Origin of the sequence: Actinomadura syzygii, assembly GCF_008085905.1 — a bacterium.
Classification (GTDB): domain Bacteria; phylum Actinomycetota; class Actinomycetes; order Streptosporangiales; family Streptosporangiaceae; genus Spirillospora; species Spirillospora syzygii.
The window spans coordinates 1-55,332 of record NZ_VSFF01000004.1 but is presented as its reverse complement, the minus strand read 5'-3'; the positions used below and the strand labels follow the sequence as shown (position 1 = coordinate 55,332).

Here is a 55,332-nt window from a genome sequence, read left to right as displayed (position 1 = left end):
CGGCGGCGATCGGGCTGCCGCTAGCGGCGCGGCGGGTGTGGCCCGTCCCGGTGTTCGCCGTCGTGCTGGCCGCCTCGACCGCGTCGCTGCCGCTCGGCCTGCCGTGGGACTCCTACGTCGCCGCCGGGTTCGCCCTCTACCCGGTCGCGCTCACCCGCCGCCGGCGGCACTGGATCCCGACGCCGCTCATCGGGTTCGCCAGCTCCGTCCTGATCTTCGCCGGGGGGATCGCCGGGCCCGCCGACTGGCACGCCGAGGTCGCCGGCCGGGTGCTGATGGGGCTCGCGGTGCTCGGCGCGTCCTGGACGCTCGGACGGGTCGTCCGCGAGCGCCGCGCGCAGACCGCGCGGTCCGCTCGCCAGCTCGCCGACCAGGCCGTCTCGGACGAGCGGCTCCGCATCGCCCGCGAACTCCACGACGTCGTCGCGCACAGCATGAGCCTCATCGCGGTCAAGGCCGGGGTCGCCGTGCACGTCGCGGAGGCCCGCCCGGAGGAGGCCGTCGACGCCCTCCGCGTGATCGAGACGACGAGCCGCGCGTCCCTCGCCGAGATGCGCCACCTGCTCGGCGTCCTCCGGACCGGCGAGGCCGACCTCGCGCCGTCCCCGGGCCTGTCCGGGCTGCCCGGTCTCGCCGAGCGCGCCGCGATGGCCGGTGTGCACGTCGACCTGGAGGTGGACGCGGCCGACCTACCCGAAGGCGTCGAACTGTCCGCCTACCGGATCGTGCAGGAGGCGATCACCAACGTCGTCAAGCACGCCGCCCCCGCCCGCTGCCGCGTCCGCATCCGGGTGGACGAACTCCGCGTGCGGATCGACGTGACCGACGACGGGCCGGGCGTCCGCGTCCTCCCCGGCGGGGACGGGCACGGGCTCATCGGGATGCGCGAGCGCGTCATGATGTACGGCGGCGACTTCACCGCCGGGCCGCGTCCCGAAGGAGGCTTCGCTGTGTCCGCCGCCTTCGCCTACGAGCCCTAGGAGCCCCGTGGATCTGCGTGTCCTCGTCGCCGACGACCAGGCACTCGTGCGGGGCAGCTTCCGCGTCCTCGTCGACACCGCGCCCGGGCTGCGCACCGTCGGCGAGGCCGGGACCGGGGCCGAGGCCGTCCGGCTCGCCGAACGCGAACGACCCGACGTCGTCCTCATGGACGTCCGCATGCCCGAGATGGACGGCATCGAGGCGACCCGGCGCATCTGCTCCGACGTGCCCGGCGTCCGCGTTCTGATCCTCACCACCTTCGACCTGGACGCCTACGTCTACTCCGCGCTCCGCGCCGGGGCCAGCGGCTTCCTCCTCAAGGACACCCCGCCCGCCGACCTCCTCTCCGCCGTCCGCGTCGTCGCCTCCGGCGAGTCGCTCCTCGCCCCCTCGGTGACCCGGCGGTTGATCGCCGAGTTCGTCCGGCGCCCCGGCCCAGCGCGGGACGCCCCGCCCGACCTAGACGCCCTGACGGACCGCGAACGCGAGGTCCTCACGCTCATCGCCCGCGGCCTCTCCAACACCGAACTCGCCGCACATCTGCACCTGAGCCCGGCGACCGTGAAAACGCACATCGGCCACCTCCTCTCCAAACTCCAGGCCCGCGACCGCGCCCAACTGGTGATAGCCGCCTACGAATCCCGCCTCATCCACCCCCAGTAACAAACCCACAACTAGCCTCCGAGGGCCAGCAGAGCCCCGAGGGACAGGCGAGCCCTCGAGGGGCGGCAGAGCCCTGAGCCACGAAGAACGCCGGGCCCGCAGGCCATGGCAAAGATTGGTGGATCGCGAAAGACGAAGCGGGCCTGGGAGATTCGGAACCTTAGAAAGGGCGACCCGTGAAAGACTTCGAAGGTTCAGGTTCTAGAGGGCAGCAAAAGCTGGCCTGTGAGAGGGGGTGAATTCTGGCATGTGATAGAAGGACGAAGGTTGGCTTGTGAGAGGTCGGAGAGGGTTTGGCCTGTGAAGGGCTGACGACAGGTCGAGTTATGAGGAAAGATGGTGCAGGTTCGGGCTGCGCGAAGGGACGGCCAAGCTCGCGGGCCGTGGCTGGGGGCGAAGGCTCGGGCCGTGAGAAGTCGGCGAGGGTTCGAGCTTTAAGAAGGACGTCGGAGGCTCGGACTGTGAAGAGCCGACAACGGTTCGGGCTATGAAAGGATAGCCGGGGCGAGGCGCTCGAATTGCTCGGCCGACGAGGCCGGGTCGGGAGCGAAGACGCTGAGGCACACATGGTCGGCCCCGGCGTCCAGGTGGTCCTGGATCCGCTTGGCGATCGCCGCCTCGTCGCCCCAGCCGTAGCAGGCGTCGATGACTTCGTCCGAAGCGCCGTCGGCCAGCGCTTCTTCCGAGTAACCGAGACCCTTGAGCGCGCGGGTGTACGGCGAGCCCGGCATTTCGAGCATCCGCGTCTGCCGCGCCATCCCGCGCGCCTTCCCCGGATCCGTCTCAAGAATCACCCCCTGGAGAACGATCAGAAGTTTGTCATCCCCGAGCCTTTCTCTCGCCAGCCTGGTGTGCTCGACCGGCATGGCGGCGGGCAGTGCGCCGTCCGCGCGGTCCCTGGCCAGTCCCTGCATCTTCGGTCCGAGTGCCGCCAGCAGTCGCGGGAACGGAGTCTCCGGGACGGGTGCCGCGTCGACCGAAGCGTCCATTCCGTCGAGGTAGTCGCGCATTCGGTTGAGCGGGCTCGTCCATTCCTGGCCGCTCTGCTCGACGAGCGCGCCCATGCTGACGCCGATTCCCAGCGCGAGCCGTCCCGGATACGCGTCGGCCAGCACGGAGGCGGCGCCCTGCATGGCAGCGGGATGCCGCGCCCACAAGTTCGCGATGGACGATCCGAGCACGATGCGGTCGGTCGCTGCCAGCATCACGCTCAACTGGGTGAACACCTCACGCCCCCCAATCGCCTCGTTCACCCAGATCGATCCGTAACCGGCGTCTTCCACCCGGCGGGCGGCGCGCCGCCACTCCTCCGCCGGTGCGATCGGTGTGGTGAGCGTGGCGCCGACCCTGCCCAACCTGCTCCGCATCTCGTCAACCGCCGTGACCGCCATCAGTCCTCCTATACTCGGAACGGATAACCCGCTTAGCGACGTTACCGGAACGATCGCCCCGTTTGTCAACCTGAGGAGGCCCGATGAGCGGACAGCCCCGACGCGCCGACGCGCGCCGCAACCGCGAGCGGATCGTCCAGGCCGCGTTCGAGGCGTTCGCCGCCGACGGACACCTTGTCCCGCTGGACGACATAGCCCGCCGCGCCGGAGTCGGGGCCGGCACGGTCTACCGCAACTTCCCGACCAAGGAAGCCCTCTTCCACACCGTCATCACCGAGCGCATCGCACAGATGGTGGACGAGGCCCAAGCCCTGGCCGACGCGGACGATCCCGCAGACGCCTTCCACGGCTTCCTGATGTGGGCCGTCGAACGCGCCATGTTCAACCACGCGCTCTGCGACGCCCTAGCGGCCGACATCGGCACCTTCAACGTGGACAACCTGGACGAGGAGTTCACAGCGGCCCTAGATGTCCTCCTGCGCCGTGCCCAGGAGGCCGGAGCCGTACGCGCCGACGTGGACGTCCGCGACGTACGAGCCCTCATGGTCGGCACCATGCTCATGGAACGCCTGCGCCGCCAGGACTCCCCGCCCGGCCGCATGACCTCCCTCGCCTTCGACGCCTTGCGTCCCGTAACGAAACAAAACGAAACTCGGTCGGCACTCCGTAACGAAACCCACTGCGAGATCTGCCGGACTCCCGTCACCCGCGCCTCCACCGGCCGCCCACCCCGCTACTGCAGCCCCTCCTGCCGCCAGAAGGCCCACCGCCGCCGCGCAACCCGCCCCTGACCCGACATCAGCCAGTCGGCGGGCGGGTCAGGATGATGCGGGCCAGGGTGAGGTGAGTCAGGTAGGGAAGGGCTGGTCGGGGTCGTGGGTGAGGACTTCGTGCAGGATCGGCGGGACTTCGTCCCAGAGCCACTCGTTCAGGGTGCCGGGGAAGCCCGCGGGCGGGCCGATGCCCAGCCGCCCCGGCGCGGGTTCCGTCAGGCGGACCAGGACGGGCCCGTCGTCCCAGACCGGATCGAGGCTGCCCCAGTACGCGGCGAAGTCCAGGCTCGTGAGGAGCAGCTCGTCCGGGACGGTGTGCACACCCGGATGCCGGGCTAGAGGCAGCAGCCGCTGCGCGGTCGTCCGGACGAGGTTGAGCGCGGCGATGCCGTGCGGGCAGGCCGCTCCTGTGATCTCCAGTTCGGGCAGGCCGAATTGGTACAGGCCGCGGCTCGTCAGATCGACGCAGGCGCAGCCGTCGATGTCGTCCTCGTCGGCGGTGCACCTGCCGGAGTCGCGGTAGGGCGGTAACGAGGCGCCGATCCAGTTGTCCGCCAAGATGAACTCGTCGAAGCGTCCAAAGGGGGCGATCGGCGAGACGTCATTGGAGGCGAGGTCCACCAGGACGCCGCACACCGATTCGGCGATCACCGTCGCCGTGGCGCGGGCGAGGTGCGGACCGGACGGAAGGTCCCCGACCGGCAGGACGGACGTCACGCCGATGTGCCGCGTGGCGGCCTGGGCCCGCTCCGCGTCGTCGTCCTCCTCGGCGGACACGTCGTCGAGGTTCCAGGGCGAGTCGGCGGCGCGGTGGCTGGCCACGACGAGGCCGGGAGTGCCGAGGCGCAGCGAGACCGCCTCGGCGAACGGCGCGGGAAGCCGACGCCGGATCGTGGTGCGCAGGTCGTCGAGGTCGCGGTCGGCGGCGACGACGAAGCCGGTGGTCGTCTCCTCGGGAACCGTGATGGTGACGGGCATTGCGGCCTCCTCGGGCCTTGAACCGGCAGGTGTCAATAAGCATCGAGGAGCGCCGCATGCGGCGGCCACAAAATCACCGCCTGTGGATAACCGTCCGAGAAATGGCGGCTAATGTCGGAATTGAGGTAATTAGAACGCGCAGGGCACGGACCGGATGCCGTGAATGAAGCTGGTGCGTTGCCTGACCGGGGCGTCCGTCGCGTGAAGATTCGGCAGGCGCGTGTACAGCTCTCGCAGCAGGACTGTCACCTCACGGCGAGCGAGGTGCGCGCCGAGGCAGAAATGCGGCCCTGGTGCTCCGAAACCGAGGTGTGGGTTAGGGGAGCGCGTGATGTCGAATACGTACGGGTCCTTGAAGACGTTCTCGTCCCGGTTGGCCGAGTTGTAGTAAAGGATGACGCGATCACCCGTCCGGTACATCTGGCCTTGCAGCTCGTAGTCGCGGGTCAGGGTGCGGCGCATCCAGGTCACCGGTGTGGCGTAGCGGACGATCTCTTCAACGGCGCCGGGCAGCCGTGCGTCCAAGTCGGCCAGGAGCAGTTCCCTCTGGGCGGGGTGCTCGGTGAGCAGGACGAGGGCGTGCGAGAGCGCGTTGCGCGTGGTCTCGTTACCGGCGATGACGAGGAGAGAGAAGAACCGCCCCAGATCACGGTCGTCAAGGGCCTCACCGTCCACGTTCGCGCGGGTCAGCGCGGTGACGAGGTCGTCGGCCGGTTGCTCGCGACGCAGCCTGCCGAGGTCGGCCATGAGCTCGTGCAAGTAGCAGAACTTCTCGGCCAGGCTCGTCACGCGGTTCTTGCCGTCCCCGTCGAGATGGTCAGGGTCGCCAACGGCGAGGATGAGGTTCGTGGCGTCGATGACGTCGTCGAACTCGGAATCGGGGATGCCCATCATGGAGCAGATGATCTGGAGGGGCATCGGCGTGGCGATGTGCTCCACGAAGTCGCAAGGGCCCCGCTCGGCGAGATCCTCCACGATGTGGCGTGCGAGGGACGCGACGTCTCCGGAGACCCGTTCGATCAGACGCGGGGTGAAGGAACGGGAGACGACCCGTCGCAGCCGCGCGTGCCGCGGATCGTCCATGCTGATCATGGAGCCGCTGTACTCGGCCATTTGCGTGGACGGGTCGAGCGGGCTGACCGCGGTGGGTTGGGAGCTGAACACCCCCGGGTTGCGGCTGGCCTCGGCTACCTGCTCGTACCGGGGCAGGGCATAAAAGCCGGGTTCGTCCGGGAGGGGGCAGAAGATGCGCTCCTGGGTCGCCCGGAGCGAGGCGAACAACTCGTCCCGCTCGGCTTGTGATTTCGCCCAGAAATCAAGGTTCGACAGCTTCTGCTCTACAAGGGAGGGCATGTGTGGGGAGCCGCCTTCCGTTGGGAGTCGCCGTCTTCAGGCTAACTCCACCGTCCACGGAACGCGATCAAAAGCGGGCGGGTACCGAGACCCGCCCGCTCTAACCGGCGCGCTATTTCCGCCTGCTCCAGCCGTCGAAAAGAAGAAAACCGCTCAGCGTGCGGTCGGCTCCACATAGTGGCGCTCGACCGGGCCCACGTAGACCTGTCGCGGACGCCCGATCTTGGTGGACGAGTCGTTCATCATCTCCCGCCACTGCGCGATCCACCCCGGGAGCCGGCCCAGGGCGAACAGGACGGTGAACATGTTGGTGGGGAAGCCCATCGCCTTGTAGATGACGCCGGTGTAGAAGTCGACGTTCGGGTAGAGCTTGCGCTCGATGAAGTAGTCGTCGCTGAGGGCGACCTCCTCCAGGCGCATCGCCAGGTCCAGCAGCGGGTCCGACTTGCCGAGCGCGTCCAGGACCTTGCCCGTCGCCTTCTTCACGACCGCCGCGCGCGGGTCGTAGTTGCGGTAGACGCGGTGCCCGAAGCCCATCAGCTTGACGCCGGGCTCCTTGTTCTTGACGCGCTCGACGAACGAGTCGACGTTGTCACCGTTCTCGTGGATGCGCTCCAGCATCTCCAGTACGGCCTGGTTGGCGCCCCCGTGCAGAGGGCCGAACAGGGCGTCCACTCCGGCGGACACCGACGAGAACAGGTTCGCCTGGCTGGACCCCACCAGCCGCACGGTCGAGGTCGAACAGTTCTGCTCGTGGTCGGCGTGCAGGACGAACAGCATGTCCAGGACGCGCACGATCTCCGGGTCGATCTCGTAAGGCTGGGTCGGGAGGCCGAACGTCATGCGCATGAAGTTCTCCACGTACCCGAGAGAGTTGTCCGGGTAGAGCAGAGGCTGGCCGTTGGACGTCTTGTACGCGTACGCCGCGAGGGTCGGGAGCTTGGCGATGAGCCGGATGCTGGACTGGTCGACCTGTTCCGGGTCGAACGGGTCAAGGCTGTCCTGGTAGAACGTCGACAGTGCGCTGACCGCGGACGACAGCACCGCCATGGGGTGCGCCCTACGCGGGAAGGCGGAGAAGAACGCGCGGAACTTCTCGTCCAGCAGAGTGTGGTTACGGATGCTGCCCGTGAACTCGGAGAGCTGGTCGGACGACGGGAGCTCGCCGTATATCAGGAGGTAGGCGACTTCGAGGAAGGACGATTTCTCCGCCAACTCCTCGATCGGATAACCCCGGTAGCGCAGGATGCCGGCCTCACCGTCGATGTAGGTGATGGCCGACGTGGTGGACGCGGTGTTGGTGAAACCGGGATCGAGTGTGACGTGCCCTGTCTCTTTGAGGAGGCTGCCGACGACCAGGCCCGAGGGACCCTCGGTCGACTCGGTCACTTCTAGGGGCATCCGGCCGCCCGCGTGGCCGAGCTCGAAATCCGACATACTCGCTCACTCCCAACTGGGTCCACACCTGCATAGACGTTCCGCTCATCATCGTATCCACGTGATCACAGACGCCGATCTGGGCCTGCCTCGTTGACGACGGACGGCGAGGGTGCTCCGGTGGAGTCATGACCCATCCCAGCGCCGCGGAACTCGCCGCACGTGTCCGCGGGGAACTCGCCCGCGCGACGACCGCGAACCGCTTCGTCGACATGCTCGAATCGGGCGACATCCCGAGAGAACGCCTTGCCTGGTTGGCCTGCGAGGAGTACCGCATCGTCGGCAGCGACCGGCGGAGTTTCGCGCTCCTGGCCGCACGCTTTCCCGCAGAGCCGGCGGGTGAGTTCTTCCTGGGACTCGCACAGGGCGAAGGACAGGCGTTGAAACTCCTCGACAACTTCGCAGCCGCACTCGGCGAGAGTGAGAAGAATCTCAGGTCGTACGAGCCGAAACCGTTCGCTCAGGCATACCCGGCCTACCTCGCACAGAGGGCGGCGTTCGGAACCGCAAGTGAAGTCGCCCTCGCCATGCTGGCCAACCTCGAAGAGTGGGGATCGTACTGCTCCCGCACGGCACGGGCCCTCCAAGCCAACTACGGCCTCGATGAGGAGGCCGTGGGCTTCTTCACGTTCTTCTCCGACTCGCCGCCCGGTTTCGAGGAGCAGGCGCTGAGCGTCATCGAAGCCGGTCTCGCGGGTGGCGACGACCCAGAGGAGGCCGCCCGCGCGGCCCGCCTGCTGCACGCCTACGAGACCGCCTTCTGGGACGCCCTTGCCGAAGGACTCCCTTAGCCCTTCACTGCAGCGGCTCGCGCAGCGTCGGCAGCTCCGCGGTGACTTCGACCAGTGTCTTCTCTTGGACGCCGATCAAATGCTCCACGTCCACGGGCGGCCACTCTTCGCCATAGTGAGCGTCCAGCAGCGTGGACAGCGCCACCAGAACCTGCTCAGGGGACGGGCGTTCAGCGGGTTCCTTCACCAGGCAGCGCGTCACCAGCCCGCGCATGGGATCCGGCAACCGGGTGAGGTCAGGTGCGCCGTGGACGATTCGTGCGCGGACCTTGTGGTCCGTCCCGAAGGGCGCCGCCCCGGTCGCAGCGAAAACGAGGGTCGCGCCGAGGGAGAACACGTCGCTCTCCGAACTGACGGGCGCACCCAGGGCCTGCTCTGGCGACATGTACGCGGGAGTTCCGAGGATCTCCGTGCGCGAGAGTGGCAGCGCGTTCAGCGGTCGCGCGATGCCGAAGTCGATGACCCGCGGTCCGTCGGAAGCCAGCAGGACGTTCGACGGCTTCAAATCCCTATGCACGATCCCCGCGCGATGGATCGCCCGCAGAGCCTCCGCTAGTCCCGCGCCCAGTCGGCACGCGGTCTGTTCGCGCAGCGGCCCCTTTTCCCGGACCACCTTGGAGAGGCTCACACCACGGATGTACTGCGTCGCCAGCCAGGGCTGGTCTGCGTCGGGGTCAGCGTCGACGACGGGAGCCGTGTAGAAACCACTGACCGACTGGGCGGAGGTGACCTCGCGGCGGAATCTGGCACGCCACCTGGGGTCGTCCAGTAGTTCCGGACGGATGACCTTCACGGCCACAAGACGTCTACTAGGAGACGCTCCTAGGAAGACCTCGCCCATCCCTCCGGAACCGAGCCGTGCGACCACGCGGTACGGGCCGATCATCTGCGGAAGGTCTGACTGCATGGGCACGGGTGTCCGATCATGGTGGGGCCGCGCCTAATCGTGCCATGCCCTCGGCTGATCTCCTTACTGGGAAAGGTTCACAGCCAGGGAAGTTCGCTCCGCTCGGCCCAGTAGACGTCAGGTGGGACGCTCAGGTCGCCCATCAACGCGAGGTCTTCCTCATCAAGAGCCACCTGCGCGGCCGTCAGGTTCGCCTGCAACTGCGCGGGACTGACCGCACCGATGAGAACCGTGCCCGCCCACGGCCTGGCGAGTGCGGCGGCCAGCGCGACAGCGTCCGGTCCCACTCCCTTCTGGGACGCCACAGAGCGCACAGCCGCGGGTGGTCGCGTTGCCAGCCGTCCGTTAGCCAGCACCTCCTTGAGCAGCACATGTAGGCCCGCGTCATAGGCTTCCCGCAGAGCAGTCTCGGCGGACGTCTCGAGGACGTTCCACGTCGATTGAACAGTGCTGAAGAGTCGTTGTCCCGACACCTCCAGCGCCACCGCCCGCCGAATCGTGTCGGCCTGCCCTGGACCCGATGTTGAGAAACCGACGCGGACACCCTCTGCGGCGGCTTCCGCTAGGGCTTCTTGGAGCCGCCTGTCCTCGAACAACGGACTGTCCTCGGTGAGCGAATGCACTTGATAGACGGACAGGTGGCCGTTAAGAAATTCCTGGGTCTCCTTGTACTGGGTCTGGTAGCGCTCAAGGCTGTGCTCCTTGACCTCGTGCACTGGAGCGTCCATCTTCCATTCGCCGACGTACGTGTATCCCCATTTGCTCGACACCGTCACGCCGTCAGGGGCACGTGCGCTCAGCCAGCCGCCGAGGAACTCTTCGGACCGGCCGTACGATCGAGCCGCGTCCACCCATCGGATACCGGCGGCGTAGGCCGCGTCCAGGACGTTCCAGGTCGCGTTACGCATCTGCGGCACGCTCCGTTTGCTCGGTAGCTCGGCCGCACGGCCCACGTTGATGTACGCGGGACGTCCCAGGGCCGCTAGGCCGATCCCAAGTCGCTGCATCGCGTTCATTCCTCCAGCCTGACATGGCCCGTCACCCGACTCACGCCAGACCGACTTGTCTGAATTGCCGGGTAATTCTCGTCAGGTTATCCACAGAATCGAATTCTAATGCCGTGGTCGGGGCCCGTCCGCGAGGCTGAATCGCGTCACCATCTCATCGCGGCAAGAAAGGCACGACAATGCCCGTCCAGATCGTCCGTGACCAATACGGGGCACACCAGTTCGCGGGTCACCTCGGAATCGCCCGATGGCAACTGCGCGTTGCTCAGGAGCACGGCATCCTTCCGCGTCCCGACCTCGACGGCGAGCGGTGGTCGGCGGCCCTCGCCGACGAGTGCCGGGGCCGTGGGCGCGGCGAGCAGGTCATCGCCGCCTTCGGCGAGATCCCGCCGATCGGCTCCGCCAAGGCGGCCATCTGGCTGGCGGAGCGAGTAGGGCTCGACGTCGAGCACCGGGACGTCGAGGTGCTCGCTGCCCAAGGCGAGCTCAACGTCATCAGCACCTTTCGCGGGCACCCGGTCTACCTCCTGAAAGACCTGGATCGGCTCGACCCGGCCTCCGTCCGGTCGGTCGTCGCCGCCCGGAAGGGGCCGCTGATGGAGACGGTGGACGCCGGCGGCGCGGCGACGATCCTCGGCTGGCCGCGCAGGACGTTCGACCGCGTCGCCGGCGAGCGCGACCTCCCGATGGACCGGCTCGGCCGGTACGCGCTCGCCGACGTCCAGGCCCTGGGAGCGGACGACAACCTCATGCGCGGAGTCGACGAGGAGAAGCGCCAACTGGCCCTCACCAAGACGCGCCGGTCCGAGATCAGGGTCGAGGACGTCGTACGCGGCTGGATCCTGCGCTGCTCCGCCTACCTCGACCGCGACGCCGAGGAAGCACCGGACCCGGCTCCGCTCAACCGGGCGCTCCGCAACCTGACGAACATCAGGACGGAGCTCGCGAAACATGAACGAAGGGTCTCGTAGGCGAAGCGCCGCCCCGCGCCCCAACCCGCCTCTCGATTTCTGCCCCCCACCTCCCCGCACGTCGGCCGACTGCCCCGATCCCCGCCTGTTCACGAACAGGACTGACATCCAGCCGACGGCACCCCGCAACAGTCTTCAACGAAGCACATGTGCGCCGAGCGACGAACCAAGCCGACCGAGGCCGACGGGGCGGGGCAACCCCCACGGCCGCCTTCAGAACCGACCCGCACCCTGACCGACCGCTCTCCTGAGGCCAATGAGGGTGCCCATTCGTCCGCCGACGCAGCCATGGCCGACGCGGCGGCTGCCGACGTGACGATGGCCGACGCGGCGACGGGCGACGTGGGCCCGGCCATCTCCCCGTCCGGGACTCCGTGGGAAAGAGGTGACCAGACCGATCAGGAATCGAGAAGCGTCGGTCGATGAGCCGTAGCTAGCGTGACCTCCATGGACGTCACCATTCATTCCACTTTCCTGCCGCACGACGACCCGGAAGCGGCCCTGGCCTTCTACCGCGACGCGCTCGGGTTCGAGGTGCGCGACGACGTCGGATACGAAGGGATGCGCTGGATCACAGTCGGACCTCCGGGCCAGCCCGGGACCTCCATCGTCCTGCACCCGCCGGCCGCCGACCCCGGCATCACCGAAGAGGAGCGCCGAACGATCGCCGAGATGATGGCCAAGGGCACCTACGGCATCATCACCCTCGCCACGGCCGATCTCGACGGCACTTTCGAGCGGCTCCAGGCCAGCCACGCGGCCGAAGTCGTCCAGGAACCGACCGAGCAGCCCTACGGGATTCGCGACTGCGCCTTCCGCGACCCCGCAGGCAACATGGTCCGCATCAACGAGCTGCGCTGAGGACCAGCGGAGAATCAGGAGGTAAGCAAATGGTGCGGAATCAGCACAGCGGCGATCGAGGAGCACGCAAGCCCGGTACGCCCGGACGGGTGTCCCGATGGATGCAGCAGACGATGAACGCCCGCATGAACCGCAAGATCCGCCGCGGCCGCGGCAAGTTCATGGGGATGGACGTCCTTATCCTGAACACGGTAGGGCGCCGAAGCGGACAGCCCCGGCAGACGCCGGTGGCGTGGTTCTCGGACACCGACGACGCGCGGTTGATCGTCGCGTCGGGCGGCGGGAGCCAGAACCCGGACTGGTACGCCAACCTGATAGCGCACCCTGAGCGGGCATCGATCGAGTTGCCTGGCCGCGACGCCGTCGGGGTAACGCCACATCGGCTCGAGGGCGCTGACCGCGACGAGGCATGGCAGCGCATTGCCGCCGCCCAGCCCCGCCTGGCGAAATACCAGAGCAAGTCCGACCGCGAATACCCGGTGATCCGCCTCACCCCAAGGTGACGGAGCCCCACCGACGACCGCACTCACAAGCCTCCAGCGAGTATCCGTACAGCGAGTCATGGCGGCCGTCCTGCTCCATCGCCCACCCGCCAACCCGCCTGCCCCGGCAACCTGTGAGATGGGAGATTCCAAATGTCTTGATGTCACCAAGACGCCAGCGCAGTTGTCCGTGGAGCCACAAGGCAGGCGCGCGGTCAGTCGAGGCAGAACTCGTTGCCCTCGGGGTCGGTCATCACGATGTGACCGGCACCCAGCGGGGGAGCGGGCTCGTGCCTCTGGACCCGGACGGCGCCACGCGAAACCAGCCGCTCGGCCTCCGCCTCCAGCGCCGCCATCCGCGCATCGCCGGCAAGGCCGGGAGCGGCCCGCACGTCGAGGTGCACGCGGTTCTTCGCCTGTTTGCCCTCCGGCACTCGCTGGAAGAACAGCCTTGGTCCGGAGCCCTCCGGATCGACCACTGCTGAAGCGTCGTTGCGCCTCTCGGGCGGCACACCCATGGCGTCAAGAGCCTGCTCCCACGATTCGAAGCCCTGGGGCGGGGCCTGCAACCGGTAACCGAGTGCATCGGCCCAGAACGCGGCCAAGGCGGCCGGATCGCCGCAGTCGAAGGTGATCTGGATCTCGCGGGTCATGTCAGGTCGTCTCCTGTCGGGTCTGCCGGTGAGTGTGCAGGTAGAGGTCGCGGAGCAAGCACACCTCAGCCAGATGGTGGATCAGCTCGCGGTTGATGTGGAGCACCAACGTCGCCAATGAACGATCGGCGTACGGTCCTTCCGCCTTCCCGCACGGCCGTGCGAGGCCGGTCTCGCCGAGGGACTCGACGCCGGCCAGCCACGCGGCGTACTCCGCGTCGAGCTGCGACAGCGCCGTGGACGCGTTCGTTACGTACTCGAACGAGTTGTAGTCGGTAGACGCGCGACCGAAATGTGCGGCGTTCCGCATCGCGAGGACACCCACGATCACGTGCCCGAGGCGCCAGGCGATCGTCGTGAACGGCGGCGGATCCGGCTCAGGCACCGAGAAGTCGATGGCCATCGCGCCGGACCCGCCCTGGACTGGCGCGTCGCCTGTCCCGCGCGGGCGCACGCTCCAGCAGCCGGGCACGGGCTCCCAGAAGTACTCCTCGTCGGTGAGTCCTTCGAGCCGAGGGCGCAACTGCCGAGACCAGTGCCAGGTGAGCTGATCTCGGAGCCGAGGGTTCCAGGTCTGGTCGGTCATGGACCAAGCCTTCCCCGAATAGCGGACAGGATCGTTCCGCGTTTCTGTGGAACGATGCTCGCGTGAGCGTCGAGGCGACCACCGAGCGAGTGCTGCGGCTGCTGGCGCTACTGCAGCGCCGACCGTCCTGGACGGCCGCCGAACTCGCCACCGAGCTGGGCGTCACGGATCGTTCGGTCCGCCGGGACGTGGAGCGGCTGCGCGCGCTCGGCTACCCCGTCCACGCGACGGCAGGCGTCGGCGGCGGCTACCAGCTCGGCGCGGGCACGCGGTTGCCGCCACTGCTCCTCGACGACGAGGAGGCGATCGCGACGGCGGTGTCCCTGCGGCTTGCCTCGGGCGGCACGGTCGCCGGTTCGGGCGAGGCGGCGCTGCGGGCGCTGGCGAAGCTCGACCAGGTGATGCCGCCCCGGCTGCGCGCCGAAGTGAGAGCGGTGCACGGCGCCACCGAGACCATGGCCGACCCAGGCGTCGAGATCGACGCGGAGCTGCTGGTGACGCTCGCACGGGCCTGCCGCGATGCCGTGCGGGTCCGGTTCCGGTACGCGGCCCGCGACGGCGGCGAGCGGGAGCGCACGGTCGAACCGGTGCGGATGGTCGCCACCGGCCGCCGCTGGTACCTGATGGCCTGGGACGTTGACCGTGACGACTGGCGCACCTTCCGGCTGGATCGGATGCATGAAGCGGTGGCGACGACCTGGCGTTTCCGGGCACGGGAGCATCCCGACCCTGTCGCCTATGTCCAGCGCTCTGTGACCGAGGCGCCGTACCAGCACCTCGCCCGCGTACGGCTGCATGCCCCGCCCGATCGAGTGCGAGAGCTGATCCCGCCCCAGGTGGGACGCGTCGAGGACGACCAAGACGGGTGGAGCGTACTCGTGGTCGGCGGTGAGAACCTCGACTGGCTCGCCGTCCACGTGGCCCGCCTGGGCTTCGAGGCAGAAATCCTGGACCCCCCAGAACTACGCAAAGCAGCCGCCGCCTTGGCCACGCGCCTCGCGGCAATGGCTGCAACCGACTGAAACAACGCCCGAACACCGCCAACCCGTAAGCGCAACGACACGTCCTAGCGCGGCAACTATCGAATTCACCTAGCCGAGTGCCCAGGTCCTCGCAGATACATAGGCGGAACTGTCCGCCACAGCGATCGGGTGGGACTTGGTGCGGTCACGTACGGCAACTTCTTGCGCTTTCGCGCGGTTGAGCGCTTGCCAGTTCTGGGCGGATCTAGTCGGGGTGGGGTGGGGTGGGGTGGGGTGGGTGGTTAGGGGCGGCGGGGGTTGGAGCGGCGTTTGGGGGGTGGTTTCTGGTCTTGTCGTTGGCGGGCCAGCGCGGAGAGGAGTCGGTCTCGGGCTTCGGTGCGGGACATCGCGGGTAGGCGCTTGGGGAGTGTGGAGGCCAGTGCTTTGGGGGCGTCGACCAGGCCGTCGTCGTCGACCGTGACGGGCTCGTCCGTCCAGGTGCCGAGGGCGATCGCGGACACGGCGCCGGGGTGCCGGACGAGGAGGGCCTTGATTCTTTCGGCCTCTGTGCCGCAATCGGCGACGAGGAGGAGGCGTCGTCCGTTGGCGCCGGTGTTCTCGCGGATGGCGAGTTCGGTCTCGAGGTAGGCGAGGGCGGCGTCGAGGTTGCCGGGGATGAAGAGTCCGGCGGTGTCGTCGTCGAGGAGTTCGTCCTCGCCGAGGCCGAAGAGGACGGTGGCGTCGGGACGCGGGATCACGACGAGAGAGCTGTCGCCGTGCTCGTCCAGCGCCGTCAGTGCCAGGACGCGCGCGCTGGCTATGGCGCCTGGGCCCGTCAGGCCCGCGGCTGAAATGGTGAACGGATCGAGCACGGGCCGGTAGACGAGTGGCGGAGGCGTCGCCGTGGGGGGATCCGTGGGCGCGGGCCAACCGGCGGCCGCGTACAGGCGGTGCCGGAACGGGTAGCAGATCGCCGCGGCGGCGGGCAGGAGCAGGCCGAGGAGAAGGACGGGCTGGAGCGAGGACGGGCGGGAGTCCATCTCGTCGGCCCGCTTGCTCGTGCGGGCCGGAGTCGGGGACGGATCGCGCGGCGTCGCGGTCTCCGCGCTCGGCGGCGATGACCGCACGTGCCTGCGCGGGCCCTGCGTCGTGGGCGTGGCAGCGGGCTCATCAAGGTTGTCGGGAGCCGGGGGACGGTCCCTGACCGTGGGCTTCCTGTCGAACCTCTCCATCCAGCGGGGGAAGTCCCGGCCGCGTGCCGATCTCTTGCGGGACCGCTCGGACGTCATCGCCAGCCATGCCTCCTTGCACTTGTGCGCGGTGTACCGGTCACCGCCGCTCAACGCGTAGCGGCAGACCGGCGGGAGGGATCTGCGCGGCTCGGGGTCGCCGTAGACGGCCGCGTCGGCGGGTGCGACCGCGCCGAGGCTGATGGCCCCGGCCACTGCGGTACACCCCAACAGCCCGCACGTGCAGCGGATGAAGTCGCCGATCAGGGCGGCGGGTGTGGGGTGTGCCAGGAAACGGATCATCTTCGCCCCGGGGGATCGCGTCGGTCACCGTGCGAATGCCGATCGTAGTCAATCCGGCTACTCAGCGTTGAACATTGCTCACAGTCGTGCAGATGAACGTTCGCCTCCGGAGCGTGACTGACCGGAGCGATGCGCCCGGTGGATGCAGATCAGCCCCCTAATGGCGGGATATTTCGGGCATTTAGCGGTGGAGGGACGTGCCGCGGCCGTCTTCTCGCTGGTCGCGGCGAATTTGCCCGGTACAAATCCCCTTCGGTTGCGTGGCATGATTCATCGGCAAACCAAATGCATTCGGTCCATTTCGTCGAACCGTGGCTGGGCACGCTGGCCCTGGCGGGACGGTATTACAAGTATCACCAGGGATACCCGGCGCGCGGCGAGCAAGTCGAGGCGGTGCAGGAAGCCCCCGGTCGCTCTCAGTCCATGGGCGGGCGCGGCTTGGATCGATTATGGGCGTGGCTGACTCTCGACCATGTGGGCCTCGAAGATCCGCACACAGAACACCAACGTGTTGTGTCAGTCGCGAGGATGTAACGCTCGTGGTCCCGCCCCGTTGCCTGGGTGGCGTGAGTCCAGTGAGCCTGCGGATTGGTCCAGTTTCGGAGCCCTTTGTGCGTCCAGATTGGTCTCGGCGTGGGCGGGTTGCTCCTTTGTTGCGTGTTTATCGGCGGCTTAAGAGGCGGAGGAGGTGCGAGGGTTTGGTCAACATCTTTGGATCAGGTCGTACATGCCCAGGGGGAGGGTGTCGCCCCATAGCCAGTCGTTGACGGTGCCGTCGAAGTCGGTGGGTGGGGTGATGGCCAGGAGGTGTGGGGTCAGGGGAGATAGTTGCAGTCTGAATGGGGGAGACGGGGTCAGGTGGACGCGGCGGGTCGTCCCCCAGAAGTCGTTGAAGTCGCCTTGGGTGACGTCGACGACGGGGGTGATCGTCCGGGCCAGGTCGGTGGGGCCTGTGGCCAGCCAGGACCAGTGGTCGGTCAGCAGGTGGCGGGCGGTGGCCCGGAGGACGTTGAGGGCGGCCAGGTCGTGGGGACAGGCCACGTCGCCGATCTGGACTTCGGGGAGTCCGAAGCGGCGGAGGCCGCGGGTTCGGAGGTGAACGCAGGAGCAGCCGTTCACGCCCTCCGGGTCTAACTCGGGCTCTGCGGCGGTGCAGCGGCCGTTGGCGCGGAAGGGTGGCAGGACGTCGTCTATCCAGTCGTCGGCCAGGACGAAGCGTGTCCTTTCCGGGGCGTGCGTTCGGAAGATGCGGCCGGTGACGAGATCCGCGGCGACGCCGCCGACGGCGCGGGCGATGGCGTTCGCCGCCGCGCGGGCCACCTGGACGGCGCGGGGCTGGTCGATGATCGGAGCGAACACGGTGACGACGGCGAACTCCGTGGCGTTGCTGAATGCCAGTGCCGCTCGCCTGTGTTCGGGACGTGCAGCCTTTAATCGCGTCGGGTCCCAGCGGAGGGTGGGGAGCTCCTCGCGGGTGAGTTGGAGTTGGGGCGAGCCGAGGCGTCCGGCGACGTGGGCCTGGTAGGGGGTGGCCGGGAGCCGGTGGAGCACTGCGGCGAGGTCGTCCGGTATGTGGTCGGCGGCGACGGCGAACCGGGAGGTCGTGGTGGACGGAACCGGGAACGTGATCATGGTCATGAGAGCCGCTTCTTCCCTGCCTGAACGGACATGGCCAGCTTGTTCCGCCGCGGCAGGGCCCCGCACTAGAACTCAATTCTGTGGATAAGCCCGCTCCTCTGCCTGGTGAAGCCCGTGCCGACGCCCGACCCCGGGAGACGGTGTCTTGCCCTGGGCTGCCCTTTGGATGGCCTGGTGCAGATACTCGCGCCGGTTCGGAGGCATCTTCCGGACGTTGTCGGCGACCTTCGGTAATGTGGTCGTCACGTAGAGTTAAAACGTCCTGAAGGGTGACGGCATGTGCCGACTGTTCGGTATGAGTACGGGAGGTCCGCGGGTGCGGGCGTCCCACTGGCTGCTGGACGCGCCGCGGAGTCTTCGCGCCCAGAGCCACCGAATGCGGCACGGGGCCGGTCTCGGCTGGTTCTCCCTGGGCGGCGAGCCCGTCCGCGACCGCTCGCCCCTGGCCGCCTTCGAGAACGCGGACTTCGACATGCACGCCCGCAACATCCCGTCCCACACGTTCGTGGCGCACGTGCGGGACGCGTCGGTGGGCGGCCTGACCGTGCGCAACTGCCACCCGTTCGTGATGGACGACCGCCTGTTCGCGCACAACGGGGTCGTCAAGGGCCTCAACACGCTCGCGCGATGGCTGACGGAGGTCGAGCGTGCCCGCATCGCCGGTGAGACCGACTCCGAACTGGTCTTCGCCTATGTGACCGCTGAGATCCGACGCCACCGCGACACGACGGCCGGGCTCGTTGAAGCGGTCCGGCGCATCGGTGCGGAGCTTCCCGTCTTCTCCCTCAACCTCCTCATCGCCGAATCCGGCCGCCTGTGGGCGTTGCGCTACCCGGAGAGCAACGAGCTCTGGGTCCTCTCGCCGGACGAAGGCGGTGTGACGAGCGTGCAGGGCACGGCGGCGGCGACCGGTGGGGCTTCGGTGTCCGGGAACGAGGGCTCGTTACCAGCCGTCGTCGTCGCCAGTGAGCCCATGGACGACCGTCCGGGCTGGAGGCTCCTCGACCCGGGTGAACTCCTCGTCGTCGAAGGGCTGGCGGAGACGTCGCATTTCCCGTTCGCACCCCTGAGGCATCCGGTCCGCCGATCGGAGCTCTCCCTCCGCGAGGCCGCGTCCCAGCAGGTGGGCCCGTCCACACAGGGTGGCCCGTCCACCGGAAGCGCGACCAAGCAGGCCGTGAGCGGCGCGTATCACCACCCTGGAGACACCGGGGTCCCACGGCAGCCGGACGAGATGGCCGATTCCGGACCGATGCCCCATTGAGGACACCCCGCCGCGCCTCGCCGCGGCCATCGCACCATGCCAGGCGGCCCGCTCGCGCGAGCGGGCCGCTCGGCGGCGTCCGGCAGCGTCCAACGGCGGGGCCGACGCGGCCCTCCGGCGGCGCTAGGGTCTTCGAATGGACGGTCGGCCGGTGCGCGGCCTGTCGGCCGACTGACTGGTGTGACCCGTCAGGAGACCGGGTCGCGCGAGCGCCGGACGTCCACCCCCGTCGCAGGTCACGGGACGCGCGGAGCAGCGTCGCTCCGGGTTGTACGCAGCGCCGCGACACGCCGTTCACCATGAAAAAGACCAGCTTCGGCCGAATTCGCGGTGATTCGCGCGGCATCGACGGTGTAATCAGGGGAATGTGTACGTTGGGGAGATCAACACTGCTGTGAGCTGCGGGGACGGGCCCCGCCGCCCAGCATTGCGAACAGGAGGTCCTCGTGGCCCGAACACTGTCGAGAGGCACCCGTGTCACCGGTGCCGAGAGAACGCGGCTGGCCGCGGAACTGGCCCCGCGCTACGCGTCGGGTGAGAGCATCCGCGACCTGGCCGCCGAGACCGGCCGTTCCTACGGGTTCATCTACAACGTCCTGAAGGAGGCGGGCGTGCCGCTGCGCGGCCGCGGCGGCAACACACGGCGTAAGAGGACCTGACCCGCTCCCGAGATTCTGGAAGGAAGGTACGGCGAATGACCGGATGTCCCCCTCGCCCCCCGGGGGGACGCCGTGCGCTAGGAACGGCGGAACGCCCCGGTGACCTCGTGGCGCCCGTTCAGGCTGGCGAGGTCCGCGGCGGCGCGCCCGGCCACCCAGCCTTCGTGGTTGGACACCGAACCTGCCCGTCCCTTGGCCAGGTTCGGGAACATCGAGGCGACGGCCCGTTCGACGGCCCGGTCGCGCGCGGCAAGCACGGGAAGCAGATCCTTCCCGCCGGCGTCCGCGGCCGCCCGGTCCGCCGCCTCCCGGAGCCGCTCCCCGACGCGGGCGGCGTACGCGTTCAGGAAGGCGTGCCTGAACGACCGCGTCCGTGAGCGTCCGCGCGCATCGCGCCTGGGACCCGCGTGCACCATGGCGGACGTCGCCTGAACCAGAAGCGATGTGAACAGCATCTCCACCGCCGCCAGATCGGCCGAAAAACCCAGGACCGTGGCGAACCCCAGCTCCCTATGCCACACCGCCCTGCAGCTGTTGGCGTCGGACACCACCGTCAGCAAGACCGCCTTGGGCGCGTCATAGGGATTGTCGACGGCTACGCGCCGTCCGGAGGTCCCTTCCGTATCGCCCGTCTCTACGGCGAGCAAAGCACGGTCGATGCTGTGCCGCGCCATGAGTTGCTGTGCGCGCGCGCTGAGCGCCTCCGCTTCCTCTGGGAACTCGGTCGACTCCGCCTTGGCGAGCAGTGCCCTGACCTTGCCCAGCATCCGCTGGTCGACCTCGTTAGCCCGTTCGCGCCAGGCACGCGCTGAACTGAACGAGGTCGAGGCATCCTCACCTTGAGCGTAGGTGCCCGGACGCGGGCCCAGCCCAGGAAGGCTCGGCAAGAACTCCAGCAGGTGGACGATTTCGACCGCGCAAGCGACATAGGCCGTGCGGCCGACCTCTTCACGCTCACGCCACGCGGACGGGTGCGCGTCGTCGTCCTCCCACCAGACTTTGGCTCCGAGGGTGGTGAGCTGCTCCCGCCAGCGGTGGTCCACGGTCGCGCCGGCATAGGCGCGCATCTCGCTTGCGATGGCGTCCGTGACCAGACGTCCGTGCCGGGGAGTGAGCCGCCTGGACGTGTGCCTCACCACGTCGGCCGGTTCCCATCCCCGTTCCCAGGCGGCGGCGACGCCGTCCCGCAGCCGTGCGGACAGGCAGCGGTCGGCGGCGAGCGTCCGACCGGGATCATCGGGCCGTCCGGACAGTTCCGCCACGAGCCGCCGGAACGCGGCGGCGTCCCCGCGCGAGAGCGACCGCACGGCCTCCGTCGTGAGCCGTTCCGCCTCCCGCACCGTCACTCCCGCCGTCCGTCATCAGTGGTCACAGGGCCAGGAGGCATCCTGCCATCGCCAACGGACACCCACTCCATCAGGAGGGACGGGTTCGCCATGCGCGGAAGGCCGGACAACGGCCCGCATGCAAAAAGCCCCCGGCTGGTCAGGCCGGGGGCTGCGCGGGTGCGGGGGAGGCGTTAGTCGTCGTCCTCGCCGCGCATCTCTTCGACCACCACGCTCTGATACGCGCGGGACGTGTCGGGGACGTAGCTGAGCCGTGCGAGAGCCTTGCCGCGATGGTCCCTGATCTCGAACTGGTAGCCCTCGCGGGCCTCGCCCACGTGTGCCACCGCCTGGTCGTGTCGCAGTCGGCACATCGTGTCGACCTTCTCCAGCGCCACCTTCAGGCTCCCCGCGTCGCTGATGAGCCGGGCCGGCTCACTGGTCTCCCAGATCTCGAACATTGATCGTGTCCTGTCGGCGGTCGGTCGGTCGGTGGGAACGGGCTCGGAACAGGCTAGGAACAGGCGGGGCATTCCTGACGTCGGAGACAGCTTGAACCCAATTGGTGGATCTTTCAATCAGTCCAGATCTCGGATGGATCACTATTCGAAGTTGTCCACGCTCGTAGCGTCATGTGTGCATGTGGTGAGCTTTGGAGCCTTCCATCCCGCGTGCCGGGCTGGATAGGATTCGTCGCTTTCGACGAGGATCCGCGCTCGTCCCGGTCGCGTCAACCACTGGTTACCTCCGTCCGGCATGTCAGCCGTCGTCGGCGACCGCGACGACCGTCTCCTTGGCGTCCGGTTCGAGGAACCGAAGCAGCGCCTCTCCCTCGACCGTGAGCGCCTCGACGGCGTCCTGGGGGAGCGGCTCGAAGGGACGCAACCGCAGCGTCGCCACCTTGCGCTTGTACTCGGTCTCCCATATCCCTTGGGCGTAGCCGTCCCAGAGGAACACGGCCCGGACGCGAAGGTTCTTCGTCGTCAAGGACGGCCGGTGCTCGTCGGCGATGATGCGTCTTCGGTCCGCGTGCGCCAGGACGAGGCTGTCGAACTCGGGCAGGAAGCGAGCCGGGACCGGGGTGTCCTCATCTGGCCGCGGCGCGTCGGGCAGGTCGAACAGCTCCCGGCCCTTGTCGTCGGCGAAGACCTGGAGGCTCGGACGGAGTCGATCCAGTGCCTCGCCCGTTCCAGGTAGTCCGGACCACGTCTGGGCGTCGGCGGCGGACGCCGGGCCGTAGGCGGCCAGGTAGCGGAGCATGAGTTCGTCCATCGCGGCGTCGGCCGCCGGAGGTGCGCCCAGCCAGGTGTCGGCCAGAGTGAACTGCGATGCGCGTGGGAAGCCCCACCTGTCCTCGGTGGGCACCATCACGAGGGGCACGCAGAGGCGGACGGCGTATCCGAGCGCCCGGTCGTTGACGTCCGGAAACTGTTCCTGGAGCAGGGCGCGCACCTCGTTGAACGTGCGAGGGCTCTCTTGCAAGAGCGAGCGTGCCGCTGGAACGACCACATCCAGATCCAGGCCCTTCGCGCGGTCGCCCAGAACGCGGAGGGCTCCGTCCAGCATCGGCTGCATAGCGGTACGGAACGCCGTGTAGTCGGCGTCGGTCATGAGGTGCAGCGTGGCGCGCATCATGGTCGCGCGGACCAACGACCGGTCGTGCAGGGCCGCGTGGAGGTCGGACGCGGCGAAGCCGTCGAGCCGCGTCCACAGACCCAGGAACGGGGGCTTGGGCTCCTGCGCCTGCATGCCGCACAGCCGTCCCACGGCCTCGGCGACCGAGACGGCCTCGCGCGCGAGGAGGAGCTGCCGGGCCAGCGTCGCGCGGTTCAGCGCGCGGATGCTCAGGGTCTCTGTCACGGGTCCAGCATGCCGGAGGAGCCCTCGCGCCGCGCCCGTGCCCTGGAAGCCCACGTCGGAGCCGCGAGCGCGCGACAGGGGAAGCGCGCGGTGCGGTGCGGGCTGGAGAGTGCGGCGGATCCGTGCAGGTCAACTCGTTGTGGACGCCGGGTGGGCGCGTCCTGGAGCGGCTCGGAACGATCGATCGTTACCCGGGTTACGGGGCGAATCCGTGAAAATGCACGTGCATCAGCTCTTGCACCTGCACGCTATTCCTAGCAGGATGAGGCCCGGCCCCCGCACGTGAACTCCCGCGGAGATCGCGATGAACGCACACTTGAGTGACAGCGACCGACAGGCGCTGAGGCTTGCCCAGGATCTCCGTGAGGAGATGCGCGCGGCACTGCCGCAGCTGCCGGCAGCCCCGTCGGTCTCCCCGTTCGTCGACCAGGCGGGAAGGCCCAGCGTCCTCTTGCGCATGGACGCCGACACCGCCCACGCGCTCATGGCCCTGCTGGCCGAGCGCCGGATGGAGCGGGGAGCCGCGCCCGCCGCGGAGCCGTTCCGGGTCGAGGGCACGCATGTGCCGCCGTCCGGCACGTCCAGCCCGCCGCCGCCCACGGCCCAGGCCGTTCCGGCCGCGCAGGGTCCCGTGGTGACCGCCGTGTCGCCGTTCGGGCAGCCCACCTACGCCGAGCCCGGCTATGTCGAGCCTGGGTACGCCGATCCCGGGTACGCCGAGTCCGCCGCCTACGCCGAGCCCGCGTACGGCCAGCCCGCGTACGGCCAGCCCGCGTACGCCGAGCCCGGGTACGCGCAGGCGCCGTACGCGGAGGCCCCCTTCGTCCAGCCGCAGCAGGGCGGCCAGATCTTCCCCGGCGGGACGGGCCCCACGCCGCTCCTGCCGTCCGTCTACCCGACGCACTGAACCGGCCCGCAGCCCAGCCTCGGCCCGCATCCTCGCCGCGGGGGCCTGCCCGCTCGTCTCGGCCTGCCCTCTTGGCTCGCCCCTCGGCCCGCGCCCCCGCCTTGGCGCGCTCCCGGTTCGACCCTCAACCGCGCCTCGGCCCGTAACCGCCTTCCGCGCGGACGGCCCATGCGCACTGGGGATCAAGCGTCCACTCGTGCCCTACAGGGCCTAGCCGCGCGCCGATCGGGCCCGGCTCCGCGCCGCGGGAACATCCCGCGCCCGGCCCCGGTTCCTATCCCTGAGGCTTACTTGGCCTTGACCCTTCGCGGACCTATAGCGGGCCCGCTCAGCGTTTCCGGCTCTGTTTATGCCGAGCACCTTGTGACGTGGGCCATAGCGCCCTAGCACGTCCCGGTGAGCCGAGACCTGGGTCACACCAGAATCACCCTTCGTCAAGCCGACTTAAAGATCCTTTTCGTTGCCGGAGACACCCGGCGACTGGCCCGAAAGCCTTATGGGAAAGGCGTTCAGGCCATCACCGGAGAAAAAGATCTACCTAGTCAAAGGTAAAGAAAACCCCGGTTTGGCGAAAGTACGGTAATGCCGTATATAGTCAACGTCAGGTCAGGGTCAATGAACCGTTGACCTGGCTGAACGCAGAACCGTCGCTTCCCGCCCGCCAGGCGGGATCCACTCAGCCGAACACGGTCGCACCATGCACCGGCCGTGCACCGGGCCGAGCCAATGAGCCCCCGGTCGGCATTCCTTCCGCTTCATCGAAGTTCGCGTGACACGCACGTCCAATGACGGCCGTGTGCCTGTGCACGTGAGCGCGGTCCGCCATGCCCGCGGGTCGTTCGAGCGGATTTCTCGCGGCGGTCCATCCCGAGTCTCGAAGTCTCGGAAGCCGTTTCCCCCTGCCCGGATAACCGGCCTCCCAAGGCCGCCCGGTGTGGAACGGCAGCCCTGTACCCCGAACAAAGGACTTTCATGCAGCAGCGAGCGATCAACGTCATCCTCACCGGCGTCACCGGCACCGCCCTCGCGGGCATGCTCGTGGCAGGCGTAGCCGCCGCCAGCGATGACTCCGCTCCCGGCAAGAAGCAGTTCCTGACCCAGGAGGCGGTGGCCTCCCAGCAGCACAAGACGTCCGACAAGCAGGCGCTCGGCAAGTCCGACCTGGGCCTGCCGAAGGCGGACTCCAAGCGCGACTCCGCGCCGGACGCCAAGAGCGCGAAGAAGGACCCCAGGGTCCTGCTGAGCGGCAAGACCACCGCGTCCTACTTCTGGGACGACGGGTCCGGCGTGAACGGCGACACCGGCGCCCCCGCCGGCGGGAAGCCGATGCAGAAGGGCCTGTTCGCCAGCCCGAGCTGGCCGATGCACACCAAGGTCAAGGTCACCTACAAGGGCCGCAGCATCACCGGCTTCGTCGGCGACCGCGGTCCGGGCACGCCGTCCCACAAGGGCGTCATGCTCGACCTCGACACCTACACCTTCCGGTACCTGCTCGACGGCAAGAAGCCCGACAGCAAGTACAACGCCGGCACGAGCGCGGGCCACATCAAGGGCGTCAAGTGGGAGGTCCTCAAGTGGGGCTCCGGCGCCGGCAAGAAGGGCGCGCCGAAGCCGTTCGGCTCATGACCTGAGGCCGTACGCGGACGTGTTCCCGAGGGCGGCGTGAAGCAGCCCGTGCGGAGGCTCTCGATCACCGAGCGTGACGAAAGAGCGTGATCGCCGAGCCCGCGCCGTCCCAGGGGACGCACCGCCAGGTCTCGCCTAGACCCGGCACAGGGCTGCCGGTGCATGGAAAAAGGGGATTCCCCGGTGTCACCTCACCGGGGAATCCCCATTTTCATCTCGGCGGCGCTCTCCCGCGCGATCTCCCGGGACAGGGCCAGCGCCGCCGTGCGGACGGCGGGCGCCAGCCGGTCGAGGTCGAGCCGGCACACGTTCCCGGTGATCGAGATCGCGGCGATCGCGCGGCGCCGGTGGTCGAGGACCGGGGCCGCCACGGCGGACACCCCGGCCTCCGACTCCTCCCGGTTCACGGCGTAGCCGCGCTCGGCGGTCCGGGCCAGCTCCCGCTGGAGCAGGCCCGGCATGATGATCGTGTGCGGCGTGTACCGGACGAGCCCGGCGTCCAGGACGCGTTGCAGCCGGTCCGGCGGGCCGAGCGCGAGGAACAGCTTGCCCGTCGCCGTGCAGTACGCGGGCAGCCGCCCGCCCACCCGGGACACGATGGGCATGGAGCGGCGGCCGCTGACCTTCTCCAGGAAGAGCGTGTCCGTCCCGTCGAGGACGGCGAGGTGGATGTTCTCGTGCGTCGCCTCGTACAGGTCCTCCAGGTAGGGGAGGGCGGCCTCGCGCAGCCCGCGCGGCCGGGGCGCGCGCTGGCCGAGCACGAACAGCCGCATGCTCAGCCGGTAGCCGGTCGGGGTCCGCTCGACGCCGCCCCACCGCACCAGCTCGCTGAGCAGCCGGTGCGCGGTCGGCTTCGGCAGCCCGGTGCGGGCGGCGAGCTCGGTCAGGTTCAGCTCGGTGTCGCCGGACCCGAACGCGTCCAGCAGGCTGAGGCCGCGGGCGAGCACCGAGCGCGGCGGCTCGCCGTCCGGGTCCTGGAGTTCCATCTCTCGATGGTCGCGGTGATCGCGCCCGTCGGCAAGGGCCGGAAATCCGAGCGCCGGGCCCCTCACCAGGCCCTACCTCTCCAGAGAACGACCCCCGGGCCCCCTCGGAGGGGGCTCGGGGATCCTCGCCTCGCAGCGGTCATCGGGGCTCGTGGCCGGTGATCGGGGCCTCGATGAGGAGGGGGGCGTCCAGGTCCTTGACGGCGGCGACGGCGTCGCGCAGCTCGTCCGCCGAGCCGGGGCGGACGGAGCGGATGCCGAACAGCCGCGCGGCGCTCTGCCAGTCGAGCGCGGGAGGAGCGAGGTCCATGCCCACATACTGCCCGTGTTTGGCCGATGCGCCGCCGCCTTCGTCGAGAGTGTTCTTCAACGTGCGGTATTCGCCGTTGTTCATGACGACGAACGCGACGGGCGTCCCGTAGCGGGCTGCGCTCCACAGGCCCTGGAGGCCGAACATGGCGCAGCCGTCGCCGAGGACGGCGATGACCGGGCGGTCCCCGCTGCCGAGCCGGGTGCCGACCGCCGCGCCGATGCCCCAGCCGAGCCCGCCGCCGACCGTGTGCACGTACGACCCGGGACGGTCCTGCCGCAGGACGGCGCGCAGCTTCAGCCCGGTGGTGATCGCCTCCTCGACGACGATCGCGTCGTCCGGGAGCCCGGCGGCGACGGCGTGCGCGGCGGCCCCCGGGTCCATCGGGGACGGCCCGTACGCCGCCAGCGCGGCCGACTCGGGCCCCTCCCGCAGCCGGGCGTGCCGCTCGGCGAGCCGCGCGGCGCGTTCCCGCGCGTCGGGGACGCGGCCGTCCAGCCGGTCGGCGAGCGCCCGCAGCGTCCCCGGCAGGTCGCCGGTCAGGCCCTCGCGGACGGCGAAGTTCCGGCCGATCTCCGCCGGGTCCTCGTCGAGCTGGACGATCGGCAGCGCGTCGGGCACGGCGGGCCCGGGCGTGTAATGGTGCGCCATGAAGGCGTGGCAGCCCACGATCAGCGCCGCGTCGTACTGCGAGAGGGTCTCGCGGATGGCGGCGTTGCGCGGCACCAGCATCCCCGCGTACAGCGGATGCCCGGTGGGGAAGTCGATCCCGTCGTTCATCGGCTGGTGGTGGACGGCGGCGCCGAGCCGCTCGGCGAGGGCGACGAGGTCGGCGACCGCGCCGGTGCGGCCGACCGCGTCGCCCGCGATGATCACCGGACGCTCGGCCGCCGCGAGCAGCTCCACCGCCGCCGCGACGTCGGCCGGGCCGGGGCCGGACACCGGGGACCGCGCCGGGACGGCGACGTCCGTCGCCTCGTCCAGCAGGTCCATCGGGACCGAGACGAGGACCGGTCCGGCGGGCGGCCGGGCCGCCAGCGCGAACGCGCGCCGCAGCACGATCGGCAGGTCGTAGGCGTGCTGCACCTCGATCGCCTGCTTGGTCGCCGCCGCCGCGAGCCCCACCAGGTCGCCGGACAGCATCGGGTCCTGGATGAGGTGCCGCCTGTCCTGCTGCCCGGCGACGATCACCATCGGGGTGCGGGAGCGCAGCGCGTTCAGCATCCCGATCAGCCCGTTCGCGACGCCCGCCGCGACGTGCAGGCTGACGAGGGACGTCCGCCCGGTCGCCCGCGCGTACCCGTCGGCCATCGCCACGACGGAGCATTCCTGGAGGCCCAGCACGTACTCCAGGTCGGGGGCGTCCACCAGGGCGTCCATCAGGGGGAGCTCGGTCGTGCCGGGGTTGCCGAAGATCCGGGTCACGCCCTCGTCCCGGGCGATCTCCAGCAGCGCCTCGATCGGCCTCATGTCCTGCCTTTCCACGCCCCGTCCGGGGCGGTTCGCGCGTGTTCCGGACGGCGGTTCAGTGCTTCGCCGAGCCGCCGTCGATGTTGATCGTCTGGCCGGTGAGGAACCCGCTGCCCTCGTCGCACACGTACAGCAGCGTGGACACGAGGTCGCCCGGCTCCTCCACCGCCCGGATCACCTGCAGGTCGCGCACCCGCTCGAAGCCGCCGTCCGCGCCGGTCGTGCGGGCCGCGGTCTCGGTGCGGGTGAGGCCGGGGGAGATCGCGTTCACCGTGATCCCGTGCCCGCCGACCGCGCTCGACAGGGCCCGCGTGAACCCTACGAGCCCCGCCTTGGACGTCGTGTACGCGACCAGGTCGGGCGGCCCGAGGAACACGACCGCCGAGACGATGTTGACGACCCGTCCCCAGCCGGCGGCCTTCATGTGCGGCAGCGCGGCCCGGGTCACGAGGAACGGCCCGTCGAGGTTGACCCGCATGATGCGGCGCCAGTCCTCCAGCGTCGTCTCCTCGAACTCCAGCGGCGGGTACACCCCGGCGTTGTTGACGAGGATGTGCAGGCCGCCGAACCGGGCCGCGGCCTCCTCGACCGCGGCCTGGACCTCGTCCGGGTCGGTCACGTCCGCGCGGACGGGGTGGAAGGACTCGCCGACCAGTTCCGCGGTGCCGGACTGGTCGGCGAGGTCGAGTCCGGCGACGAGGTGGCCGCGCCGGGCGAGGGCGATCGCGAACTCCCGCCCGAGCCCGCCCGCCGCACCGGTGACCAGTGCGACCCGCTGCTTCGCGTTCGTGGGGGCGTCCGTGGACGGTGTCTCGCTCATGGCCTGCAGCCTGCGGCACGTTCGCCGGGCCCGACAAGACGGCTTTTTCATTCATTGGAACAGCGTCCTGATGGGGGCGTGGCGTCTGTCACATGGCCGCCCGCACGACCGTTCCCGGCGTCAGGTGAGCAGCGGGATGACGGGGGCGAACTGCTCCATCATCGCGTCCGGGACCTGGTAGTAGCTGAACCCGTAGCGGTCGCGGCGGGCGAGCATCTGCTCGGCGACGTGCTCGGGCGGGCCGACGAACTGGGACGGCATGTCCAGCACGAGTTCGGCGGCCGACGTCCCCCAGCCGCGCAGGACGGCGACCTTCGCCGCGGTCCGCCGCGGGTCGGGGCCGAACGTGGGCGTCACCATCATGCTCAGCTCGACGTCCCGGTCCCCGGCGGCCTCGCGGACCCAGCCGACCTTGCGGGCGATGGTCTCGGGGAGCCGCTCGGTGATCTCGTCGGAGATCGTCCCGTCGGGGCGGGCGCGGGGCAGGACGCCGACCGTGTCGGCGTGCCGTCCGGCGATGCCGAGCATGCGGCGGCTGCCCGCGCCGACGACCAGCGGCGGCCGCCGCTCCGGCGCGGGGAAGACCGTCAGGCCGTCGACGCGGTAGTGGTCGCCCGTGAACGTCGTCTTCTGACCGGAGAGCAGGCTCCGCAGGACCCGTAGCGACTCCTCCAGACGGCCGACCCGGACACCGGCGGCGTCGAACGGCATCCCGGCGGCCTCGTACTCGTCGCGCAGCCAGCCCGCCCCGACGCCCAGCTCGAAGCGCCCCCCGGACAGGTGGTCGAACGTGGCGGCCTCCTTCGCCAGCACCACCGGATGCCGGTAGTCGTTGGCGAGCACCATCGTCCCCAGCCGCAGCGTGCTCGTGACGGACGCCGCCGACGCCAGCGCCACCAGCGGCGCGAGCTGCTCGCCGAACGGCTCCGCCACGAAGTGGTCGCGCAGGACCAGGACGTCGTAGCCGAGTTCCTCCGCGCGGCGCGCCGTATCGGCCAGCCCGGCGCCGGAACGGATCGACTCGCCCACGACGCCGAAACGGAAATTCCTGTTCATGGCGTGAGCATGCCCGGCTGAGGCGGCTTGTCGCTGGCGGGAATCCGACATCCGGTTCCGGGGGCCACCGGCCGCGTTTCGACCGGTGGAACGGGGCGAGTGGCTCGATCGCCGCCTGCTTGCGGCGTAAGGGCGTCACCGACTGCCCCGCTCTCACCGGTCACATCCAGGCTGCGTCGCGAGATCCGGAAATGCAACCCGTCCGAATACCGCGCGTCACTGTGAGTTCGGGACTCAGCCGCCGATGAACTCCCGCGCGCGGGTGAACAGGCCCAGCGTGATCGTGTGCAGGAGGTCGCCCGTCTCCCTGGGCGCCTTTCCCGCGTGGGCGCGGGCGTTCGTCCCCTCCAGGACGATTCCGAGCTTGAAGCAGGCCAGTACTGCGTACCAAGTGATGGAGGACAGGTCGCGTCCCGCCACGGCGTCCGGGCGCTCCGCGTAGGTCGCGACCAGGTCGTCCGTCGCGGGGAGGGCGTCGCTCGCGCCGAGCGGCCCGGCGAGCGCCGCGCCTGGGCCGTCACGGTCCGGCCAGGTGGCGAGCAGCCAGCCGAGGTCGAGCAACGGGTCGCCGATCGTGGACATCTCCCAGTCGACGATCGCGGCGACCTCGGGCCCCTCGAACGAGTACATGAGGTTGGCCAGGTGGTAGTCGCCGTGCAGGATGCCCGGACGCCACCGGTGCGGGCGGTGCTCCTCCAGCCAGCGGGCGACGTCGTCCAGGCCGGGGATGTCGGGGCCGGGATAGCCGTCCAGCGCGCTGTAGGAGTCGAGCTCCGACAGCCAGCGGCTCACCTGCCGTTCGAGGAATCCTTCGGGTTTGCCGAAGTCGCCGAGCCCGACCGCCTCGTGGTCGACCGCGCCCAACGCAGCCAACGCGCGGGCCGCGTTCAATCCCATCTCGTGCTGGATCGCCTCGTCGCCCGCGTGCGATTCGGGCAAGGTCACCGTCGGGTTGAATCCGTCCACGGAAGTCATGAGGTAGAAGACCGCGCCGTTCATGACGGACTCGTCGGGGCAGGCGGCGATGAGGCGCGGCGCGGGGACGTCGGTGCCGTCGAGCGCCGCCAGCACACGGGCCTCGCGGCGCAGGACGTCGTTCGTCCGCGCCCGCAGGTGGGCGGGCCCGCGCCGCAGCACGTAGTCGCGCCCGCCCCGCGCGAACCCGATCAGCGTGTTCTGCGTGCCCCCGGCCAGGGGCCGGACGTCCTCGAACGGGCCGCCCGGCAGGCCCCGCCCGTCCATCCAACCGGCGAGGACCTCGAAGTCCACGAGGGCGCGGTCGATCTGCTCAGGCTGCACGACGCGAGGTTCCCTTTCGAGACGGCCTACTACCGGACAGTAACAGTCGGACCATTCCCCGTGCCGGTGGCGGACACCCGTCCGCGACCCGCCGCGTGCGGTTCACATTCGTCCAAGACCCGCGGGGGTCCGGGCGACCAGACTGGGCATGCCGACCACACGACGAGGGAGGACACCATGACCAGTGAGATCCGCCGGACGTTCTACCCGCTGATCAACTGCGCCGACCCGGCCGCGTCCATGGAATGGATGGAGAAGGCGTTCGGCTTCGAGCCGGTCGCCGTGCACCGGGACGACGCCGGGGAGATCGTCCACGCCGAGATGAGGTACGACACCGGCCTGCTCATGTTCGGCAAGGGCACGCCCGGCACGTCGGCCGTCTACGTCGCGGTCGACGACCCGGACGCCCACCACGACAAGGCCAGAGCCGCCGGGGCCGACGTCTTCCGCGAACTCGCCGACCAGGACTACGGCTCCCGCGACTACGCGGCCCGCGACCTGGACGGCAACGAGTGGTACTTCGGCACCTACCGCCCCTGAGCCGGGCGGCGTCCGGCCACGCGATCCGCCGCCCCGCCGCGACGACAGCCGCCCGGGGACGGCCGGTCAGCCCGTCAGCTCGGCGCGCCGGGCCTTGGGCAGCCGGGCCATGACCAGGTCGTAGGACTGGTCGATCAGCTCCAGCAGCTCGTCGTCGGGAACCGAGCCGTCGAGGACCACCGTGTTCCAGTGCCGCTTGTTCAGGTGGTAGCCGGGCGTGATCGCGGCGTGCCGGGCGCGCAGCTCGTCGGCGAGGTCGGGGTCGCACTTGAGGCTGACGCTCCCCGGCGCGTCGCCGAGCGAGACCAGCGCGAACATGCGCCCGGCCACCTTGAACACGGCGACGCCGTCGCCGAACGGGTAGTCCTCCGCGGAGCCCCGCTTGGCCAGGCATTCGGCGATCACCCGGTCGCGGCGCGCGTCGTCCGTCGTCACGGGGCCACCGTAGTAAGCGCCACCGACAGTCCTGGGGATCAGCCCTGCGGCGGGCTGATGTTGACCATCCACGGCACGCCGAACCTGTCGACGCACATGCCGAACTCGTCGCCCCAGACCTGCTTCTCCATGGGGACGGTGACCCTCCCGCCCTCGGACAGCCTGGTCCAGTAACCGCGCAGCAGATCGCCGTCGTCGCCGCTGACGCTGACCGAGCAGCCCGCTATGGGCTGGTAGGGCATGTCGCCGACGACGTCGCCCGCCATGATCGTGTAGCCGTCGGCGGTCTCCAGCATCGCGTGCATGACCCGGTCGGCGTCCGGCGAGTCGGCGCCGCCGACCTCGCCGACGGTGTTGACGGCCAGCTCGCCGCCGAACACGTCGGCGTAGAACTCCATCGCCTGGCGGGCGTCGCCGTCGAAGGTCAGATAGGGATTCAACCTTGAGGACATGGTTCCCCCGAATGAACGACCGTGCTTTTGGTGTAGTCGGAGCCATACCCGGAATGCTGGGACGAATGAGTAAAGGCGGTGCCGGTCAGCGCAGGCCCGCGAACAGGTCGTCCTCGTGGTCGGGGGCCTCGACGCGGCAGAAGTGCCGGACGAACGCCTCCGACGAGAACGCCATGTGCTGCAGCTCCTCCGACATCTTCAAAAAGAAGATGTTCTCGCCCTGGCTGGCGTGCGCCTCCAGCGCCTTGCGCTTGGCCTCCACATGCGCGGACACGTCCAGGACGCTGGTGACCAGCTCGTCGGGAGTGCCGAAGTCGTCCGGCGGCTCGAAGCCGATCTCCACACCGGCGGCGGTCGCCGCGTCGAACATCCGCCGGATGCCGGAGCGCGGCATGGCCGTGTAGTACAGCTTGTCGGGGACACCGGTGCGCTCGGCGGCGGCCAGCGCGATGCGGTGCGCCTGGATGTGGTCGGGGTGCCCGTAGCCGCCGTTCTCGTCATAGGTCACGACGACCTGCGGCTGGTAACGCTCCATCAACTCGGCGAGGCGCCCGGCGGACTCGTCAAGCGGGATGTTCGCGAACGCCCGCGGGTCGTCGTTGGTGGACCAGCCGACCATGCCCGAGTCGCGGTAGCCGAGCAGTTCGAGATGGGTGATGTCGAGCAGCCCGACCGACTCGCGCAACTCCGCGAGCCGGCGTGCCGCGACCCCGGCGGCGTCATGCCCGGGATCGCCCGGCTTCAACCCGCCCGAGTCGTCGCCCTGCTCGCCGTTCGTGCAGGTCACAAGGACGGTGCGGATGCCCTCGGCGGCGCTGCGGGCGAGCAGGCCGCCGGTCCCGAGGACCTCGTCGTCGGGGTGGGCGTGGACCGCCATCAGAGTTCGTTCGCGCGTCATCCGGGCTCCTGGTAGGGGCTTGCTCGTCCGGCGATCCACCCTACGTCGCGGCACCGACAATCGATCATGTACGGAGATCACGTCTGCGACGTGGACTCCGTCTCCGACAGGTCCGCCACGGTCAGCGGGTGCGCGGGCGCGTCGAACGGGTGCAGCGACGACGTCGCCGGGCCGTCCACGACGAGCAACTCGCCGGGGTCGAGGAGCCGCCAGCCCGGGTCGTCGTCGAGGCGCTCGCTGGCGAGGACGCAGGCGGGCGTCGGCTCCCGGTGCGCGGCGACCTGGACGACGCCCGGCTCGCGGCCCTCGCCGAGGTGCCGGGCCGCGCCCGGCTCGCGCAGCTCGGGCCGCAGCACCCACAGCTCGTGCGCGGCGGGGTAGCGCAGCGCCCAGATCCGTCCCGCCTCGGCCAGCAGGACGTTCAGCGCGAACACCGGAAGCTCGGCCGCGATCCGCCGGACGGCCGAGATCAGCCCGGACGTCGTGTCGCCGTGCCGCCGGATCTCCGCCGTGACGTAGGCGAACACGAGCTCGGAGTCGGTCTGGCCCCGGACCGGCGCGCGGTCCACGTCGGTCAGCCAGGAATCGAGGACGTCTAGCCCGCGCACCACGCCGTTGTGCGCGAAAAGGCGGTCGTCCATGACGAACGGGTGCGAATTGTGGACGTCGGGCGCTCCCGTGGAGGCGTAACGGACGTGCGAGACGAATGTGTGCGACGCGACCGCGCGCGCCTCGGAATTGAAGTCCGCGTCCTTGTAGGCCGCCAGGGGAGCGCGGTCGCGGACGGGCTCGTCACCGAGCGAGAACCAGCCGAGGCCCGTCCCGTCGGGCATGCGGCGGCTCTGCGCGCTGAGGCTGTCGGGGGCGTCCACCAGCCAGAACGTCGCGTGGACGCGGGGCCCGCCGGTCGTCATCCCGAACAGTCGGCACATGTCCGGTCGATGCCCCGGCGGACGCCGACTAATACTCCCGTCCGGAAAAACGACTCCGCGAAAAACGACCTTCGACGGCGGGCCCCGGATGTCGTACGGTCCGGGTATGGGGTCGCCGGTGATTCTGCTCGACGTGGACGGGGTTCTCAATCCATTTGAAAGGCCGCACCGCGGTTACAAGCGGCACAGATGCTCGCCGAACGGCATGACGTTCAAACTCTGGCTCGACGCCGCGCACGGACCGTCGCTGCTCGGCCTGGCCGAGTCGTCGGGCGCGGAGCTCGCGTGGGCGAGCTACTGGTGCGACAACGCCAACGTGTGGATCTCGCCGCGGATCGGGCTGCCGGAGCTGCCGTTCGTCCCGATCCCGCGGTTCCCGGGGGTCGAGGAGGGCCGGACGCTCGGCGCGTGGAAGGCCCGGCACGTCGCCGCCTGGACGGAGGGCCGCCCGTTCGTCTGGTTCGAGGACGAGCCCGACGCGACCGCCTGCATCGCGGCCGAGCCGGACGTCGCCGACCATCTCCTCGTGGAGATCGACCCGCTCACCGGCCTGACCGAACGGCACATCGAGACCGCCGCCGACTGGCTGAGCGCCCTCCAGCGGTGAACGGCGGGGCTCGCGGCCTTCCGAGCCGTGAGCCCCGCCGGTGCGCACCCGGATCAGCAGGTGTCGAGCAGGCGCCCGAGCGCCGTCTTCTCCGCGGAGTCGACGGTCAGCTCGTAGCGGTACTTCACGTCGATCCACGACCGGGCGTACATGCAGCGGAACGATGCCAGCGGCGGCGTCCACTGAGCCGGGTCCTTGTCGCCCTTGGCCTGGTTGACGTTGTCGGTGACCGCCCAGAGCTGCGAGCTGGTCAGGTCGTTGGCGAACTGGCGGCGGCGCGCGGTCGTCCAGGTGTTGGCGCCGGACCGCCACGCCTGCGCGAGCGGGACCATGTGGTCGATGTCCAGGTCGTCGCGCTGCGTCCAGACGGCGCCGTCGTAGGGGCTTCGCCACGTGCCCGAAACGGCTTGGCATTCGGAATTGACCTGGACGTTCTCGCCGTCCCGTTTCAGGACGACTTCCCGGGTATTGCAGTTGTTGCCCTGGTCGATCCAGTGCGGGAATTTCTCGCGGGTGTAGCCGTCCATCGATCCTTCCGCCTGGACGGTCAGCCCGGCGAGGTGCTGGGACGCCGTGCTCGCGTCCGGCGGTGGCGGCGGCGCGGCCTCGGCGGCGGTGGCGGGCGCGACCAGGGCCGCGGTGAACAGTGTGACGGCGGTGACGGTGATCCCCGTGCGTTTCACGGGAAGCTCCTTTTCGCTCGGGAGCATAAACGCCGTCAGTCTCGAATAGGCGAATTAAATTGAAGAACATGATCAGGTCATGGGTCAGGTCGCATTCGTCCAAGACACCCCCTCGGGCCCGCACGTAACGTCGCGGATGCTCACGAAAGCCGAGGAAGGGAGCCGTCCATGACACGGACGCCGTCGAGATCACCACTGCTGGACCTGGCGTTCGGCTACATGCCGGCGCAGCTGATCCACGCCGCCGCCGAGATCGGCGTCGCCGACGCCCTGTCCGCCGGGCCGCGTTCGAGTGCGGAGTTGGCGGCGGACACCGGAACCCACGCGCCGTCCCTGTACCGGCTGCTGCGCGGGCTCGCCGGGTTCGGCGTCGTCGAGCAGAAGGAGCGCGACCTGTTCGCCCTCACCGAGGAGGGGCGGCGGCTGCGCGCCGACGACCCCGACTCGGTCCGCTCACTGATCCGGCTCTTCTGCGGCCCGGAGGTGTGGCGGGCGTGGGGCGGCATGACCGAGACCCTGCGCACCGGCGAATACGCGTGGAAACGCGCCACCGGAACGACGCCTTTCGAGTTCTTCCAGAGAAATAGCGAACTGTCCGAGACGTTCAACGCGGCGATGGCCGAGCACACGCGGGCCGTAGCGCCGGACATCGTCGCGGCCCACGACTTCGCCCGCTACCGGACGGTCGCCGACCTCGGCGGCGGCGACGGCACCCTCATCGCCGAGATCCTGCGCGCGAACCCGGGGCTGCGCGGCGTCCTGTTCGACCTGCCGCCCGGCCTCGCCGGAGCGGTCGGGAACCTCGGCGACGCCGCCGACCGGACCGAGATCGTCGCGGGCGATTTCTTCGAGTCCGTCCCCGAGGGCGCGGACGCCTACGTCATGAAGAGCGTGCTCCACGACTGGGACGACCAGAAGGCCGCCGCGATCCTGCGGACCTGCCGCGTCGCGATGCGCCCGGACGCGCGGCTTCTCATCCTGGAGCAGGTGATGCCGGAGTTCGTCACCGCGGAGACGCAGGGCGTCGTGCGGAACGACCTCAACATGCTCATCTCGACCGGCGGACGCGAGCGCACCGAGGCCGAGTTCCGCGCCCTCCTGGACGGCGCCGGGTTCGCGGACGTCGCGCTCACCGGGCCCCTGCCGCCCGCCGGATACCACGTCATCGAGGCGCGCCCCGCCGGGTGAGCGTCAGTTGCGCGTCCAGTCGGGCTGGACGAAGTCGGCGACCCGCGCCCGCCGGCCGAGCAGCACCACCTCGCGGAACTGCCACAGCATCGCCCCGGTCGGGGCGTGGACGCGCCAGCCCGGACCGAGCCGCATCTGCAGCAGGCGGCCGCCGTCCGGCTGCGGCGCCCACCGCGGCGTGTCGTCGGCGGCGAGCCGCCGCAGGCTCACATGGTGGACGGAGTGGACCTCGTCCGGGCTCGGCGCGAGCGGGCCCGGATCGTCCAGCGCCAGCACGATCGGCGTGATCGAGAAGCCGGACGTGGCGGGGAAGTCGTCGAGCCGTCCGAGCACGTCGCCCGGCCCGGCGGCGAGGCCGATCTCCTCGCGCAGTTCCCGAAGCGCGGCCTCCTCGGCCGTCTCGCCGTCTTCGAGGCCGCCGCCGGGCAGGCCCCACTGCCCGGCGTTCCGGCCCCGGTACGCGCGCCTGATCAGGATCACGGACGGGACGCCCGCGTGCTCGACCGCGCACAGCACGACACCGGCGCGGCGCAGCCCGGGCGCGTCCGGGACGGTCGTGTGCGCGAACGCGCCGAGCCGCGCGGCGGCGAGCGTACGGAACGCGGTGAGATCGTCGAACGGGTCGGGGGAGTCCGGGGGGCCGAGGGGGGCGTCCGTCATGCATCGATACTGCCAGGGCCGCTTTCGCGCGCGTACTTCGCGGGGGACGTCCCGACCGCCGCCGTGAAGTCGCGGACGAAATGCGCCTGGTCGGCGTAGCCCAGCTCGGCCGCCAGCGCCGCCCAGTCGGGCGGCGACCCGGACGCGGCCCGCTCGGCGGCCTCCTGCATCCGGAACCGGCGGATCACCCACTTCGGGCCCACGCCCACGTACTCGCGGAACAGCCGTTGCAGGGTGCGGGCGCTGAGCCCCGCGTCCTCGGCGAGCCGGTCCACCCTGACCAGGCCCGGCGACGCCGCGATCCGCTCCACGATCTGCGCCGCCCGCTCGATGGACGGGTCGGGCTCCGGCCGCAGCCCGCTCAGGAACGACGCCAGCCGCGCGACGGCCGCGCCGTCGTCGGCCGTTGCGAAGACTTCGTCGGCGAGCGCCCGGCCCGGCGCGCCGAACACCTCGTCCACCCCGGCGAACCGGCCGGTCAGCGCGGCGACCGGGCCGCCCGCGAACGGCCGGAACCCGCCCGGCCGGAACGCCGCGCCGACCACCCGCCCCTCGCCCGCGATCTCCTCGGCGAAGTCGTCGCGGACGACGCCGACGACGCGGGCCCGCGTCGTCCCGGACGTCAGGTAGCTCGTGAACGTCACGTGCACGGACGGCCGCGTGAGCACCTGCTGCCGGTGCGGCGGACGCCCCCGCAGATCCCAGCGCAGCACCCACAGGTTGGCCACGAACGGGGCCAGCTCCGGCGGCGGCGCGATCCGCTCGACCCGGAAGCTGTCGAGGGCCGTCCGCGGGCGCAGGATGCCCCGCGTCCCATCGGGTAGGGGACGTCCCATCGCCCCAGGCTAAGCGGCCCGTGCCGGTGGGATGTCGCGTTTTTGCAAGACGCGCGCCCGAGCCCCCGCCTAGCGTTGGCGACGTGTTCGAACTGATGAGCGAGGAAAGCGTGATGGATATCCGGACTCAGCTGGTCCCCGCCGCCGAGGCCGCGGCGAAGATCGTCCTGGAGACGCCGGAGGACCGGCTGGACGCGCCGACCCCGTGCGCCGAGTGGGACGTGCGCGCCCTGGTCAACCACCTGATCGTCTGGTCGGCCAGGGGCGAGACGGCCGCGCGCAGGCAGCCGCCCGCCGGGCCGGGGGAGGACCACGACTTCACCGCCGCGCCGGGCTGGGCCGAGCGGTACGCCGACCAGGCGCGCCGGACCGCCGAGGCGTGGCAGGACCCGGCGGCGTGGGAGGGCGACACCAGCCTGACCGGCAACAAGGAGGGCATGCCCGCCGCGTTCATCGCGGGGATCCTCTTCGGGGAGTGCGTCGTGCACGGCTGGGACCTCGCCGTCGCCACCGGCCGCGAGCCGTCCTTCCCGCCCGCGGTCGTGGAAGCGGCGTGGGAGCAGATCGTCCCGGCGGCGGAGATGAGCCGCCAGTACGGCGTGTTCGGGCCCGAGGTACCGGTGCCCGCCGACGCGCCGCTGCTCGACCGCGTCCTCGGCATGGCGGGCCGCGACCCGCGCTGGAAGCCGTAGCGACCCCGCGCGGGTCCCGGCGCGAGCGGGGGCCCGCGCGCTCTACCCTTGAAGGCATGTCTTCGAGCTCTTCGATCCGCGTCCGGTTCGCCCCGTCCCCGACCGGCATGTTCCATGTCGGCGGCGCCCGCTCGGCGCTGTTCAACTGGGTGATGGCCGTGCAGTCCGGCGGGACGCTCGTGCTCCGGATCGAGGACACCGACGCCTCCCGCAACAGCCCCGAATGGACCGAGGGCATCATCCGCGCCCTCGCCTGGCTCGGCATCGACGGCGAGCAGTACGAGGGCCCCTACTTCCAGTCCGCCAACGCCGACCGGCACGCCGAGGCCGTCCAGACGCTCAAGGACGCGGGCCGCGCCTACTACTGCGACTGCACCCGCGAGGCCGTCATCGCCCGCACCGGCGACCAGCACAAGGGCTACGACGGCTTCTGCCGCGACCGCGGCCTGGAGCCCGGCCCCGGCCGCGCCCTCCGCTTCCGCACGCCGGACGAGGGGCAGACCACCGTCGTCGACCTGCTGCGCGGCAAGCCGGTGTTCGAGAACGCCGTCCTTGAGGACTTCGTCATCGCCCGCGCGGACGGGTCCGTCACGTTCCTGCTGGCCAACGTGGTCGACGACATGAGCCAGGGCATCACGCACGTGGTGCGCGCCGAGGAGCACCTGTCGAACGCGCCCAAGCAGCAGCTGCTCTGGGAGGCGCTCGGCGCGGAGCCGCCCGTGTGGGCGCACGTCGCCGTCGTCGTCAACGAGAAGCGGCAGAAGCTGTCCAAGCGCCGCGACAAGGTCGCGCTGGAGGACTACCAGGCCGAGGGCTACCTCGCCGACGCCATGCGCAACTACCTGATGCTGCTCGGCTGGGCCCCGTCGGGCGACCGCGAGATCGTCCCCTGGGACGTGATCGTCGAGGAGTTCCGCATCGAGGACGTCAACACCTCGCCCGCGTTCTTCGACGAGAAGAAGCTCCGCGCGTTCAACGGCGAGTACATCCGCGCGCTGCCGGTGGAGAAGTTCATCGCCGAGTGCCTGCCGTTCCTGGAGCGGGCCCCGTTCGACGTCGACGTCGCCGTGTTCGCCGAGCTGGCGCCGCTGGCGCAGACCCGGGTGGCGCTGCTGTCGGAGATCGTCCCGATGATCGACTTCGTGTTCCTGGACGAGCCGCCGTCCGACGAGCAGTCCTGGAACAAGGCGATGAAGGGCCCCGCCGCCGAGATCCTCGCCGCCGCCGAGGCCGCCTACCTGGACGCCCCCTGGCACGCCGACGAGCTGAAGGATCGGCTGGAGCGCATCGGCGCCGAACACGGGCTCAAGCTCGGCAAGACGCAGGCGCCCGTCCGGGTGGCCGTCACCGGCCGCACCGTCGGCCTCCCGCTGTTCGAGTCGCTGGAGATCCTCGGCCGCGACCGCACCCTCGCCCGCATCGCCACCGCCCGCGCACGACTCGCACAGCAGAACTGATCTCGCGCGGAACAGCTGGTCAGGACGCCGCCGGGTCCTCGCCGTCGAGGGCCCGGCGCAGGTCGGCCAGGCGGCGGTCCAGCTCGGCGAAGTCGTCGCGCAGCGTGATGGGGACACGCTTGCCGACCAGCTCCGCCTGCTCCTCCAGCGAGACCAGCCGGTCAGTGATCCGCCGGCCGGCCTGCGGGTCGTCCAGCGGACGCGCCCGCAGCAGCGTCGCCTGCTCGCGGAGGAGCGCCGCCTGCTCGCGCAGCAGGGTCGTCTGGTCGCGGAGCTGCTTGTTCTTGTTGTGCAGCTCCACGAACACCGACACCTTCGCGCGCAGCACCCACGGGTCGAACGGCTTGGAGATGAAGTCGACCGCGCCCGCCGCGTACCCACGGAACGCGTAGTCGGGGTCGCTGTTCACCGCGGTCAGGAAGATGATCGGCAGGTCGCGGGTCTTCTTGCGGCGCTTGATGTCGCGGGCCGTCTCGAACCCGTCCATCCCCGGCATGACGACGTCCAGCAGGATGACCGCGTACTCGTCGGTGAGCAGCGCCTTCAGCGCCTCCTCACCGGACCGGGCCCGGACGAGATCCTGATCGAGCGAGCTGAGGATCGCCTCCAGCGCGATCAGGTTCTCCTCCCGGTCGTCCACGAGCAGGATCTTGGCCTTGTCGTCCACGCGCCCTCTCTCCGATCCGGTCCCCGCCGCCGCCGACCGCGCCGGCGCGCACGGCGGCCCCCGCCTGCCAGGCGACTCCTCTGCTCAGCGGACGATGGAGGGTTGCAGCCAGTTCCTCATGACGTCAAGAAGATGGTCCACGTCGACCGGCTTCGGCACGTAGTCCGACGCGCCGGACTCCAGGCTCCGCTCCCGGTCGCCCCGCATCACCTTCGCCGTGATCACGATAATGGGCAGCTCGGCGAACTGCGGCATCTCGCGGATCGCGGCCGTGGTGGCGTAGCCGTCGAGTCCCGGCATCATCACGTCCATCAGGACGACCGCGACGTCCGGGTTGCGGTGCAGGACGTCGATCCCGGCCTGCCCGTCCTCGGCGTACAGGACCTCCATCCCGTACCCCTCCAGGACGCTGGTCAGCGCGAACACGTTCCGGACGTCGTCGTCGACGATCAGCACCTTGCGGCCCGACAGGACGGTGTCGAGGAAGTCCGCGGGCGGCTCCTCGAGCAGGCCGTTCAGCGCGGCGTCGCCTTCGCCCGGCCGCTCTCCGCCGGGCGGGCGCTGCTCCGCCGGCAGCCCGTTCTCCCCGGACGGCGCGGACACGCCCCCGGACAAAGCGTGCGGCCCGCCGCCGTTCCCCGGCATCCCGCCGCCCTGCCCCGCGCCGGGCAGGGGCGGCACGCCCGGCACGCCGTCCGGCGCGGTCGCCTCGTCCGGCGCCGCGGCCCGCCGCCGCCCGTCGCGCTCGCTGTACTGCGCGGGCAGGTACAGCGTGAACACGCTGCCCTGGCCCGGCCTGCTCTCGGCGTGGATCTCGCCGCCGAGCAGCCGCGCGATGTTCCGGCTGATCGACAGGCCGAGCCCGGTGCCGCCGTAGCGGCGGCTGGTCGTCCCGTCGGCCTGCTGGAACGGCTCGAAGATCTCCTGCAGCTTGTCCGCGCTGACCCCGATGCCGGTGTCGATCACCCGGAACGCGATGACGTCCGGGGTGTTCCACAGCGCGGGCAGCGCGAAGTCGATGTCGCCCGCCCGCTCGATCACGAGGCGTACCTCGCCCTCCGCGGTGAACTTCACCGCGTTGGACAGCAGGTTCCGCAGCACCTGCTGCAGCCGCTGCTCGTCGGTGTGCAGCGTGGACGGGACGTCCGGCGCGACCTCCACGCCGAAGTGGAGCCCCTTGTCGACCGACAGCGGCCGGAACGTCGCCTCGACGTAGTCGACCAGCGCCGACACCGCGATCCGCTGCGGATGCGCCTCCATCTTCCCGGCCTCGACCTTCGCCAGGTCGAGGATGTCGTTGATCAGCTCCAGCAGGTCGGTGCCGGAGTCGTGGATCGTCTGGGAGAACTCCACCTGCTTGCCGGTGAGGTTGCCCTCCTGGTTCTCCGACAGCAGCTTCGCCAGCACGAGCAGGCTGTTCAGCGGCGTGCGCAGCTCGTGCGACATGTTCGCCAGGAACTCCGACTTGTACCGGGACGAGATCGCGAGCTGCTCGGCGCGCTCCTCCAGCGTCCGCCTCGCCTGCTCGATCTGGAAGTTCTGGATCTCGATCGCGCGGTTCTGCTGGGCCAGCAGCGCCGCCTTCTCCTCCAGTTCGGTGTTGGAGTGCCGCAGCTCGCCCTGCTGGCGCTGCAGCTCGTCCGACCGCTCCTGGAGCTCCTGCGCGAGCCGCTGCGACTCGCCGAGCAGCTGCTCGGTGCGGGTGTTCGCGCGGATCGCGTTCAGCGTCACCCCGATCGTCTCGATGAGCTGGCTGAAGAACGCCAGGTGGACGTCGGTGAACCGGCCGAAGGAGGCCAGCTCGATCGCGCCGAGCACCTCGTCCTCGAACACGATCGGCAGCACGATGATGTTGACCGGGGACGCCTCGCCGAGGCCCGACCCGATCTTCACGTAGTCGGCGGGCGCGTCCGCGATCAGCAGCGGGCGCCGCTCCTGCGCCGCCTGCCCGACCAGGCCCTCGCCGAGCGCGAACCGGACGTCGCCGGTCCCGCCGCCGCGGAGCGCCCGGCCGCGCGCCGTCCCGTACCCGGCGATCAGCGCGAGCTCCGTCTCGTCGCCGATGCTCTCCGCGAGGTAGAACGCGCCGTACTGCGCGCTCGCCGTCGGGGTCAGCTCCCGCATGATCAGCTCCGCGACCTGCATGAGGTCGCGGTGGCCCTGCATGAGCCCGCCGATCCGCGCGAGGTTGGTCTTGAGCCAGTCCTGCTCCTCGTTGGCGCGGGTCGTCTCGCGCAGCGTCGCGACCATCAGGTTCACGTTGTCGGACAGCTCCGCGACCTCGCCGCGCGCCTCCACGGTGATCGTCCGGGTCAGGTCGCCGGTGGCGACCGCGCTCGCCACCTCGCCGATCGCGCGGACCTGTGTGGTGAGGTTCCCGGCCAGCTCGTTGACGCTCTCGGTCAGCCGCTTCCAGGTGCCGGACACGCCCTCGACCTCGGCCTGGCCGCCGAGCCGTCCCTCGATGCCGACCTCCCGCGCCACGCGCGTCACCTCGGACGCGAACGACGACAGCGTGTCGACCATCTTGTTCAGCGTCGTCTTCAGCTCCAGGATCTCGCCCTGGGCGTTGACGTCGATCCGGCGCGTCAGGTCGCCGTGCGCGACCGCCGTCGCGACCTGGGCGATGTTGCGGACCTGGTAGGTCAGGTTGGACGCCATCCCGTTGACGTTGTCGGTCAGGTCCTTCCACATGCCGCCCGCGCCGGGCACCCGGGCCTGGCCGCCGAGGCGGCCCTCGGTGCCGACCTCGCGGGCGACGCGGCTGACCTCGTCCGCGAAGGCCGACAGCGTGTCGACCATGGTGTTCAGGGTGTCCTTCAGCTGGAGGATCTCGCCCTGCGCGTCCACCTCGATCTTGCGGGTCAGGTCGCCCTTCGCGACCGCCGTCGTCACCTGCGCGATCCCGCGGACCTGGGACGTCAGGTTGTTCGCCATCGAGTTGACGTTGTCGGTCAGGTCGAGCCAGACACCGCCCGCGCCGGGCACGATCGCCTGGCCGCCGAGCCGCCCCTCCGTGCCGACCTCGCGGGCGACGCGGGTGACCTCGGACGCGAACGCCGACAGCGTGTCGACCATCGCGTTCACGGTGTCCTTCAGCTCCAGGATCTCGCCCTGCGCGTCGACCGTGATCTTCTTGCCCAGGTCGCCCTCGGCGACCGCCGTCGTCACCTGCGCGATGTTCCGCACCTGGAACGTCAGGTTGGACGCCATGCCGTTGACGTTGTTGGTCAGGTCCTTCCAGACGCCGCTCACGCCGGGCACGCGGGCCTGGCCGCCGAGGCGGCCCTCGGTGCCGACCTCGCGGGCGACGCGGGTGACCTCGTCGGCGAACGCCGACAGCGTGTCGACCATCGTGTTCACCGTGTCCTTGAGCTGGGCGATCTCGCCCTGCGCGTCCACGGTGATCTTCTTGGCCAGGTCGCCCTCGGCGACCGCCGTCGTGACCTGCGCGATGCCGCGCACCTGGTAGGTCAGGTTGTCGGCCATCGCGTTGACGTTGTCGGTCAGGTTCTTCCAGACGCCGCTGACGCCCGGGACGTTCGCCTGCCCGCCGAGCTGCCCCTCGGTGCCGACCTCGCGGGCCACGCGGGTGACCTCGTCGGCGAACGCCGACAGCTGGTCGACCATCGTGTTCACGGTGAGCTTCAGCTCCTGCAGCTCACCGGTCGCCTCCACCGTCACCTTGCGGGTCAGGTCGCCCTTCGCGACCGCCGTGGTGACCTCCGCGATGTCGCGGACCTGGGACGTCAGCCGGGACGCCATCACGTTCACCGACGCGGTCACGTCCCGCCAGCGGCCCGTCATGCCGCGCGCCGGGGCCTGGCCGCCGAGCCGCCCCTCGGTGCCGACCTCGCGGGCGAACTGGGTGACCTCCCAGGTGAACTGGTCGAGCAGCTCCACCATGCCGTTCACCGACTTCGCCATGCGCAGCAGCTCGCCGCGCATCGGCCTTCCGCGCACCCGCAGCTCGACCCGCTGGCTCAGGTCGCCCGCCGCCACCGCCTCGACGACCTGGCTCATGCCGGTCGCGAGGTCGGTCAGCTTGTCGATGATGGCGTTGGAGTCCTCCACGGCCGTGGCCCAGGTGCCGCGCAGCGTGCCCGGCGTCAGCCGCCCCCGCAGCTGGCCCTCCCGGCCGATCTCGCGCCGCACCCGGGACAGCCCGGACGACAGCTCGTCGGCGTTCTGCCGGATCTCCTCCAGGACCGCCGCGGCCTCCGCCACGGCGCCCTCGCCCGGCACCTTCAGCTCCGTCCTCGCCTTGCCGTCCCGGACGGCGATCAGCGCCTTCAGCAGCGGTTCGAGGTCGGCGTCGCTGTAGCGGGGGGCGGTGTCGCGGTACCCGCCGCCGGGGCGGGCGCGAGTCGCGGTACGCGGCATGCTCTCAATCCTCCTGGCCCGCGGTCGTCGAGGGTCCGGCCGCCGCCGGGCGTCCCGGGCGGCGGGGCATCCGGACGGCGCGGACTCCTGGCTCTGGCCTCTACTCCCGGCCGCCCCCAACTCTACGTCGCCGCGCCGCCGTGGAGTCCGTTCCGGCCCGGCCTGTGAACGGGCGGTCATGACCGTGGATCCGCCCTTGTAGTCTTCGTGTTACGGTCTGTCGTGCCGCGGCGGGGCATCCCGCCCGGGGCTTCCGCACCCGGATCGCGGCCTCGCGTGGCCGGGGGGACGCCCGGTCTGTCACGATGGCCGGAACCGGGTAACGAAGAGCATGAGCGAAGGGCGACTCTTGGATCGGCAGACGGCGTCGGCGACGTTCCCGTCCGCCGCGGCGGCGGTGGCGGACGCGCGCCGGTTCGTCCGCAAGGTCCTCGCCGACTGGGGCCTGGACGACGTCGCGGACGACGCCGTCCTCGCCACCAGCGAGCTCGCCACCAACGCGATCGCCTACGCCGGGACGTCCTTCGAGGTGTCCCTCCACCTGGAGGCGGGCGACATCAGGGTCGAGGTCCGCGACCGGCACCCCACCCGCGGCATCGAGATGCCGGGGGTGACCGCGTCCAGCGGGCGCGGGCTGCCGTCGATCGCGCGGCTCGCCGAGTCCTGGGGCGTGTCCTACGACCGCCGCACCAAGGGCGTCTGGTTCCGGCTGCCCCGGCCCGGCGCGTCGAACGGGGCGACCCCGTCCGCGCCGCCCGGATCGTACGAGGGGGAGGCCGCGGGCGAGCGCCCGTCGCCGGCCGCCCGCGGCGACGCGCGGCGCGAGGCCGCCCGCGACCGCGCCCTGGAGCGCGCGGGACGCGACGCGAAGGCCGAACGCGACGGCGCGGGCCCCGCGCGGGACGGCAGGATGGCCGAGGGCGTCGGCGAGGTCCCCGTCGCGGGCGACCGGCTCCTTCGTTCCCCCGCCGCCCTCGAGTCCATGGAGGACGGCGTCGTCACCGTCCGCGAGGTGCTCGGCGCGGACGGCGCGGCCGTCCTGCTGACCGAGCGCGACGGCCGCCTGATCATGGGCGCCTCCGTCGGCACCGCCGCCGAGCTGCCGCTCGGCGAGCTGTCCATCGCCGGGCTCGGCCCCGCGGCCCGCACCGGCGCGCCCTGGGTCGCCGCCGACGCGTCCGACCCGGCCGCGGCGGCGCTGAAGGCGCGGTCGCTGGCCGCGGCGCCGCTGGAGTCGCAGGGCCGCCTCACCGGACTGGTCGTCGCGGTCTCGTCCGCATCCGGCCGTTTCGCCGAGGCCGACGGCGTCCGGCTTGGCCGCCTGGCGGACGAGATGTCGCTCTCCCTGGAGAAGGCCAGGGTCGGCGAGTTGGAACGGTCCTGGCGCGGCTGGCTCAGCTTCGTCGCCGAGGCCAGCGACCTGCTCGCGGGCACGCTCGACCAGGAGCGGACGATGGCGCTCGTCGCCCAGCTCGTCGTGCCGCGCCTCGCCACCTGGTGCGCCGTCTACACCGTCACCGAGGCCGAGCCCGACCGGCTCGCCTACGTCTGGCACGCCGACGAGAACCGCGCCGACGGGCTGCGCGAGCTGCTCGAACAGGCGGGCGCCGCCCCGCCGGCGGACGTCCCCGGCCCGTGGAACGGGTTCGCCGCCGCCCCGGCCGACGTCCGCGCCGCCGCCGGCGACACCGCCGCCGACCAGGTCTACGCCTTCCCTCTGGTCGCCCGCGGCCGCCGCATCGGCACCATCGTCATCGGCCGCCCGGCGGGCGACCGCTTCCCGCGCAGCGCGGTCGAGCTGGCCGAGGAGCTCAGCCGCCGCGCCGCCCTCGCCGTCGACAACGCCCGGCTGTTCTCCGCGCAGACCGCCATGAGCAGCGCGCTCCAGCGCAGCCTGCTGCCGCCCGCCATCCCCGAGATCCCGGGCCTGGAGGTCGCCGTCGTCTACGAGCCCGCGGGGGAGGGCAGCGAGGTCGGCGGCGACTTCTACGACGTCTTCGAGAGCGGGCAGCGGCCCGGCGGGGCCGCGCCCGCGTCCCGCTGGCGGTTCGCGATCGGCGACGTGTGCGGCACCGGCCCGGAGGCCGCGGCCGTGACCGGCCTCGCCCGGCACGCGCTCCGCATCCTCGCCGCCGAGGACATGTCCGTCCCCGCCGTGCTCGGCCGCCTCAACCGGCTCATCCTCGGCGAGGGGGAGCGCGGGCGCCTGCTCACCCTCCTGCACGGCGAGATCGCGGCCCGGCGCCGCCGCGACGGCGTGACGATCAGTCTGACCAGTGCGGGCCACCCGCCCCCGCTGGTGCTCGACCCCGAGGGCGAGGTACGCGAGGTCGCGTCGCCGCAGCCGCTGCTCGGCGTGTTCGACGGAGTCGAGTTCCACACCGACACCGTCGAGCTGCGCCGCGGCGAGGTCCTGCTGTGCGTGACCGACGGCGTCACCGAGCGGCGTTCCGGCAGCCGGCTGCTCGGCGACGGGCGCGGCCTCGAACGCCTTCTGGCCGACTGCACCGGGCTGAGCGCGGGGGCCGTCGCCGCCCGCATCCAGCGAGCCGTGCGGGACTTCGGCCCGGAGCCGTCAAACGACGACGTTGCCCTCATCGTTCTGCGGGCGTCATGATGGAGACCAACAATCGGTAAGGTGGGGTGGCGTGGGGCTTGCCTTGCACACGACACGACAGGACGGCCGCGCGACGATCGCCGCGCGCGGCTCCATAGACCTGCACTCCTCCGACGAGCTGCGGTCCCGGTTGACCGAGCTGGTGGACGCCGGTGAGCGGGCGGTCGTCGTCGACCTCACGGCCGTCGACTTCTGCGACTCCTCCGGTCTGAACGTCCTCGTCCGGGCGTACAAGCACGCGCGTGCGCAGAACGCCACGCTCACCGTCACCGGCGCCTACGGCCGGGTCGAGAACGTGCTGCGGACCACCGGCCTCGACCGGTTCCTGATCGACGATCCCGAGGAGACCCCGGCCGAGGGGCGCTGAGGCGCCCCATGACCGCAGCGAAGCGAGGAGCGTGTTCCGGTGACCGCGGCGATGCGAGGATCACCGGGCGCCCTGCCCGGGGGTCCGGGGGTTGCCCGCCGGAAAGGCGGGTTCCGATGACCGCGGCGAAGCGAGGATCACCGGGCCTCCCGGCCGGCGGTCCGGCGACGGCCTCTCCGAAAGGTAGGGCACGATGAAGAACGGCGAGCGGGCGGAGTGACCGACCCCATGACCGAGACCACCCTGCGCGCGGCGCCTCAGACGGAGGCGGTCGAGTACGCGCGGCGCCTCGCCGCCCGCACGATGCGCACCTGGGCCCTGATGGACCGCGAGGAGCTCGTCACGGCGATCGTGGCCGAGCTGGTCGCGAACGCCGTCCGGCACGCGGGCACCGCCCTGGAACTGCGGCTGCTGCGCGGCGCCGGGCGCATCCGGGTAGAGGTCCGCGACCGCGCCGCCCAACTGCCGCGGCTGACCGTCCCCGGCCCGCTGGACGAGTCGCACCGCGGCCTGTTCATCGTCGACCGGTTCGCCAACTCCTGGGGCGCCGACCCGGTCACCGGAGGCAAGGTCGTCTGGGCAGAGGTCGACATCTGACCGGGTCCGGACGTCGCTTCGCGCGCGTGGAACGTAACGTTTTGGAAGATCTCCTGTGGGAGCGCGTCCACCCCGCCGGTCCCGGGCGCGCGGCCCGGGACCACGAGGACGGTCAGGACGACTTGCGGTACAGCTCGGCCACCAGGAACGCGAGGTCGAGCGACTGGCCGCGGTTGAGGCGCGGGTCGCACGCCGTCTCGTAGCGCTGGTGCAGGTCGCCCTCGGCGAGGCCCTCCGCGCCGCCGACGCACTCGGTGACGTCGTCGCCGGTGAACTCGATGTGGATGCCGCCGGGGTGCGTCCCGAGCGCGCGGTGGACCTCGAAGAAGCCGGCGACCTCGTCCAGGACGTCGTCCAGCCGCCGCGTCTTGTGCCCGCTCGGCGCCTCGAACGTGTTGCCGTGCATCGGGTCGCACACCCACGCCACCGGGGCGCCGCTCTGGTGCACCTTCTCGATCAGCGGGGGCAGCGCCTCCCTGATCTTGCCCGCGCCCATCCGGGTGATGAACGTCAGCCGTCCCGGCTCCTCCTCGGGGTTCAGCCGCTTCATCAGCGCGAGCGCGTCGTCGGCGGACGTCCCCGGGCCGAGCTTCACCCCGATCGGGTTGCGGATGTGCCGCAGGAACTCCACGTGCGCGCCGTCGAGCTGCCGGGTGCGCTCGCCGATCCACAGGAAGTGCGCCGACACGTCGTACGGCAGGCCGCTGAGGCTGTCGATGCGGGTCAGCGCCCGCTCGTACTCCAGCAGCAGCGCCTCGTGGCTGGAGTAGAACTCCACGCCGTGGAACTCGTCCGGGCTCACCCCGCACGCCTTCATGAACGTCAGGGCCCGGTCGATCTCGCCCGCCAGCCGCTCGTAGCGGCGGCCGGACTTGCTGTGGGCCACGAAGTCCTGGTTCCAGGCGTGGACCTGCCGCAGGTCGGCGTAGCCGCCCTTGGTGAAGGCCCGGCACAGGTTCAGCGTCACCGCCGAGCAGTGGTATGCCTTCAGCAGCCGGTGCGGGTCGTTCCGGCGGGACTCGGCGTCGAAGTCGAGGCCGTTGACCGCGTCGCCCCGGTAGGCGGGCAGCTCCAGGCCGCCGCGCGCCTCGACGGGCTTGGACCGCGGCTTGGCATACTGGCCGGCCATCCGGCCGATCTTCACCACCGGCACGGTGGCGGCGTAGGTGAGCACGACCGCCATCTGCAGGAGCGTCTTCAGCTTGTTCTTCACCGCGTCGGCGTTCGCGCCGGTGAAGGTCTCGGCGCAGTCGCCGCCCTGCAGGACGAACGCCTCGCCGCGTGCGACGTCGGCGAGCTGGGCCTTGAGCTGGTCGCACTCGCCGGCGAAGACCAGCGGCGGCTGGGCGGCCAGTTCGGCGGCGACGGCCCGGAGCTCGTCCGGGTCGTCCCAATCGGGCTGCTGCTGGGCGGGGAGCTCGCGCCAGGCGTCGAGATCCCCGGTGGCGGAGGTACTCACGGTGAAAAGGCTATGGCACTCCCGGCCCTGCCCGCCGCCGCGCGGGCCCGGGTGAGCGCGGTCGAGCTCCGGGCCGGACGCGCGAAACGGGCGGCCCCAGCGGGGGAGCCGCCCGTTCCAACGGTCACGGGACGGAGTGGCCGAAAGCTCGTTCTCCGGCCAATTAACGTCATCTCCGGCATTTCCGGACGCACTCGATCACGCTCGCGGACGGACCGCCTCACTCCGCGCCGCGCCCGTCAGGCCGCGCGGCTTCCGGCGGTGGCGCGCACCGGCTCCGGCGCCGCGCCGCCAGCCAGCGTCCGGCGGCCGCTCAGGTCGGCCTCGCTCGCCAGCTGCCGCAGCCGCCGCAGCGACCGGTCGGTGATCTGCCTGACCCGGTTGTGGCTCAGGCCGTACCGCGCGCCGATCTGCGCGTACGAGAGCGGCTGGCCGCTGTCCATCCCGAACCGGGCCCGCAGGATCGCGGACTCGCGCTCGGGCAGCCGGTCGAGCAGCCGCGCGAGGCCCTCGATGTCGTCCAGCGCGAGGATCTCGGCCTCCGGGGTGACGGCGTCCGGATCCTCCAGCAGGTCGCCCATCGGCGTCTCGCCGGCGTCGTCGACCGTCGCGTCCAGGCTGGCCGGGTCGCGCCGCCAGCGCAGCAGCTCGTCCACGTGCTCGACGTCCGCGCCGAGCACGCCCGCGAGCTCGTCCCGCGACGGCTCCCGGCCCAGCTCACGGCTGAGCTGGCGCTCCGCGCGCCGCAGCCGCGACAGCTCCTCCTCGACGTGGACGGGCAGCCTGATCGTGCGGGCCGTGTGGCTGAGCCCGCGGCCGATCGCCTGTCTGATCCACCATGTGGCGTACGTGGAGAACTTGAACCCGCGCCGGTAGTCGAACTTCTCCACCGCGCGCATCAGGCCCAGGTTCCCCTCCTGGATGAGGTCTATCAGGGGCAACGAGTCGGTTGGGTACTTCCGGGCGATCGAGACGACCAGCCGCAGGTTCGCCTCGACGAAGAGCTGCTTGGCGCGCAGCCCCGCCGCGGCGACCTCCTCCAGCTCCTCGCGGGACACGCCCTCGGGCACGCGGTCCTCGTCGAGCAACTGTTCGGCGTACAGGCCCCCCTCGATCGCCTTGGACAGATCGACCTCCTCCTGCGCGTCGAGCAGGGGGGTGCGGCCGATCCGGTCCAGGTACGCCCCGACAAGGTCCTTGTCGGGGACTTCGACCCTGTCGCCCTTGGTACGGGTTGCAGCCATCCTGACCCTTCTCCGGTGCGATCTCCCTAAGAGGAGAACGCTAATTACCGCTCTGTGATTCCCGGGCGGGAATACTGCGAGGCTGTTAGCCGCTCTACGCTCTGATACCCCGACTGAGGAGAAACCGACATGGCGACGGTCACGCTTACCGCGGAGAACTTCGATCAGGTCGCGCAGTCCGACGGCATCGTGCTGGTCGACTTCTGGGCGGACTGGTGCGGCCCGTGCAAGCGCTTCGCGCCCGTGTACGAGCGGTCCGCCGGCAAGCACGACGACATCACGTTCGCGAAGGTGGACACCGACGCCGAGCCGGAGCTGTCCGAGCGGTTCGGGATCAGGTCGATCCCGACCCTGATGGCGATCCGCGACGGCATGATCGTCTTCGCCGAGCCGGGGGCGCTGCCGGAGCCGGTGCTGGAGAACGTGATCGAGCAGGTCCGCGGCCTCGACATGGAGGACGTCCGGCGCCGCGCGCAGGGCTGACACCCGCCCGGACGGCGCTGAACGCCCGAATCATCCGGTTGCCCGCCCGTGACGGCGGGACGGCGCGACGACGGCGCGGGGACGGCGTGACGGCAAAGAAGCGCGCGGTACGGCCCCCGGGACGTCCAGCATGGTCGATGATGGACGGGTGCTCGCCGATGTCGTCCGTCACCTGGTGTGCCCCGTCTGCGGAGCGGACCTCGAACACGCTGACCGCCGACTCCTCTGCCCGGGCGGGCATACCTTCGACATCGCGCGGCAGGGCTACGCGAACCTCCTGCCCGGCAACGCCCGTCCGGGGACGGCCGACACCCCCGAAATGGTGCGCGCGAGGGAAGAGTTCCTGAGCGCCGGGCACTTCGCCGTCCCCGCCGACCGGCTCGCTTGGAGCGTTTCGACGGCCGGGCCGTCGTTCGTCCTCGACGCGGGCGCCGGAACCGGCCACTACCTGAGCGCGACGCTCGACCGTTCCCCGGACGCCATCGGCCTCGCCCTCGACATCTCCAAGCACGCCGCGCGCCGCGCCGCCAAGGCCCATCCGCGCGCAGGGGCGGTCGTCGCCGACCTGTGGCGCCCGCTCCCGGTGCGCGACGGCGCCGCCGACGCCGTGATGAACGTCTTCGCGCCGCGCAACGCCGCCGAGTTCCACCGCGTACTCCGCGACGACGGGCTGCTGTTCACGGTGACGCCGTCCCAACGGCACTTGGGCCCGCTAGTGGACGCTCTGGGCCTGCTGTCGATCGACAAGCGCAAGACCGAACGCATGGACGCCGCCCTCGCCGGATACTTCAAGCTGGACTCACGCCAGGAGCTGGAGACCGAAGCCGTCCTGTCCCACGACGAAATCACCACGCTGGTGGGGATGGGGCCGAGCGCGCATCACGTCCCCGCGGAACAGCTCAGTGAGCGATTGGTAGAGCTAGCCGACCCGCTCCCAGTGCCCCTGGCGTTCGTACTGTCCACCTACAGGCGGCTTGAGTAGGCGCGCATTCTGTTGGGTGAGGACGAGCACCACCTGCGGAACCTCACCGGGTCGGGTGGTGTCCTCTAGGCCGTGGACGCCGTGGGTCACGAAGCTGAACTCCGCCGACACCGCATGCACGATGCCGCTCAGCAGCACACGCTGGAGCGCCTGCCCCACGCGAAGCCAATCCATGGGCGAATCGCCGAACGTCGTCAGCGCCGCACGCTGACCGCACGCCCCGTCGGTTGAAGGCAGCGGGTGCAGCGCAGCCCCTTCGAGCCGCGCCGCCTCACCCAGCACCTTGAGGACATGACCGGACGGCGCCGTCGCATTCTCGGCGCGGTCTGTGCGGAAGGGCCTGAGAGTGGCGGCGTAGAGGAGCCGTTCCTCAGGGGTGGTCCGGTGACGCCCGGCGAGCCTCACCGAGGCGAGCACCGAAGGACGCGCCGCGTCCGGCAACAACCGGACCACAGCCGCATGTCCCAGTTGGGCGGCGGCTAGACGCAGGTTGACGAGCGCGGCGCCGCTGCTGATCCGCAAACCGCGCCCCACCGGGTCGTGGGACGGTCGGAACCGGACCGGATCGGCACGCAGCTCGATCACACCGGGTGCCACCGCGAACCGCCAGGCGTGCAGGTGGTGGATCGTCGGCCCCATCGTCGCGGCGACCACGAGACGCTCAACCGGGGCGCGAATCGCGACGGACACGTTCACAGGACGTCCTCCAGACCATGGCAAGACTGCGCTGGCGGGAGCTGCCGCAGACCTGCGAATCGGGCTCCGCGGGCCATGCGGTCCGCGCACCGTATCCCACACCGTCACTCACGCCACCTAGCACGCGAACAAGGAGGTCAGCAGGTGTCGTCCCCGTGACCGGGAGCGGGGGAGCGGCTCGCGCCGCGCGTACGTCGATTTGCCTCTACCGGCGGGGCCCTCTAGTCTCCTGGTGCGCCAAGGGATGCGGGACGCCACAGTGCGGACGGCCCTCAGGACGCCGGGTCCTCTGAAGATGGTTCGGGTTCCACCCAGACTGTTGTAAGATGGCTCGCACAGCCCAAAACCGGGATGCAGGACGCCGCGAGGTGGCCGGCCCGCAGGGCGCCCCCACGAAACGATCTTCGCGAGTCTTCTTTGGCTTGCGGTGGTGTCGTGGTGTGGGGGTTCTGGCAGGTCCCTCGTCCGTCAAAAAGATCTTCCTGGATCTTCTTGACAACGGGGGCGAGTCAGGTAAGTTAGAAGGGTTGCCCCGGAGCCGGGGCCCGCGGGAGCGGGTGGTCGGCGCGGTGGGTGTCCGTTTCTTGAGAACTCAACAGCGTGTTAAAAGCCAGTGCCTTTATACGGCCGGGCAGGGGATTTGTTCTCCTGGTTTGGCCACCCCGTAGCCACCCATTGGGTGGCGGGGATTTCTTTGAGGCAATGCACGGCCCTCTACGAGGGGCCGTGTTCTTGCTGGGATTGTTTCCTGAGGTTTGGCTGCGCGGGGTTCGCCCCCTGTGTGGTCGTGTTGACCTTAATGGAGAGTTTGATCCTGGCTCAGGACGAACGCTGGCGGCGTGCTTAACACATGCAAGTCGAGCGGAAAGGCCCCTTCGGGGGTACTCGAGCGGCGAACGGGTGAGTAAC

At 70.5% G+C, this 55,332-nt stretch carries 52 protein-coding genes and 1 rRNA gene (1 of these 53 only partly in view); 23 read left to right on the top strand and 30 right to left on the bottom strand.

What is annotated here, in order from left to right; translation table 11 throughout:
- Nucleotides 1-980, top strand: partial view of a sensor histidine kinase gene (locus FXF65_RS10465; RefSeq protein WP_222868486.1) — the 3' portion only. It extends 151 nt beyond the left edge of the window; 980 of the gene's 1,131 nt are visible here — the last part of the coding sequence; its start codon lies beyond the left edge, outside the window; it ends in the stop codon at nucleotides 978-980.
- A gap of 7 nt (nucleotides 981-987) precedes the next feature.
- A complete protein-coding gene (locus FXF65_RS10460; protein ID WP_246198483.1) occupies nucleotides 988-1,644 on the top strand; it encodes a response regulator in 657 nt (218 codons plus the stop codon).
- 485 nt (nucleotides 1,645-2,129) lie between these two features.
- Here the strand turns inward: FXF65_RS10460 and FXF65_RS10455 are convergent, their stop codons facing one another.
- Entirely contained in the window at nucleotides 2,130-3,035 is a 906-nt protein-coding gene (locus FXF65_RS10455) for a TIGR03620 family F420-dependent LLM class oxidoreductase (protein ID WP_148349565.1), read from the bottom strand.
- An 83-nt stretch (nucleotides 3,036-3,118) separates the two neighbouring features.
- On the opposite strand from FXF65_RS10455, the gene FXF65_RS10450 reads away from it, so the two are divergent.
- Complete coding sequence (locus FXF65_RS10450) at nucleotides 3,119-3,826, top strand: TetR/AcrR family transcriptional regulator (RefSeq protein ID WP_148349564.1); 708 nt, start codon at nucleotides 3,119-3,121, stop codon at nucleotides 3,824-3,826.
- 57 nt (nucleotides 3,827-3,883) lie between these two features.
- Here FXF65_RS10450 and FXF65_RS10445 read toward each other — a convergent pair whose 3' ends face one another.
- From FXF65_RS10445 to FXF65_RS10435, 3 genes are all read right to left on the bottom strand, one after another.
- Entirely contained in the window at nucleotides 3,884-4,786 is a 903-nt protein-coding gene (locus FXF65_RS10445; protein WP_148349563.1) for a hypothetical protein, read from the bottom strand.
- Between the two features lie 129 nt (nucleotides 4,787-4,915).
- A complete protein-coding gene (locus FXF65_RS10440; protein WP_148349562.1) occupies nucleotides 4,916-6,139 on the bottom strand; it encodes a cytochrome P450 in 1,224 nt (407 codons plus the stop codon).
- 153 nt (nucleotides 6,140-6,292) lie between these two features.
- On the bottom strand, nucleotides 6,293-7,576 hold the full coding sequence (locus FXF65_RS10435; RefSeq protein WP_148349561.1) for a citrate synthase: 1,284 nt from the start codon (nucleotides 7,574-7,576) through the stop codon (nucleotides 6,293-6,295).
- Between the two features lie 128 nt (nucleotides 7,577-7,704).
- Between FXF65_RS10435 and FXF65_RS10430 the strand changes: the two genes are divergently transcribed.
- Nucleotides 7,705-8,367: a thiaminase II/PqqC family protein gene (locus tag FXF65_RS10430; RefSeq protein WP_148349560.1), complete on the top strand. Its 663-nt coding sequence runs from the start codon at nucleotides 7,705-7,707 to the stop codon at nucleotides 8,365-8,367.
- Between the two features lie 4 nt (nucleotides 8,368-8,371).
- Here the strand turns inward: FXF65_RS10430 and FXF65_RS10425 are convergent, their stop codons facing one another.
- Entirely contained in the window at nucleotides 8,372-9,253 is an 882-nt protein-coding gene (locus FXF65_RS10425; RefSeq protein ID WP_187412204.1) for a serine/threonine-protein kinase, read from the bottom strand.
- 98 nt (nucleotides 9,254-9,351) lie between these two features.
- Nucleotides 9,352-10,290, bottom strand: coding sequence for an aldo/keto reductase (locus FXF65_RS10420; protein WP_148349558.1), 939 nt, complete (start codon nucleotides 10,288-10,290; stop codon nucleotides 9,352-9,354).
- A 170-nt stretch (nucleotides 10,291-10,460) separates the two neighbouring features.
- Between FXF65_RS10420 and FXF65_RS10415 the strand changes: the two genes are divergently transcribed.
- The 3 genes from FXF65_RS10415 (at nucleotide 10,461) to FXF65_RS10405 (ending at nucleotide 12,616) form a co-directional block, all read left to right on the top strand.
- Nucleotides 10,461-11,252 carry a hypothetical protein gene (locus FXF65_RS10415; RefSeq protein WP_148349557.1) on the top strand — a complete coding sequence of 264 codons (792 nt, stop codon included), beginning with the start codon at nucleotides 10,461-10,463 and terminating at the stop codon, nucleotides 11,250-11,252.
- A 447-nt stretch (nucleotides 11,253-11,699) separates the two neighbouring features.
- Complete coding sequence (locus FXF65_RS10410; protein WP_148349556.1) at nucleotides 11,700-12,113, top strand: VOC family protein; 414 nt, start codon at nucleotides 11,700-11,702, stop codon at nucleotides 12,111-12,113.
- 101 nt (nucleotides 12,114-12,214) lie between these two features.
- Nucleotides 12,215-12,616: a nitroreductase family deazaflavin-dependent oxidoreductase gene (locus FXF65_RS10405; RefSeq protein WP_246198482.1), complete on the top strand. Its 402-nt coding sequence runs from the start codon at nucleotides 12,215-12,217 to the stop codon at nucleotides 12,614-12,616.
- Between the two features lie 194 nt (nucleotides 12,617-12,810).
- Here FXF65_RS10405 and FXF65_RS10400 read toward each other — a convergent pair whose 3' ends face one another.
- Together FXF65_RS10400 and FXF65_RS10395 are read right to left on the bottom strand one after the other, a co-directional pair.
- Nucleotides 12,811-13,248 carry a VOC family protein gene (locus tag FXF65_RS10400; RefSeq protein WP_148349554.1) on the bottom strand — a complete coding sequence of 146 codons (438 nt, stop codon included), beginning with the start codon at nucleotides 13,246-13,248 and terminating at the stop codon, nucleotides 12,811-12,813.
- Nucleotide 13,249: 1 nt separating this feature from the next.
- Complete coding sequence (locus tag FXF65_RS10395) at nucleotides 13,250-13,834, bottom strand: DinB family protein (RefSeq protein ID WP_148349553.1); 585 nt, start codon at nucleotides 13,832-13,834, stop codon at nucleotides 13,250-13,252.
- Between the two features lie 62 nt (nucleotides 13,835-13,896).
- Here FXF65_RS10395 and FXF65_RS10390 point away from each other — a divergent pair, with 62 nt between their 5' ends.
- On the top strand, nucleotides 13,897-14,856 hold the full coding sequence (locus tag FXF65_RS10390) for a helix-turn-helix transcriptional regulator (RefSeq protein ID WP_148349552.1): 960 nt from the start codon (nucleotides 13,897-13,899) through the stop codon (nucleotides 14,854-14,856).
- Between the two features lie 242 nt (nucleotides 14,857-15,098).
- Here the strand turns inward: FXF65_RS10390 and FXF65_RS10385 are convergent, their stop codons facing one another.
- Nucleotides 15,099-16,241 carry a hypothetical protein gene (locus FXF65_RS10385; RefSeq protein WP_148349551.1) on the bottom strand — a complete coding sequence of 381 codons (1,143 nt, stop codon included), beginning with the start codon at nucleotides 16,239-16,241 and terminating at the stop codon, nucleotides 15,099-15,101.
- A gap of 789 nt (nucleotides 16,242-17,030) precedes the next feature.
- Nucleotides 17,031-17,966 carry a hypothetical protein gene (locus FXF65_RS10380; protein ID WP_148349550.1) on the bottom strand — a complete coding sequence of 312 codons (936 nt, stop codon included), beginning with the start codon at nucleotides 17,964-17,966 and terminating at the stop codon, nucleotides 17,031-17,033.
- 277 nt (nucleotides 17,967-18,243) lie between these two features.
- Here FXF65_RS10380 and FXF65_RS10375 point away from each other — a divergent pair, with 277 nt between their 5' ends.
- Nucleotides 18,244-19,230 carry a class II glutamine amidotransferase gene (locus FXF65_RS10375; protein WP_148349549.1) on the top strand — a complete coding sequence of 329 codons (987 nt, stop codon included), beginning with the start codon at nucleotides 18,244-18,246 and terminating at the stop codon, nucleotides 19,228-19,230.
- 446 nt (nucleotides 19,231-19,676) lie between these two features.
- Complete coding sequence (locus FXF65_RS10370; protein WP_067891851.1) at nucleotides 19,677-19,889, top strand: helix-turn-helix domain-containing protein; 213 nt, start codon at nucleotides 19,677-19,679, stop codon at nucleotides 19,887-19,889.
- Nucleotides 19,890-19,966: 77 nt separating this feature from the next.
- On the opposite strand, the gene FXF65_RS10365 is transcribed toward FXF65_RS10370, so the two are convergent.
- The 3 genes from FXF65_RS10365 to FXF65_RS10355 all read right to left on the bottom strand — a co-directional run bounded on the left by FXF65_RS10365 (nucleotide 19,967) and on the right by FXF65_RS10355 (nucleotide 23,074).
- Nucleotides 19,967-21,151: a DUF2786 domain-containing protein gene (locus FXF65_RS10365; protein ID WP_222868485.1), complete on the bottom strand. Its 1,185-nt coding sequence runs from the start codon at nucleotides 21,149-21,151 to the stop codon at nucleotides 19,967-19,969.
- Nucleotides 21,152-21,408: 257 nt separating this feature from the next.
- Nucleotides 21,409-21,675: a hypothetical protein gene (locus tag FXF65_RS10360; RefSeq protein ID WP_148349547.1), complete on the bottom strand. Its 267-nt coding sequence runs from the start codon at nucleotides 21,673-21,675 to the stop codon at nucleotides 21,409-21,411.
- Nucleotides 21,676-21,973: 298 nt separating this feature from the next.
- Nucleotides 21,974-23,074 carry a winged helix DNA-binding domain-containing protein gene (locus FXF65_RS10355; RefSeq protein WP_148349546.1) on the bottom strand — a complete coding sequence of 367 codons (1,101 nt, stop codon included), beginning with the start codon at nucleotides 23,072-23,074 and terminating at the stop codon, nucleotides 21,974-21,976.
- 457 nt (nucleotides 23,075-23,531) lie between these two features.
- On the opposite strand from FXF65_RS10355, the gene FXF65_RS10350 reads away from it, so the two are divergent.
- Together FXF65_RS10350 and FXF65_RS10345 are read left to right on the top strand one after the other, a co-directional pair.
- Nucleotides 23,532-23,981 (top strand): hypothetical protein, encoded by a 450-nt coding sequence (locus FXF65_RS10350; protein ID WP_148349545.1) that lies wholly within the window; start codon nucleotides 23,532-23,534, stop codon nucleotides 23,979-23,981.
- A gap of 972 nt (nucleotides 23,982-24,953) precedes the next feature.
- On the top strand, nucleotides 24,954-25,607 hold the full coding sequence (locus FXF65_RS10345; protein ID WP_148349544.1) for an RlpA-like double-psi beta-barrel domain-containing protein: 654 nt from the start codon (nucleotides 24,954-24,956) through the stop codon (nucleotides 25,605-25,607).
- Between the two features lie 191 nt (nucleotides 25,608-25,798).
- Here FXF65_RS10345 and FXF65_RS10340 read toward each other — a convergent pair whose 3' ends face one another.
- The 5 genes from FXF65_RS10340 to FXF65_RS10320 form a co-directional block, all read right to left on the bottom strand.
- Nucleotides 25,799-26,593 (bottom strand): IclR family transcriptional regulator, encoded by a 795-nt coding sequence (locus FXF65_RS10340; RefSeq protein ID WP_148349543.1) that lies wholly within the window; start codon nucleotides 26,591-26,593, stop codon nucleotides 25,799-25,801.
- Between the two features lie 139 nt (nucleotides 26,594-26,732).
- A complete protein-coding gene (locus FXF65_RS10335) occupies nucleotides 26,733-28,373 on the bottom strand; it encodes a thiamine pyrophosphate-binding protein (protein WP_148349542.1) in 1,641 nt (546 codons plus the stop codon).
- Nucleotides 28,374-28,428: 55 nt separating this feature from the next.
- The gene (locus FXF65_RS10330) at nucleotides 28,429-29,193 is read right to left on the bottom strand and encodes an SDR family NAD(P)-dependent oxidoreductase (protein ID WP_148349541.1); all 765 of its coding nucleotides are present in this window, start codon (nucleotides 29,191-29,193) and stop codon (nucleotides 28,429-28,431) included.
- Between the two features lie 120 nt (nucleotides 29,194-29,313).
- A complete protein-coding gene (locus FXF65_RS10325) occupies nucleotides 29,314-30,249 on the bottom strand; it encodes a TIGR03621 family F420-dependent LLM class oxidoreductase (protein WP_187412203.1) in 936 nt (311 codons plus the stop codon).
- A 234-nt stretch (nucleotides 30,250-30,483) separates the two neighbouring features.
- Nucleotides 30,484-31,548: a phosphotransferase family protein gene (locus FXF65_RS10320; protein WP_342787293.1), complete on the bottom strand. Its 1,065-nt coding sequence runs from the start codon at nucleotides 31,546-31,548 to the stop codon at nucleotides 30,484-30,486.
- Between the two features lie 177 nt (nucleotides 31,549-31,725).
- On the opposite strand from FXF65_RS10320, the gene FXF65_RS10315 reads away from it, so the two are divergent.
- Nucleotides 31,726-32,088 carry a VOC family protein gene (locus FXF65_RS10315; RefSeq protein WP_148349539.1) on the top strand — a complete coding sequence of 121 codons (363 nt, stop codon included), beginning with the start codon at nucleotides 31,726-31,728 and terminating at the stop codon, nucleotides 32,086-32,088.
- Nucleotides 32,089-32,154: 66 nt separating this feature from the next.
- Here FXF65_RS10315 and FXF65_RS10310 read toward each other — a convergent pair whose 3' ends face one another.
- The 4 genes from FXF65_RS10310 to FXF65_RS10295 all read right to left on the bottom strand — a co-directional run bounded on the left by FXF65_RS10310 (nucleotide 32,155) and on the right by FXF65_RS10295 (nucleotide 34,805).
- Nucleotides 32,155-32,523 (bottom strand): MmcQ/YjbR family DNA-binding protein, encoded by a 369-nt coding sequence (locus tag FXF65_RS10310; RefSeq protein WP_148349538.1) that lies wholly within the window; start codon nucleotides 32,521-32,523, stop codon nucleotides 32,155-32,157.
- 38 nt (nucleotides 32,524-32,561) lie between these two features.
- A complete protein-coding gene (locus tag FXF65_RS10305; protein WP_148349537.1) occupies nucleotides 32,562-32,975 on the bottom strand; it encodes a VOC family protein in 414 nt (137 codons plus the stop codon).
- An 85-nt stretch (nucleotides 32,976-33,060) separates the two neighbouring features.
- Entirely contained in the window at nucleotides 33,061-33,873 is an 813-nt protein-coding gene (locus tag FXF65_RS10300) for a PIG-L family deacetylase (RefSeq protein ID WP_148349536.1), read from the bottom strand.
- Nucleotides 33,874-33,950: 77 nt separating this feature from the next.
- Nucleotides 33,951-34,805, bottom strand: a complete 855-nt coding sequence (locus tag FXF65_RS10295; protein WP_148349535.1) for a class II glutamine amidotransferase — start codon at nucleotides 34,803-34,805, stop codon at nucleotides 33,951-33,953.
- An 88-nt stretch (nucleotides 34,806-34,893) separates the two neighbouring features.
- Between FXF65_RS10295 and FXF65_RS10290 the strand changes: the two genes are divergently transcribed.
- Nucleotides 34,894-35,412, top strand: coding sequence for an HAD domain-containing protein (locus FXF65_RS10290; RefSeq protein WP_342787292.1), 519 nt, complete (start codon nucleotides 34,894-34,896; stop codon nucleotides 35,410-35,412).
- Nucleotides 35,413-35,465: 53 nt separating this feature from the next.
- Here FXF65_RS10290 and FXF65_RS10285 read toward each other — a convergent pair whose 3' ends face one another.
- The gene (locus FXF65_RS10285) at nucleotides 35,466-36,095 is read right to left on the bottom strand and encodes a GmrSD restriction endonuclease domain-containing protein (RefSeq protein ID WP_246198480.1); all 630 of its coding nucleotides are present in this window, start codon (nucleotides 36,093-36,095) and stop codon (nucleotides 35,466-35,468) included.
- Between the two features lie 168 nt (nucleotides 36,096-36,263).
- On the opposite strand from FXF65_RS10285, the gene FXF65_RS10280 reads away from it, so the two are divergent.
- Entirely contained in the window at nucleotides 36,264-37,283 is a 1,020-nt protein-coding gene (locus FXF65_RS10280) for a methyltransferase (RefSeq protein WP_148349532.1), read from the top strand.
- Between the two features lie 3 nt (nucleotides 37,284-37,286).
- Here FXF65_RS10280 and FXF65_RS10275 read toward each other — a convergent pair whose 3' ends face one another.
- Entirely contained in the window at nucleotides 37,287-37,943 is a 657-nt protein-coding gene (locus tag FXF65_RS10275) for an NUDIX hydrolase (protein ID WP_148349531.1), read from the bottom strand.
- A complete protein-coding gene (locus FXF65_RS10270) occupies nucleotides 37,940-38,779 on the bottom strand; it encodes a helix-turn-helix domain-containing protein (RefSeq protein ID WP_148349530.1) in 840 nt (279 codons plus the stop codon). Before FXF65_RS10270 ends, FXF65_RS10275 begins: the two co-directional genes overlap by 4 nt.
- 113 nt (nucleotides 38,780-38,892) lie before the next feature.
- Here FXF65_RS10270 and FXF65_RS10265 point away from each other — a divergent pair, with 113 nt between their 5' ends.
- Complete coding sequence (locus FXF65_RS10265; protein ID WP_148349529.1) at nucleotides 38,893-39,471, top strand: TIGR03086 family metal-binding protein; 579 nt, start codon at nucleotides 38,893-38,895, stop codon at nucleotides 39,469-39,471.
- A gap of 56 nt (nucleotides 39,472-39,527) precedes the next feature.
- Nucleotides 39,528-40,928: a glutamate--tRNA ligase gene (gene gltX / locus FXF65_RS10260; RefSeq protein ID WP_148349528.1), complete on the top strand. Its 1,401-nt coding sequence runs from the start codon at nucleotides 39,528-39,530 to the stop codon at nucleotides 40,926-40,928.
- Between the two features lie 19 nt (nucleotides 40,929-40,947).
- Here the strand turns inward: gltX and FXF65_RS10255 are convergent, their stop codons facing one another.
- Nucleotides 40,948-41,595 carry a response regulator gene (locus FXF65_RS10255; RefSeq protein WP_067891915.1) on the bottom strand — a complete coding sequence of 216 codons (648 nt, stop codon included), beginning with the start codon at nucleotides 41,593-41,595 and terminating at the stop codon, nucleotides 40,948-40,950.
- Between the two features lie 84 nt (nucleotides 41,596-41,679).
- Nucleotides 41,680-45,978, bottom strand: coding sequence for a hybrid sensor histidine kinase/response regulator (locus FXF65_RS10250; RefSeq protein WP_148349527.1), 4,299 nt, complete (start codon nucleotides 45,976-45,978; stop codon nucleotides 41,680-41,682).
- 331 nt (nucleotides 45,979-46,309) lie between these two features.
- Here FXF65_RS10250 and FXF65_RS10245 point away from each other — a divergent pair, with 331 nt between their 5' ends.
- From FXF65_RS10245 to FXF65_RS10235, 3 genes are all read left to right on the top strand, one after another.
- Complete coding sequence (locus FXF65_RS10245; RefSeq protein ID WP_148349526.1) at nucleotides 46,310-48,595, top strand: SpoIIE family protein phosphatase; 2,286 nt, start codon at nucleotides 46,310-46,312, stop codon at nucleotides 48,593-48,595.
- 31 nt (nucleotides 48,596-48,626) lie between these two features.
- Complete coding sequence (locus FXF65_RS10240; protein WP_067891924.1) at nucleotides 48,627-48,962, top strand: STAS domain-containing protein; 336 nt, start codon at nucleotides 48,627-48,629, stop codon at nucleotides 48,960-48,962.
- A 228-nt stretch (nucleotides 48,963-49,190) separates the two neighbouring features.
- Nucleotides 49,191-49,559 (top strand): ATP-binding protein, encoded by a 369-nt coding sequence (locus FXF65_RS10235; RefSeq protein WP_246179241.1) that lies wholly within the window; start codon nucleotides 49,191-49,193, stop codon nucleotides 49,557-49,559.
- Nucleotides 49,560-49,671: 112 nt separating this feature from the next.
- Here the strand turns inward: FXF65_RS10235 and FXF65_RS10230 are convergent, their stop codons facing one another.
- Both FXF65_RS10230 and FXF65_RS10225 read right to left on the bottom strand, forming a co-directional pair.
- Nucleotides 49,672-51,018: a class II 3-deoxy-7-phosphoheptulonate synthase gene (locus tag FXF65_RS10230; RefSeq protein ID WP_148349524.1), complete on the bottom strand. Its 1,347-nt coding sequence runs from the start codon at nucleotides 51,016-51,018 to the stop codon at nucleotides 49,672-49,674.
- 239 nt (nucleotides 51,019-51,257) lie between these two features.
- On the bottom strand, nucleotides 51,258-52,262 hold the full coding sequence (locus FXF65_RS10225; protein ID WP_246198479.1) for a sigma-70 family RNA polymerase sigma factor: 1,005 nt from the start codon (nucleotides 52,260-52,262) through the stop codon (nucleotides 51,258-51,260).
- Between the two features lie 129 nt (nucleotides 52,263-52,391).
- On the opposite strand from FXF65_RS10225, the gene trxA reads away from it, so the two are divergent.
- Together trxA and FXF65_RS10215 are read left to right on the top strand one after the other, a co-directional pair.
- Nucleotides 52,392-52,745: a thioredoxin gene (trxA, locus tag FXF65_RS10220; RefSeq protein WP_148349523.1), complete on the top strand. Its 354-nt coding sequence runs from the start codon at nucleotides 52,392-52,394 to the stop codon at nucleotides 52,743-52,745.
- A gap of 130 nt (nucleotides 52,746-52,875) precedes the next feature.
- Nucleotides 52,876-53,727 carry a putative RNA methyltransferase gene (locus FXF65_RS10215; protein WP_246198478.1) on the top strand — a complete coding sequence of 284 codons (852 nt, stop codon included), beginning with the start codon at nucleotides 52,876-52,878 and terminating at the stop codon, nucleotides 53,725-53,727.
- Here the strand turns inward: FXF65_RS10215 and FXF65_RS10210 are convergent.
- A complete protein-coding gene (locus tag FXF65_RS10210; protein ID WP_246198477.1) occupies nucleotides 53,665-54,423 on the bottom strand; it encodes a nitroreductase family protein in 759 nt (252 codons plus the stop codon). The two genes, FXF65_RS10215 and FXF65_RS10210, sit on opposite strands and share 63 nt — an antisense overlap.
- Nucleotides 54,424-55,219: 796 nt before the next feature.
- On the opposite strand from FXF65_RS10210, the gene FXF65_RS10205 reads away from it, so the two are divergent.
- Nucleotides 55,220-55,332: ribosomal RNA gene (locus FXF65_RS10205) — 16S ribosomal RNA — on the top strand; the annotation flags it as partial.

Excerpts from the sequence above, each read along its gene's own strand:
- FXF65_RS10450 (WP_148349564.1), top strand. The coding sequence starts at position 3,119 with ATGAGCGGACAGCCCCGACGCGCCGACGCGCGCCGCAACCGCGAGCGG.
- FXF65_RS10235 (WP_246179241.1), top strand. The coding sequence starts at position 49,191 with ATGACCGAGACCACCCTGCGCGCGGCGCCTCAGACGGAGGCGGTCGAG.
- FXF65_RS10455 (WP_148349565.1), bottom strand. The coding sequence starts at position 3,035 with ATGGCGGTCACGGCGGTTGACGAGATGCGGAGCAGGTTGGGCAGGGTC.
- FXF65_RS10225 (WP_246198479.1), bottom strand. The coding sequence starts at position 52,262 with ATGGCTGCAACCCGTACCAAGGGCGACAGGGTCGAAGTCCCCGACAAG.
- FXF65_RS10420 (WP_148349558.1), bottom strand. The coding sequence starts at position 10,290 with ATGAACGCGATGCAGCGACTTGGGATCGGCCTAGCGGCCCTGGGACGT.
- FXF65_RS10445 (WP_148349563.1), bottom strand. The coding sequence starts at position 4,786 with ATGCCCGTCACCATCACGGTTCCCGAGGAGACGACCACCGGCTTCGTC.
- FXF65_RS10430 (WP_148349560.1), top strand. The coding sequence starts at position 7,705 with ATGACCCATCCCAGCGCCGCGGAACTCGCCGCACGTGTCCGCGGGGAA.
- FXF65_RS10375 (WP_148349549.1), top strand. The coding sequence starts at position 18,244 with ATGTGCCGACTGTTCGGTATGAGTACGGGAGGTCCGCGGGTGCGGGCG.
- FXF65_RS10215 (WP_246198478.1), top strand. The coding sequence starts at position 52,876 with ATGGTCGATGATGGACGGGTGCTCGCCGATGTCGTCCGTCACCTGGTG.
- FXF65_RS10360 (WP_148349547.1), bottom strand. The coding sequence starts at position 21,675 with ATGTTCGAGATCTGGGAGACCAGTGAGCCGGCCCGGCTCATCAGCGAC.
- FXF65_RS10415 (WP_148349557.1), top strand. The coding sequence starts at position 10,461 with ATGCCCGTCCAGATCGTCCGTGACCAATACGGGGCACACCAGTTCGCG.
- FXF65_RS10290 (WP_342787292.1), top strand. The coding sequence starts at position 34,894 with ATGTCGTACGGTCCGGGTATGGGGTCGCCGGTGATTCTGCTCGACGTG.
- FXF65_RS10350 (WP_148349545.1), top strand. The coding sequence starts at position 23,532 with ATGGACGCCGACACCGCCCACGCGCTCATGGCCCTGCTGGCCGAGCGC.
- FXF65_RS10270 (WP_148349530.1), bottom strand. The coding sequence starts at position 38,779 with ATGGGACGTCCCCTACCCGATGGGACGCGGGGCATCCTGCGCCCGCGG.
- FXF65_RS10245 (WP_148349526.1), top strand. The coding sequence starts at position 46,310 with ATGAGCGAAGGGCGACTCTTGGATCGGCAGACGGCGTCGGCGACGTTC.
- FXF65_RS10300 (WP_148349536.1), bottom strand. The coding sequence starts at position 33,873 with ATGACGCGCGAACGAACTCTGATGGCGGTCCACGCCCACCCCGACGAC.
- FXF65_RS10315 (WP_148349539.1), top strand. The coding sequence starts at position 31,726 with ATGACCAGTGAGATCCGCCGGACGTTCTACCCGCTGATCAACTGCGCC.
- FXF65_RS10325 (WP_187412203.1), bottom strand. The coding sequence starts at position 30,249 with ATGAACAGGAATTTCCGTTTCGGCGTCGTGGGCGAGTCGATCCGTTCC.
- FXF65_RS10305 (WP_148349537.1), bottom strand. The coding sequence starts at position 32,975 with ATGTCCTCAAGGTTGAATCCCTATCTGACCTTCGACGGCGACGCCCGC.
- FXF65_RS10435 (WP_148349561.1), bottom strand. The coding sequence starts at position 7,576 with ATGTCGGATTTCGAGCTCGGCCACGCGGGCGGCCGGATGCCCCTAGAA.
- FXF65_RS10335 (WP_148349542.1), bottom strand. The coding sequence starts at position 28,373 with ATGAGGCCGATCGAGGCGCTGCTGGAGATCGCCCGGGACGAGGGCGTG.
- FXF65_RS10400 (WP_148349554.1), bottom strand. The coding sequence starts at position 13,248 with ATGACCCGCGAGATCCAGATCACCTTCGACTGCGGCGATCCGGCCGCC.
- FXF65_RS10405 (WP_246198482.1), top strand. The coding sequence starts at position 12,215 with ATGCAGCAGACGATGAACGCCCGCATGAACCGCAAGATCCGCCGCGGC.
- FXF65_RS10340 (WP_148349543.1), bottom strand. The coding sequence starts at position 26,593 with ATGGAACTCCAGGACCCGGACGGCGAGCCGCCGCGCTCGGTGCTCGCC.
- FXF65_RS10345 (WP_148349544.1), top strand. The coding sequence starts at position 24,954 with ATGCAGCAGCGAGCGATCAACGTCATCCTCACCGGCGTCACCGGCACC.
- FXF65_RS10275 (WP_148349531.1), bottom strand. The coding sequence starts at position 37,943 with ATGACGGACGCCCCCCTCGGCCCCCCGGACTCCCCCGACCCGTTCGAC.
- FXF65_RS10330 (WP_148349541.1), bottom strand. The coding sequence starts at position 29,193 with ATGAGCGAGACACCGTCCACGGACGCCCCCACGAACGCGAAGCAGCGG.
- FXF65_RS10395 (WP_148349553.1), bottom strand. The coding sequence starts at position 13,834 with ATGACCGACCAGACCTGGAACCCTCGGCTCCGAGATCAGCTCACCTGG.
- FXF65_RS10250 (WP_148349527.1), bottom strand. The coding sequence starts at position 45,978 with ATGCCGCGTACCGCGACTCGCGCCCGCCCCGGCGGCGGGTACCGCGAC.
- FXF65_RS10280 (WP_148349532.1), top strand. The coding sequence starts at position 36,264 with ATGACACGGACGCCGTCGAGATCACCACTGCTGGACCTGGCGTTCGGC.
- FXF65_RS10440 (WP_148349562.1), bottom strand. The coding sequence starts at position 6,139 with ATGCCCTCCCTTGTAGAGCAGAAGCTGTCGAACCTTGATTTCTGGGCG.
- FXF65_RS10410 (WP_148349556.1), top strand. The coding sequence starts at position 11,700 with ATGGACGTCACCATTCATTCCACTTTCCTGCCGCACGACGACCCGGAA.
- FXF65_RS10295 (WP_148349535.1), bottom strand. The coding sequence starts at position 34,805 with ATGTGCCGACTGTTCGGGATGACGACCGGCGGGCCCCGCGTCCACGCG.
- trxA (WP_148349523.1), top strand. The coding sequence starts at position 52,392 with ATGGCGACGGTCACGCTTACCGCGGAGAACTTCGATCAGGTCGCGCAG.
- FXF65_RS10425 (WP_187412204.1), bottom strand. The coding sequence starts at position 9,253 with ATGATCGGCCCGTACCGCGTGGTCGCACGGCTCGGTTCCGGAGGGATG.
- gltX (WP_148349528.1), top strand. The coding sequence starts at position 39,528 with ATGTCTTCGAGCTCTTCGATCCGCGTCCGGTTCGCCCCGTCCCCGACC.
- FXF65_RS10380 (WP_148349550.1), bottom strand. The coding sequence starts at position 17,966 with ATGACCATGATCACGTTCCCGGTTCCGTCCACCACGACCTCCCGGTTC.
- FXF65_RS10265 (WP_148349529.1), top strand. The coding sequence starts at position 38,893 with ATGGATATCCGGACTCAGCTGGTCCCCGCCGCCGAGGCCGCGGCGAAG.